35 protein-coding genes are annotated in these 42,908 nt (G+C 74.3%); 16 read left to right on the top strand and 19 right to left on the bottom strand.

The window, feature by feature from the left end; translation table 11 throughout:
- Positions 1–149: 149 nt before the first annotated feature.
- Both ACFQ8C_RS11620 and ACFQ8C_RS11615 read right to left on the bottom strand, forming a co-directional pair.
- Positions 150–881 (bottom strand): WecB/TagA/CpsF family glycosyltransferase, encoded by a 732-nt coding sequence (locus ACFQ8C_RS11620; RefSeq protein ID WP_383455044.1) that lies wholly within the window; start codon positions 879–881, stop codon positions 150–152.
- 47 nt (positions 882–928) lie between these two features.
- A complete protein-coding gene (locus ACFQ8C_RS11615) occupies positions 929–1,924 on the bottom strand; it encodes an NAD-dependent epimerase/dehydratase family protein (RefSeq protein ID WP_383455042.1) in 996 nt (331 codons plus the stop codon).
- A 413-nt stretch (positions 1,925–2,337) separates the two neighbouring features.
- Here ACFQ8C_RS11615 and ACFQ8C_RS11610 point away from each other — a divergent pair, with 413 nt between their 5' ends.
- From ACFQ8C_RS11610 to ACFQ8C_RS11600, 3 genes are all read left to right on the top strand, one after another.
- Entirely contained in the window at positions 2,338–4,917 is a 2,580-nt protein-coding gene (locus ACFQ8C_RS11610) for a S8 family serine peptidase (protein ID WP_383455039.1), read from the top strand.
- On the top strand, positions 4,917–7,841 hold the full coding sequence (locus ACFQ8C_RS11605; protein WP_383455037.1) for an FG-GAP repeat domain-containing protein: 2,925 nt from the start codon (positions 4,917–4,919) through the stop codon (positions 7,839–7,841). The genes ACFQ8C_RS11610 and ACFQ8C_RS11605 overlap by 1 nt, the downstream gene beginning before the upstream one ends.
- A 97-nt stretch (positions 7,842–7,938) precedes the next feature.
- Positions 7,939–11,412: an ATP-binding protein gene (locus ACFQ8C_RS11600; protein WP_383455035.1), complete on the top strand. Its 3,474-nt coding sequence runs from the start codon at positions 7,939–7,941 to the stop codon at positions 11,410–11,412.
- A 27-nt stretch (positions 11,413–11,439) separates the two neighbouring features.
- On the opposite strand, the gene ACFQ8C_RS11595 is transcribed toward ACFQ8C_RS11600, so the two are convergent.
- On the bottom strand, positions 11,440–12,762 hold the full coding sequence (locus ACFQ8C_RS11595; protein WP_383455033.1) for an NAD(P)/FAD-dependent oxidoreductase: 1,323 nt from the start codon (positions 12,760–12,762) through the stop codon (positions 11,440–11,442).
- Between the two features lie 174 nt (positions 12,763–12,936).
- Here ACFQ8C_RS11595 and ACFQ8C_RS11590 point away from each other — a divergent pair, with 174 nt between their 5' ends.
- Positions 12,937–13,824, top strand: a complete 888-nt coding sequence (locus tag ACFQ8C_RS11590) for an MBL fold metallo-hydrolase (protein WP_383455030.1) — start codon at positions 12,937–12,939, stop codon at positions 13,822–13,824.
- 21 nt (positions 13,825–13,845) lie between these two features.
- On the opposite strand, the gene ACFQ8C_RS11585 is transcribed toward ACFQ8C_RS11590, so the two are convergent.
- Positions 13,846–16,089, bottom strand: a complete 2,244-nt coding sequence (locus ACFQ8C_RS11585; protein WP_383455027.1) for an RICIN domain-containing protein — start codon at positions 16,087–16,089, stop codon at positions 13,846–13,848.
- A 224-nt stretch (positions 16,090–16,313) separates the two neighbouring features.
- Between ACFQ8C_RS11585 and ACFQ8C_RS11580 the strand changes: the two genes are divergently transcribed.
- Complete coding sequence (locus ACFQ8C_RS11580) at positions 16,314–17,303, top strand: LacI family DNA-binding transcriptional regulator (RefSeq protein ID WP_383455024.1); 990 nt, start codon at positions 16,314–16,316, stop codon at positions 17,301–17,303.
- 12 nt (positions 17,304–17,315) lie between these two features.
- Here ACFQ8C_RS11580 and ACFQ8C_RS11575 read toward each other — a convergent pair whose 3' ends face one another.
- The 3 genes from ACFQ8C_RS11575 to ACFQ8C_RS11565 form a co-directional block, all read right to left on the bottom strand.
- Positions 17,316–18,167, bottom strand: coding sequence for a YhjD/YihY/BrkB family envelope integrity protein (locus ACFQ8C_RS11575; RefSeq protein ID WP_383455022.1), 852 nt, complete (start codon positions 18,165–18,167; stop codon positions 17,316–17,318).
- A 128-nt stretch (positions 18,168–18,295) separates the two neighbouring features.
- Positions 18,296–19,087 (bottom strand): DUF4239 domain-containing protein, encoded by a 792-nt coding sequence (locus ACFQ8C_RS11570; protein ID WP_383455020.1) that lies wholly within the window; start codon positions 19,085–19,087, stop codon positions 18,296–18,298.
- Between the two features lie 150 nt (positions 19,088–19,237).
- Positions 19,238–20,110 (bottom strand): alpha/beta hydrolase, encoded by an 873-nt coding sequence (locus ACFQ8C_RS11565; RefSeq protein ID WP_383455018.1) that lies wholly within the window; start codon positions 20,108–20,110, stop codon positions 19,238–19,240.
- Positions 20,111–20,358: 248 nt separating this feature from the next.
- On the opposite strand from ACFQ8C_RS11565, the gene ACFQ8C_RS11560 reads away from it, so the two are divergent.
- Complete coding sequence (locus ACFQ8C_RS11560; protein ID WP_383455016.1) at positions 20,359–20,814, top strand: tellurite resistance TerB family protein; 456 nt, start codon at positions 20,359–20,361, stop codon at positions 20,812–20,814.
- A gap of 7 nt (positions 20,815–20,821) precedes the next feature.
- Here ACFQ8C_RS11560 and ACFQ8C_RS11555 read toward each other — a convergent pair whose 3' ends face one another.
- Positions 20,822–21,763 carry a M56 family metallopeptidase gene (locus tag ACFQ8C_RS11555; RefSeq protein WP_383455014.1) on the bottom strand — a complete coding sequence of 314 codons (942 nt, stop codon included), beginning with the start codon at positions 21,761–21,763 and terminating at the stop codon, positions 20,822–20,824.
- A gap of 4 nt (positions 21,764–21,767) precedes the next feature.
- Entirely contained in the window at positions 21,768–22,262 is a 495-nt protein-coding gene (locus ACFQ8C_RS11550) for a BlaI/MecI/CopY family transcriptional regulator (protein WP_383455011.1), read from the bottom strand.
- A 152-nt stretch (positions 22,263–22,414) separates the two neighbouring features.
- On the opposite strand from ACFQ8C_RS11550, the gene ACFQ8C_RS11545 reads away from it, so the two are divergent.
- Positions 22,415–22,624: a twin-arginine translocase TatA/TatE family subunit gene (locus ACFQ8C_RS11545; protein ID WP_383455009.1), complete on the top strand. Its 210-nt coding sequence runs from the start codon at positions 22,415–22,417 to the stop codon at positions 22,622–22,624.
- A gap of 13 nt (positions 22,625–22,637) precedes the next feature.
- Here ACFQ8C_RS11545 and ACFQ8C_RS11540 read toward each other — a convergent pair whose 3' ends face one another.
- From ACFQ8C_RS11540 to ACFQ8C_RS11530, 3 genes are all read right to left on the bottom strand, one after another.
- On the bottom strand, positions 22,638–23,924 hold the full coding sequence (locus ACFQ8C_RS11540; RefSeq protein WP_383455006.1) for a DUF1254 domain-containing protein: 1,287 nt from the start codon (positions 23,922–23,924) through the stop codon (positions 22,638–22,640).
- 155 nt (positions 23,925–24,079) lie between these two features.
- Positions 24,080–24,685 (bottom strand): TetR/AcrR family transcriptional regulator, encoded by a 606-nt coding sequence (locus tag ACFQ8C_RS11535; RefSeq protein ID WP_383455004.1) that lies wholly within the window; start codon positions 24,683–24,685, stop codon positions 24,080–24,082.
- An 80-nt stretch (positions 24,686–24,765) separates the two neighbouring features.
- The gene (locus tag ACFQ8C_RS11530; protein WP_383455003.1) at positions 24,766–26,007 is read right to left on the bottom strand and encodes an amino acid deaminase/aldolase; all 1,242 of its coding nucleotides are present in this window, start codon (positions 26,005–26,007) and stop codon (positions 24,766–24,768) included.
- Between the two features lie 199 nt (positions 26,008–26,206).
- Here ACFQ8C_RS11530 and ACFQ8C_RS11525 point away from each other — a divergent pair, with 199 nt between their 5' ends.
- The 4 genes from ACFQ8C_RS11525 (at position 26,207) to ACFQ8C_RS11510 (ending at position 32,284) form a co-directional block, all read left to right on the top strand.
- Positions 26,207–27,538 carry a D-arabinono-1,4-lactone oxidase gene (locus ACFQ8C_RS11525; protein WP_383455000.1) on the top strand — a complete coding sequence of 444 codons (1,332 nt, stop codon included), beginning with the start codon at positions 26,207–26,209 and terminating at the stop codon, positions 27,536–27,538.
- Positions 27,539–27,596: 58 nt separating this feature from the next.
- Positions 27,597–28,682 carry a magnesium/cobalt transporter CorA gene (corA, locus tag ACFQ8C_RS11520; RefSeq protein WP_383455102.1) on the top strand — a complete coding sequence of 362 codons (1,086 nt, stop codon included), beginning with the start codon at positions 27,597–27,599 and terminating at the stop codon, positions 28,680–28,682.
- 306 nt (positions 28,683–28,988) lie between these two features.
- Positions 28,989–30,944, top strand: a complete 1,956-nt coding sequence (locus ACFQ8C_RS11515; RefSeq protein ID WP_383454998.1) for an APC family permease — start codon at positions 28,989–28,991, stop codon at positions 30,942–30,944.
- A gap of 122 nt (positions 30,945–31,066) precedes the next feature.
- Complete coding sequence (locus ACFQ8C_RS11510) at positions 31,067–32,284, top strand: sensor histidine kinase (RefSeq protein WP_383454994.1); 1,218 nt, start codon at positions 31,067–31,069, stop codon at positions 32,282–32,284.
- On the opposite strand, the gene ACFQ8C_RS11505 is transcribed toward ACFQ8C_RS11510, so the two are convergent.
- The 4 genes from ACFQ8C_RS11505 to ACFQ8C_RS11490 all read right to left on the bottom strand — a co-directional run bounded on the left by ACFQ8C_RS11505 (position 32,285) and on the right by ACFQ8C_RS11490 (position 35,734).
- Positions 32,285–32,890 carry a TetR family transcriptional regulator gene (locus ACFQ8C_RS11505; protein ID WP_383454992.1) on the bottom strand — a complete coding sequence of 202 codons (606 nt, stop codon included), beginning with the start codon at positions 32,888–32,890 and terminating at the stop codon, positions 32,285–32,287. It abuts the gene before it with no gap.
- A 28-nt stretch (positions 32,891–32,918) separates the two neighbouring features.
- The gene (locus ACFQ8C_RS11500) at positions 32,919–33,683 is read right to left on the bottom strand and encodes an SDR family NAD(P)-dependent oxidoreductase (protein WP_383454989.1); all 765 of its coding nucleotides are present in this window, start codon (positions 33,681–33,683) and stop codon (positions 32,919–32,921) included.
- A gap of 62 nt (positions 33,684–33,745) precedes the next feature.
- On the bottom strand, positions 33,746–34,714 hold the full coding sequence (locus ACFQ8C_RS11495; protein WP_383454986.1) for an NAD-dependent epimerase/dehydratase family protein: 969 nt from the start codon (positions 34,712–34,714) through the stop codon (positions 33,746–33,748).
- A 63-nt stretch (positions 34,715–34,777) separates the two neighbouring features.
- Positions 34,778–35,734 carry a ScbA/BarX family gamma-butyrolactone biosynthesis protein gene (locus tag ACFQ8C_RS11490; RefSeq protein WP_383454984.1) on the bottom strand — a complete coding sequence of 319 codons (957 nt, stop codon included), beginning with the start codon at positions 35,732–35,734 and terminating at the stop codon, positions 34,778–34,780.
- A gap of 127 nt (positions 35,735–35,861) precedes the next feature.
- Here ACFQ8C_RS11490 and ACFQ8C_RS11485 point away from each other — a divergent pair, with 127 nt between their 5' ends.
- The 4 genes from ACFQ8C_RS11485 (at position 35,862) to ACFQ8C_RS11470 (ending at position 39,631) form a co-directional block, all read left to right on the top strand.
- The gene (locus ACFQ8C_RS11485) at positions 35,862–36,542 is read left to right on the top strand and encodes a ScbR family autoregulator-binding transcription factor (protein WP_383454981.1); all 681 of its coding nucleotides are present in this window, start codon (positions 35,862–35,864) and stop codon (positions 36,540–36,542) included.
- 131 nt (positions 36,543–36,673) lie between these two features.
- Positions 36,674–37,825, top strand: coding sequence for an acyl-CoA dehydrogenase family protein (locus tag ACFQ8C_RS11480; protein WP_383454979.1), 1,152 nt, complete (start codon positions 36,674–36,676; stop codon positions 37,823–37,825).
- 27 nt (positions 37,826–37,852) lie between these two features.
- A complete protein-coding gene (locus ACFQ8C_RS11475; RefSeq protein WP_383454976.1) occupies positions 37,853–38,641 on the top strand; it encodes an electron transfer flavoprotein subunit beta/FixA family protein in 789 nt (262 codons plus the stop codon).
- A gap of 33 nt (positions 38,642–38,674) precedes the next feature.
- A complete protein-coding gene (locus ACFQ8C_RS11470) occupies positions 38,675–39,631 on the top strand; it encodes an electron transfer flavoprotein subunit alpha/FixB family protein (RefSeq protein WP_383454973.1) in 957 nt (318 codons plus the stop codon).
- Between the two features lie 63 nt (positions 39,632–39,694).
- Here the strand turns inward: ACFQ8C_RS11470 and ACFQ8C_RS11465 are convergent, their stop codons facing one another.
- The 3 genes from ACFQ8C_RS11465 to ACFQ8C_RS11455 all read right to left on the bottom strand — a co-directional run bounded on the left by ACFQ8C_RS11465 (position 39,695) and on the right by ACFQ8C_RS11455 (position 41,772).
- Entirely contained in the window at positions 39,695–40,078 is a 384-nt protein-coding gene (locus ACFQ8C_RS11465; RefSeq protein ID WP_383454971.1) for a Zn-ribbon domain-containing OB-fold protein, read from the bottom strand.
- A 112-nt stretch (positions 40,079–40,190) separates the two neighbouring features.
- On the bottom strand, positions 40,191–40,919 hold the full coding sequence (locus ACFQ8C_RS11460) for a TetR family transcriptional regulator (protein ID WP_383454968.1): 729 nt from the start codon (positions 40,917–40,919) through the stop codon (positions 40,191–40,193).
- 91 nt (positions 40,920–41,010) lie between these two features.
- Positions 41,011–41,772, bottom strand: coding sequence for an SDR family NAD(P)-dependent oxidoreductase (locus tag ACFQ8C_RS11455; RefSeq protein ID WP_383454965.1), 762 nt, complete (start codon positions 41,770–41,772; stop codon positions 41,011–41,013).
- Between the two features lie 327 nt (positions 41,773–42,099).
- Here ACFQ8C_RS11455 and ACFQ8C_RS11450 point away from each other — a divergent pair, with 327 nt between their 5' ends.
- On the top strand, positions 42,100–42,660 hold the full coding sequence (locus ACFQ8C_RS11450; RefSeq protein ID WP_383454962.1) for a heme-binding protein: 561 nt from the start codon (positions 42,100–42,102) through the stop codon (positions 42,658–42,660).
- Positions 42,661–42,908: the final 248 nt, after the last annotated feature.

Below are 42,908 nucleotides of genomic sequence, written 5' to 3'. Positions count from 1 at the left end.
GCCCTGGCCCGCTCGGCGAAGAGCCGGTGCGCGGGGGAGGGCGGCAGCGGGGGGGCCCGGCGGGCGGGGGGGCCCGGGGCACCCCCGGGGTTGGGGGGGGGGGGGTTGGTTCATCGCGCCGCCCGGCATCGCTTCGGCCGCGGCGGTCCTCAGGACATGCCGTCCGCGACCAGCCTCGGTGGCCGCAAGGCCGTACGCACCACATAGGACGGATTGTTCCGGAGATAGCGCCGCCAGAGCCGGCGGGGCTCCTTGAGCAGCCGGTACGACCACTCCAGCCCGCGCTGCCGCATCCAGTCGGGGGCCTGGGGCATGAGACCGGCGTGGAAGTCGAACGCGGCCCCCACTCCGAGCAGCACGGCGGAGTCGAGCCTGTCGCGGTGCTCGGCCATCCACCGCTCCTGCTTCGGGGTGGACAGCCCGACCCAGACCAGATCGGCTCCGCTGTCGTTGATACGGCGTACGACGTCCTCGTCCTCCTCGGCCGTGAGCGGCCTGAAGGGGGGTGAGTGGGATCCGGCGATCTTCAGCCCGGGGAACCGGCGGAGCAAAGCCTGTTCGAGCAGTTCGGGGACGCCCTCCGCACCGCCGTACAGATACGAGGACCAGCCGCGCTCGGCGGCCCGCGCCAGGACGGAGAGCATCAGGTCCGCACCGCGCACCTGGCCCATCCAGGGCGCGCCGGCGCGGTGTCCGGCCCACACCATCGGCATGCCGTCGGGGACGGTGAGGCCCGAGGTGTTGTGGATGCGGCGGAGGGCGGGGTCCCGCTGGGATTCCATGACCCCGTGGACTCCCGTCACGCAGACGTAGGACCGCTCACCGGACTCGATCCAGCGCGCGATCGTCGCGACCGCCGCGTCCGGGTTCACCGCGCTCACCCCCACACCCAGCACGTCGACTCTCGTCGGCCTTTCCGGCCCACCCGTCAGCACTGGTGGGGCCGCCCGTCGAGCTGCGCCTTCACCTGGTCGTACACCCAGCGGTAGGTGGCTTCCAGACCCCGTACGAGCGACGTCTCCGGGGTCCAGCCGAGCTCCTTGGCGATCCGGGTGTTGTCGCTGTTGCGACCGCGCACCCCGAGCGCGCCCGGGACGTGGCGGTGCCGCAGGTCGACGCCGGCGATGCCCTCGACGATCGCGTACAGCTGGTTGATGGACACCAGGTGGTCCGAGCCGATGTTGAGCGGGTCGGTGCACTCGCTGCGGGTGAGCCGCCGGGTGCCGTCGACGCAGTCGTCGATGTAGGTGAAGCTGCGCGTCTGCTCGCCGTCGCCCCAGATCTCCAGCTCGGTGTCTCCGGTGAGCACGGCGAGGGCGACCTTGCGGCAGGCGGCCGCCGGCGCCTTCTCGCGGCCGCCCGTCCAGGTGCCGTGCGGGCCGTAGACGTTGTGGTACCGGGCGGTGCGCGTGGCCATCCCGTAGTCCTCGCGGAAGTGGCGTGCCATGCGCTCGCTGAACAGCTTCTCCCAGCCGTAGCCGTCCTCGGGCATGGCGGGGTAGGCGTCCTCCTCCCGCAGGGGAAGCACGTCGGCGTCGGTCTGCTTGTCGGCGGCGTACACGCACGCGGACGACGAGTAGAAGTAGCGGCCGACGCCCGCGTCCCTGGCGGCGAGCAGCATGTGCGTGCTGGAGAGGACGGAGAGCATGCAGGCGGCCTTGTTGCTCTCGATGAAACCCATACCGCCCATGTCGGCGGCGAGGTGGTAGACCTCGCGGGCACCGCCTTCCAGGACGTCCCTACAGGTGTCGAGCAGGGAGACGTCCCCCTTCACGTTCTCCGCGTCGTCGTGGACCTGGTACCACTCGTGGAGCGGCTTGCGGTCGACGGCCCGCACGCCGTACCCCTCGGCGAGCAGTGCCCGGGTCAGATGCCCTCCGATGAATCCCCCGGCTCCCGTGACCACCGCGTCGATGTGACCCACTCTGTGCTCCTTGGCGTTCGCTGACGAAAGGCTTGAGCTACGGTTACGCACCTTTTCGCCCTTATGACCGCATTGCGGGAGCACGCTGGGCCGAGCCCACCCGGCTGGCGGAGCACCCCCCGGAACCATCCGGGAGGTGGAGCACCCTCTCCGGAGGCACGGGCTCGTTCGCGGGCGTGGACGGCGGGCCCCCCGCTACGCCGGGCAGCTCGCGAGCCGTCCGAGCCGCCGCACCGAGACGACCCGGGACGAGGAACCCGGGGAGGACGCGGGCCCGTCGGGGAGCGGCCGGGGAGACCGACCGCCCGCGACGGCGCCACCACCCGCCGCGCGCTTTCCGGCGGGAGTAATCGCTCGGTAACGGCGGCTTCCTAGGGTTCCGGCATTCCTTACCTTTCCCCGAGGAGTGCCCCATGCCCCCCATCCCCCGAACGCCCCGGCGCAGACGTGCCGTGTGGGCCGCGGCCTCGCTCTCCGCGGCCGCGGCGCTCTTGACCACTCCCCTGCCCGCGGTCGCCGACTCCGTCCGGCCGGGCGCGGCGGCGGCCACCGTCGACTCCGCGCTCGCGACGGCCGTGCGGGACGGCGGCGACGCCTCCTTCTTCGTCGTGCTCAAGGACCGGGCCGAACTGACCGGTGCCAGGAGGCAGACCTCGCACGCGAAGGCGGCCACGACCGCGTTCCAGGCGCTGAAGGACACCGCGAAGGAGAGCCAGCGGTCGCTCGGCGCCTTCCTCGACAAGAGGAAGGTCGGACACCGGGACTACTGGATCGCCAACGCCGTCCAGGTCACCGGCGGCCGGGACCTCGTCGACGCGCTCGCCCGGCGTGACGACGTCGAGCGGCTGGTCATGGCGCGGACGTACCGGCTCGACGACGTCGAGACGGCCGGCGGCGAGGTCACCTCCTCGCGCGCGGCCGCTTCCGGCACCGACTCCGGTGCCACCGGCGACGCCACCCCCGAGTGGGGCGTGAAGGACATCAGGGCCGATGAGGTCTGGTCGCAGTACGAGAACCGCGGCGAGGGCATCGTCATCGCCAACGTCGACTCGGGCGTGCAGTACGACCACCCCGACCTCGTCGCCAACTACCGCGGCAACAACGGCGACGGCACCTTCACCCACGACTACAACTTCTACGACCCGTCCGGGACGTGCGCCACGAGCACCACCCCCTGCGACAACAACGGCCACGGCACCCACACCATGGGCACGATGGCCGGCAAGAACGGCATCGGCGTCGCGCCGAACGCGAAGTGGATCGCCGCCAAGGGCTGCGAGGCGGCCCAGTGCTCGGACGAGAACCTGCTCGCGGCCGGCCAGTGGATCCTCGCCCCGACGGACCACGACGGGCTGAACCCGCGCCCGGACCTCGCCCCGAACATCGTCAACAACTCCTGGGGCGGCGGCGACACGACGTTCTACCAGGACATCGTCGAGGCGTGGAACGCGGCCGGCATCTTCGAGGCGTTCGCGGCCGGGAACGACGGCGACGGCGCCACCTGTTCCACGGCGCACGCGCCCGGTTCGCAGGCCCCCGCCTACGGTGTCGGCGCGTACGACGCCGGCGGGAGGATCGCCTCCTTCTCCGGCTTCGGCCCGTCCCTCGTCGACGGCTCGACGAAGCCGAACATCTCCGCTCCGGGCGTGAACGTCGTCTCCGCGTGGCCCGGTTCGCAGTACAAGGCCAGCAACGGCACGTCGATGGCGACGCCGCACGTCGCCGGCGCCGTCGCGCTGCTGTGGTCCTCCGCTCCGTCGCTGATCGGCGACATCGACGCCACCCGCCGGCTCCTGAACGAGGGCGCGACCGACGTCGACGACACGCACTGCGGCGGCACCCCCGGCATGAACAACGTGTGGGGCGAGGGCAGGCTCGACATCCTCGCGAGCGTCGACAAGGCCCCGCACACCGCCGTCACCGTCAGCGGCAAGGTGACCGACGCGACCACCGGCGCCCCGCTCCAGGACATCGCGATCGAGGCCGGCAACGACGTCGTCGGCACCCGCACCGTCCACACCGGCTCCGACGGCGGCTACCGCCTGGCGTTCGCCCCGGGCACGTACGACTTCACGCTGACCGGCTACGGCTACGCGACGAGGACCGTCACCGGCGTCGAGCTGACCGGCGGGCAGCCGCTGGCCCAGGACGTCGCGCTCGCCCCGCTGCCGGCCCACGCCGTCACCGGCACCGTCCTCGACGTCACCGGCAAGCCCCTCGCCGGTGCGACCGTCCAGGTCGCCGGGACCCCGGTCGGCCGGGTCGTCTCCGGCTCCGACGGCACGTTCACGCTGCCGGCCGTCGCCGAGGGCACGTACCCGCTGACCGTGACGCCCACCGCGCCCGTCCTGTGCAACGGCGGGTCCACGACGAGCCTGACCGTCGACGGCGCCGAGACCCGCACCGTCCGCCTCCCGGCCCGCACCGACGCCTCCGGCAACAGCTGCGCCCCGGCCGCGTACTCCTGGATCCCCGGCTCCGCCAAGGTCGCGCTCAGCGGTGACGAGGACGCGAAGACGATCGCGCTGCCGTTCCCGGTGACGCTGTACGGCGTCCCGTACACCAGCGCCGCCGTCACCACGAACGGACTCGTCGAGTTCCTCGAACCGCGCATCGGCGACTACGCCAACGAGGAGCTGCCGACGGCCGGGAAGCCGAACGGCGTCGTCGCCCCGCTCTGGGACGACCTGACCCTCGACAAGAAGTCGAGCGTGCAGACCGCCACCACCGGCACCGCCGGCGGCCGCAGGTTCGCCGTCGTCTGGAACGACGTCCTCTTCGCGGACGGCAGCGGCGCCCGCGCCACCTTCGAGGCGGTCTTCGACGAGGCCACCGGCTCGATCACCTTCCAGTACCGGTCCGTCCCGGGCAACGGTTCCTCCGCCACCGTCGGCATCGAGAACCAGGCCGGCACGGACGCCCTCCAGTACTCGTACGACCAGTCCGTCCTGACGGCCGGTTCGGCGATCCGCATCGCGCAGGGAGCCAAGTGATGAGAACCCCCACCGCCCGGCGGGCCCTGACGCTCGCCTCCGCCCTGGTCGCGGCGGGACTCGCCCTGACCTCGGCGCCGCACGCGCTGGCCGCCGACGAGGCGGGCACCGCGACGATGACGCTGACGAGCGACGAGGCCCGGACCCTCGCCGACCACGTGAACGTCGACGTGTACGGCGACGACCTGTCCGCCCCGACGGACGAGCCGCCCACCGAGGCCGCGGGCGGCGGAGCCACGGAGACCGAAGCCGCGGGCAGCGGGGCCACGACCTCCGACGCCGCCGCCCCCGTCACCTTCACCGCCAAGTCCACGCTGGAGGGCGTGCGCGGGATCGCCGCCACCGTCCCGGCCGGCTCCGACGGCAGCTACTTCACCGTGCACAGCCTCGGCAACGTCCAGCTGCACAAGGCCGACGGCTCCACCGTCTGGGCGCGCACCAACACCTCCTGGTACGCGGACTGGCAGGTCAAGCCCCTGCGGGTGTGGCAGGCCGAGCCGTACCCGGCGCGGATCCTGATGGGCTACAACGCCGTCGCCCCGTACGCGCCGTACTCCGACCAGGGCCACGACACCGCCGACCTGACCGGGGACGGCACGCCGGACCTCGTCTTCTCGGCGAGCGTCGGCGCGAACCCCTACCGGCCGATCGCCTCGCCGGGCTCGTCCCTGCCGACCGGCACGTTCGTGACGGTCGTCGACGGGAAGACCGGCAGGACGCTCTGGTCGAAGCTGTACGCGTACGCCTCCCTGGTCAAGGTCGTCGACGGCACCCTGCTGATCGCCGACTCCCCGCGCCTGAACCAGAACGCGCCGGCCGCGCGGACGGCCACCCTCACCGGCATCCGCTTCGGGTACGCCGACGGCACCCTGACCCCGGCCACGACCTGGACGTACGACACCGGCACGGCCGAGGCCGCCACCTGGGGCGCCCTGGAGTCCGTCGGCGGCGGCAGGGTCGCCGCGGTCTGGGACCTGCGCAAGACCGCCACCACCGGCTCGCGCGGGCGCACCCTCGTCCTGGACACCGCCGACGGCTCGGTCGTCTGGCAGACGGACAGCGCCCTCTACGGCCGCCAGCTGCGCCTCGACGCCTCCCGTGACCGGGTCGTCGCCCTGGAGCAGGCGGACACCTCGGACGCGGTGGCGTACGAGCTCGCCGCCTACGACCTGGCGGACGGGAGGCGCACCACCCTCGACACCCGCGTCAACGTCCTGCCCACCGCCCTGACCGTCGGTGACGCGGCGAAGGGCGGCGGCGCCGAGTACGCGGTGAGCGAGTCGTCGCTCACGTCGTCGCTCCTCGTGAACTCCAGCACGATCCGCGTCCTGGACGGCGCGGACGGCTCCACCGTCCGCTGGTCGCACACGACCAAGCGCGCCGCCGACAACTCCCACGACGGCCCCAGCACCTGGAGCCTCACCGCCACCGGCGGCACGCTCCTCGCCACGGCCCAGGACGACCGGGACATGGGCTCCGCGCTCAACATCGGCGGACTGCGCTACGGCTCGCTGACGGCCTTCACCAGCGGCGGCAAGGTCAAGTGGCGACGCGACGGCCTCGAAGCCTCCCCCCTGCACCAGCAGGTGTACGGCTCCGGCGGCGGCCGGGTCCGCGTCGTCGACCAGAAGCAGAACATCCGCGAGTACTCCCTGGGCAACGGCGCCCTGAAGCGCCTGACGCCCATACAAGGCGAGCTGAACGCCGGCCAGGCCGCCGACCTCGACGGCGACGGCTCGAAGGACGTCGTCGTCGGCGGCACCTCGCACGGCGTGTGGGCCTACTCCGGCACCTCGCTGGTCACGGGCGAGCCGAGGAAGCTGTGGCAGGCCACCGTCCCCGGCGAGGTGCACACCGTCGCGACCGGCGACGTGAACGGCGACGGCAGGACCGACGTGGTCGTCGCCGCCGACACCGCCACCGCCGTCCTCGACGGGGCCACCGGCAAGGTCCTCACCACCATCGACGGCGGCGGCGCGTACGTCCGCACGGTCACCGTCGCCGACGTGGACGGCGACGGGAAGGACGAGATCCTCGTCCCGACCGACGCCCTGCGCGTCTACGACGCGAGCGGCACGCGGCTGTGGTCGTACGCCGCTCCGGCGGACGCCGGCGAGGTCGTCTTCTCCGACACGGTGGTCTCCGAAGGACGGGTGCACACCCAGTACAGCTCCCTGAACGCGCTCGGCGCCTCCGACCCGACCGTCGACGGGGTGGCCCTCGACGGCAAGGGCCGCGTCCTGTGGACCGCGTCCCCCGTGGCCCCGGCCCGCGCCGCGGACGGCAAGCTGCACGGCGCGGTCCTGGTCAACGGCGTCTTCGCCTCCCCGAAGATCCCGTACGCGGACGGACACGCGGTCGTCCACACCTGGATCATCAAGGCCGACCCGACCACGGCCGGCGACCTCGACACCGCCACGCCGCGCGTCGTGACCGAGATCCGGGACGGGCGCACCGGCGAGGTGCTGCACCAGTTCGTCGGCGGCAGCCCCTGGTCGCACGGCAACTACTTCATCGACGGCCAGGGCGACCCGCTGTACCAGCTGAGCTTCGGCGTCCTCAACGGCTTCGCCGCCGGCGGCACGGAGACGCGCAGCTCGGTGACCGCGCCCCTGCGGACCGTGCAGTTCGTCAACGGCCCGGGCGGGCGGCGTCTGCTGGCCGGTGGCACCGAGGCGGGTCTGGCCGCGTACGACCCGGCGGTCCTGACCACCGGGTGGTCGTTCCAGTCCTCCCTCGGCGGCGCGACCCTCATGGGCGGCCGGAACTACCTGGCCGCCGACCTCGACGGCGACGGGACCGACGAGATGGTGTCGCTGAACTTCGACGACTTCGGTGTCGACCGGATGGCGGAGCAGCTCGGCGGCGGGGTGCTGTCCCTCAACAACGGCATCCACCAGATGACGACGTTCACCCTGTCCTGACCCCCGGCGCGGACCGACACGTACCCCCCGGGCCCCGCCCGGGGGGTACGCGGCCGTGGTGACCTCGACAGACCGCCCGGTTAGAGTGTCGCCCCTCATGAACGTGGCACGACAGGACGACGACGTCCGGCAGAACGACGACGGCACACCCCCGCTGCTGCGCCTGCGCCTCTTCGGAGGCTTCCACGCGGAACGGGACGGCGGCCCCGCCCTGCCCGGACGCTGGCCCCGCCCCAGCGCCCGGACCCTCGTGAAACTGCTCGCCGTCGCGCCCGGTCACAGCCTCCACCGCGGGCAGGTGCAGGAGATCTGCTGGCCGAACGCGTCTCCGCAGGCGGCCGTCGGCAGCCTGCGGGTCGCCCTCCACGCCGCCCGGCACGCCCTGGAACCGGAGCTCGCGCCGCGCGCCGCGTCCTCCTACCTCGTCTCCGACGGAACGTTGCTCCGGCTCGACCCGCGGCGGGTGTGGATCGACGCGGACGAGGCCGAGGCCCTCTCCGCCGCGGCCCTCTCCGCCGCGGCCCCGGCCGCCGGCGCGCTCGTGGGGGACGCGCTCGCGGCGGCGCTCGCCGCGTTCGGCGGCGAGCTGCTCCCCGAGGACCGGTACGCCCCCTGGGCCGAGCAGCGCCGCGCCGAACTCGGCGCGTTGCGGCTGCGCGTCCTCCTCGCCCTCGCCGAGCGCGGACTGGCCGACGGGGCGTACGGGGAGGCGGCCGACGCGGCCCGCCAGGTCCTCGCCGACGCGCCCGCCGAGGAGCACGCCCACCGGCTGCTCATGGCGACCCTCCTGGAACAGGGGCTCCGCGCCCAGGCGGTGCGCCAGTACGAGCACTGCCGTGACGCCCTCGCCGAGGAACTCGGCATCGCCCCCGGGCCGGAGACCGAACGCCTGCGCCGCCTCGCGCTCCAGGCACCGTCGGGCACCCCCGTCCGCCCGACGGCCGTCGTCCCCGGGGCGGCCCTGCCCTCCGCGGTGGGGGCGGCCACGAGCGGCACGCTGCACGGGCGCGAGGAGCTGCTGCGCTCGGTCGTGACCGCCACCGACCGCCCGGTGGTCCTGCTCAGCGGCGAGGCCGGGATCGGCAAGACCCGGCTCGCCGCCCAGGCCGCCAGGCACCTCGCCGAGTCGGGCGCGGCCCTGCTGTGGGGCTCGGCCCACGCCGCCGAGGGGCACACGCCGTACGGCCCGTTCGTCGAGGCGCTGGACGGCTGGCTCACCCGTCGTCCGCCGGCCGACCGGACCCGGATCGGGAGCCTCTGCCCGGAGCTCGTCACCCTCCTGCCCTCGCTCCGGCAGGGGGCGGGCGGCGCCGCTCCGGGGCTTCCCGGCGCGGCGGGAGACGGTTCGTCCGGCGAACGGGCCCGTCTCTTCCAGGGGGTGGAGCGTCTGCTGAGGGAGATCGGCCGGACCGGAGGCGTCGGCGGGGTCGTGGTCGTCCTGGACGACCTGCACGCCGCGGACGTCGGTACGCACCACCTCCTGGCCCGGCTGGCCCGGCGGTTCGCGGAGACCGGCGACGGGGCCTCCTGCCGCTTCCTCGTGACCTTCCGCGACGACGAGCCCCTCCCCGAGGCCGACCTGCTGCGCGTGGCCGAGCTGGTCCGCGCCGGTCTCGCCACCCGTGTCGCCGTGCCCCGCCTGAGCCGGCGGGACGCCCTCGCCCTGGCCCGCGAGGCGCGGCCGTCGCCGGGGCCGGCGGCCGACGAGGGGGAGCTCGACCGGGTGTGGCGGCTCTCGCTCGGCAATCCGCTGTTCACCGTCGAGCTCGCCCGCGCGGGCGCGGCCGGGCGGGACCGGGTCCGGGGCCGGGACGGCGCGGGGGGCGGCGCTCCCGAGGGCGTCCGCCAGCTGGTGGCCCAGCGGCTGCTGCGGCTCGAACCCCCGGCCCGGCGCATGGCCGAGATCGTCGCCACCGCCGGAGGGACCGCCCCGCTCGCCGAGGTCCTCGACGTCGCCCGCGACGGGCTCCACCCGCCGATGCCGAGGGCGGAGGCGACCGCGGCCCTCGAAGCGGCGGTGTCCGCCGCCCTCCTGTCGGAGCATCAGGTGGGCGTCGGCGGCCGGAGCGTCACCGGGCTCGCCTTCCGGCATCCGCTGCTCCGGCTGACCTGTTACGAGCTCCTCCCCCGGCTGCGTTCCCTCGGCCTGCACGCGGCCTGGGCGGAGGCCCTGCTGCGGCACCGGCCCCACGACGTGGACGCGCTGGCCCGGCACCTGCTGCGCGCGGAGGACCCCCGGGCGGTGGACTACCTGCGCCGGGCGGCGGAGCGCGCGGCGGCCCTGTACGCCAACGAGGAGGCGGACGAGTACTACCGCCGGCTGACGCCCCTCGTCGAGGCCGACCCGGTCCGGGCGGCCGGCGTGGGCATGGACCACGCCGGTCTGCTGCACCGGATGTCCCGCTACGGGGACGCGGCCGGCGTCCTGCGCGCGGCGCTCGCCGCGGCGGACCGGGCCGGGGACGCGGACACCGCCGTGACCGTCACGGCCCGGCTCGCCGAGGCGCTGAACCGCGCGGGCCGGCGGAAGGAGGCCCTGCGGGCGCTCGACGCCCGGCGCCCGGGCCCGGTGACCTCCGCGGACGCGGTGGCCGCGCACCGGCTGGCCTCCTCCGTCATCGACTTCGTCGAGGGACGGCACACCGAGGCCGTGGCGGCGGCCGCCGCGTCCGCGGACGCCGCCACGGGCCTGCCCGGCCGAGCGGGCGCACGGGCCCTCGCCCGGGCGCTGTCGCAGCAGGCCTCCGCGCTCGGGCTGGCCGGGCGGCTGCGCGAGGCACAGGCCGTCGCCGAGGAGGCGCTGCCGCACGCGGTCACGGCGGGGGACGCCTCGGTGGAGGCCGTGGTGCTCTCGATCCTGCGCGAGAACGCCCGCCGGACGGGACGGCTGGCCGACGCGGTCGCGTACGGGGAACGCGCCGCGGCCCTCGCCGACCGGGTCGGCAGCCCGGAGGCGAGCTCCTTCGAGCGCGCCAACCTGGCGGAGCTGCACCTGCTCCTCGGCCGTGACGCCGAGGCGGGGAGCCTCGCCGCGGAGGCGGAGCGGACCGCCCGCGACCAGGCGCCCCGGACCCTCCCCTACGCCCTCACCGCGCTGGCCCGCACCCGGATGCCGTGGAATCCGGCGATGGCGGGCGCGCTCCTCTCCCGCGCGGAGGAATGCGCCGGGCGGTCCGGGGACCGGCAGGCCCTCGACGAGGTGCGGCTCGCGTCGGTCGAACTCGCGCTGCGCACCGGCCGGCCGGAGGACGCGCTCGTCCTCCTCGGCGACGACACGACGACCGCCCGCGCCGTCTGCCTGCGCGGCTGGGCCCTGATCCGTACCGGCCGCCACGCGGAGGCCGTCGCGCTCCTGGAGCGGGAGCCGGGGCGGGCCGAGCGGACGGGTCAGCACCTCCTCGTCGTGGAGGCGGCCACGGTGCTCGCCCTCGCCCTGGGCCTCTCCGGCATGCGGGAACGGGCGGACGCGCTCCTCGCCGAGGCGCGGGAGAGGGCCGGGGCCCTCCCGTACCCGACGGGCCTCGCCCGGGTCCGGACCGCCCGGGCGGAGCTGCTCGCCGCGCGTCGCTGAACGCCCCGGCGCGGGCCGGGGCGGCCGTCAGCCGGGCGATCCGGCCGGTCGGGCCGGTCTGCCGGCGGGTGAGAAGCGGTGCCGGAGGTTGACGGCCGCCGCCTTGGCCACGGCCACCGGGTTGAGGAAGCCGAGCGGGCCGATCAGCCGGGAGGCGAAGAGGTACATGTGGCGGGCGGCCCCCTCGTCCCGGGCGGCGGCCGCGAACATCAGGCGCTCCACGGGGTTGAAGGGGCGGGACCGGGCGAAGTCGGCGGCCAGCTGCTGGTGGGGGCGGAGGCGGCGGCGGTGGGTGCGGGCGTAGGCGGCGAGGGAGCGGTCGAGGTCGCCGCGGCCGGCCGCGGCGGGGGCCACGGCACCGGCCAGCCAGTGCGCGGTCTGGAGCGCCCAGCCGCAGCCGACGCCCCACAGGGGGTCGCCGGTCAGGGCGGCGTCGCCGACGAGGGCGATGCCGGGGGCGGTGGGTTCCCGGGTGAGCAGCGGGTAGTCGACGGTGCCGATGATCTTCGAGACGCGTTCGGCGGAGTCGATGGGCGGCGCCTCGGGCAGGGCGCGGACGAAGGCCTCGAAGCTGCCCTCCAGGTCCTCGCGGAAGGCGGGGAGGTGCTTCTTGTCGGGGAGGACGGCGAGGACCGTGACGCCGTCGTCGTTGGGGAACGAGTAGGCCATGTCGGGTTCGAGGAACCAGGCCTGGCCGACGCCGCCGGGCAGCGGGAGGTTCCGGTAGTGGGCGAGGTAGCCGAAGCGGGCGTTCTCGTGCCGCCGGACGGGGATCCCGGCGTACCCGGCGACGGCCGAGTCCTTGCCGTCGGCGCCGACCACCAGCCGGGCGCGCAGCTCCCGTTCGCCGCCGCCGGGGGTCGTGACCCGTACGCCGGCGGTCCGCCCGCCCTCCTGGAGCAGCCCGGTCACCTTGTGCCCGAGGAGCAGCTCCACGCCGGGGGTCCGCGCCGCGTGGGACCTGATGAGCGGGTCGAGGGTGGAGCGGCGGACGTTGTACGCGTACGGGAGCTCCGGTCCGCCGGGCGCCGCCTTCGGTTCGATCCAGCCCCAGCGGGTGTACCAGCGGGCCTCGTTGCGTACGGCTCCGGCCTTCTCCAGGGCCGGGACGAGGCCCAGCTCGTCGAGGACCGGGTAGGCGCAGGCGGTGATGGCGTGGGTGCAGAGCACCTTGTACGCCTCGGGGTCCGAGCGGCGCTCCAGCAGGGCGACGCGGACCCCGCGCCGTGCGAGCAGGATCGCCGCGGCGCAGCCGGCGAGGCTGGCGCCCGCGATGACGACGTCGTAGCGGTCGGCGGTGCGGGTGTCGTCCGGCTGTGGTCCGGACGCCGTGGTCTCGGGCTCGGTCATGCGTCGATCCCCCCTGGGTGTGTGAACACCCCACTCCTGTCAGGGACATGACCTTCATGTCAAGGGGTCGGCTCGACAGGGCACGAGGATGGCGGTAGGGCTCGTGTCCGGACGGCGGTCGCACCGGGGCGGCGGTCAGGACGGCATCACGACGGCATCACGACGGAGGAAGAGATGCGGGAGGAATACGGCGCGGTCGGCGTGCTCGTCGGACCGGGGCGGAGCGCGTACCCCTACGCGAGCACGCTCCATGTGCGCGGGACGGCCGAGCGGCTGGTCGTCGACCCGTCGCTGGCGCTGGCCGGCGGCGGGCCCCCGGCGGACCTCGTGCTGGTCAGCCACGCCCATGAGGACCACATCGCGGGCCTGGGCGGCTACGACGTGCCGGTCCACGTCCACGAGGGCGACCTCGGGGCCCTGCGCTCCCGGGAGGTCATGCTGGCGGGGCTCGGCCTGCCGCCGGAGGCGGCCGCCGAGACGGACCGGATGCTCCGCGACGACTTCCACGTGCGGGGGCGGCCGGACGCGCGGGGCTTCGAGGACGGGACCGTCTTCGACCTCGGGGGCCGGACGGTGACGGTGGTGCACCTGCCGGGACACACGCCGGGCCACTGCGGCTTCCTCGTCGAGCCGGACGGCTTCCTGTTCGTCGCCGACATCGACCTGACCTCCTTCGGGCCCCACTACGGCGACCTCGCCGGCAGCCTGGCCGACTTCGAGGCCTCGGTCCGGCGCTGCCGCGGGATCGAGGCGCGCTGGTACGGCACCTCCCACCAGAAGGGGGTGATCGAGGGCGCCGGGGAGTTCCGGCGCCGTCTCGACGTCTTCTGGGAGGTCACGGCGCGCCGGGAGGCCACGCTCCTCGACCACCTGCGGGAGCCGAGGACGGTGGAGGAGATCGTCGACCACCGCCTCGTCTACCGCCCGCACGTCGAGGGCCCCCACGTCCGTCCGGTGGAACGCCGGACGGCGGTGCAGCACCTGGCCCGCCTCGCGGCGGGCGGCCTGGTCACCGAGGTGGAACCGGGCCGCTTCCGCGCGGTGCCGGGGGCGGCGGGCTGACCCCGGGGCCGGGTCCCCCCGTCAGCCGATCGTCCAGCGCTGGCGGGCGCTCCCGGTGTCCGGCTGCTGGGTGACCCGGGATCCGTTGGCCGCGGACGCGGTGGTCAGGAGGAGGCCGCTGCGGACGGAGGCGAGGGTGGAGGAGCCGTCGGGAAGCGTGGTGAGGGTCCAGCGCTGGTTGGCGCCGCCGTGGCAGGTCCACTGGACGACCCGGGCCCCGGCGGCGGTGGAACCGCCCTCGACGTCGGCGCACTTGCCGGAGGAGACGTTGCGCAGCTCGTAGCCGCCGTCGGTCTGCCGGGTGAGCGTCCACTTCTGGTTGGCGCCGCCGTTCGGGGTCCAGGTCACGAGCCCGGTGCCGTCGGCCGTGCCGCTGTCGGGGTTGTCGAGGGCCTTGCCTCCGGTGGTGAGGGTGACGGTCCGGGGGGCGTCGCCGACCGGGGTGAGGGTGAGGGTCTGCTCGGCCGCCGTGCGGCCGCCGCCGACCGGGGTGCCGCTGGTGTCGGTCCAGCTGCGGGCGGGGGTGGTCTCGGCCGGGCGGGTGGGGGCGGCGGAGAGTCCGAGGACGAGACCGCTGTGGCGGTTGACCAGCTTGACGGTGCCGCTGGGGGTGTTGTCCGCCGCGGAGGCGCCGCGGATGACGAACCAGTCCTGTCCGGTGCCGGAGGCGGCCGCCGTGACCGTGGGCCTCGTGCCCCACGCGCGCGTGGCGGCGCCGTCGGAGGCGACGCCGAGCAGACCGCCGGTGGCGGCGTTGGCGATGCGGTAGGAGCCGTCGCCCTTCGCGGTGAAGGTCCAGCTCTCCAGCGCCGAGCCGGTGGCCGCCGCCGTGGACGTGGTGGCGGAGCCGCCGGACACCTGGGCGAGGACGCGGCCGCCCGCGGCGGCGATCCGGTAGGCGCGGCCGGACTCGACGGGCGCCGCGGGCTCGTTCGTACCGATGCTCAGGTTGACGTACTCGCCACTGGCGCCGCCGGAGCAGCCGAAGGAGCAGTAGGCGCGGAAGTCCTTGCCGACGATCCCGGAGCCGGTCCTGCCGGCGCTGTCGAGGAACCAGCGGTACCAGGACGCGGTCCGGTAGGAGCCGGTGTCACCGAGCCTGGACCACTTCTGGGTGGTCAGGTCGGCGGTGGCGTACAGCTCCTGCGGGGCGTTGCCGCTCTGGTCGACGGCCTGCGGCTCGCCGATGTAGAGCCCGAGGTAGGCGTTGTAGGTGATGTCCATGACGAAGAGCGGGGAGGTCGCGGGCGTCAGGCCGGCGGCGACCTGCTGGGCCACGGAGCCGCTGTTCGCCGGGTCGTACTCCTCGGCCTTCGGCACGTAGCCGGTGGCGCTGCCCGCGCCGACCGGGACCATGGTGGACTCCCGGCCGCCGACGCCGGGCTGGGTCCAGGCGCCGTCGTACCACTTGCGCCAGGAGCCGGGCGCCATCTTCCCGGAGATCGGGGCGCGGGCGACGTGCCCGTAGAACGCGGCCCAGCCGCCGCCCTTGTTGACGATGCGCGAGCCGTAGAAGACGTAGAAGTAGCCGGAGGCGGTGTCCACGAAGAGCCGGGGGTCGCCGGTGCCGTAGTGGTAGGTCTGCTGCGGGAAGGCGGCGGTGTCGCCGCGCTCCGTGCTGTACGGCGAGGTGATGACGTGGTCCCCGACCGTCCACGTCCGGCCCTGGTCCCTGGAGACGGCGTAGTCGATGCCGTCGTAGTGGATGCCGTCGGCGAAGGGCTGCGGGGTGAACTCGTTGTGGACGAGGCCGTACCAGTCGCCGGTGTCCGGGTCGACCCACATGCCGGTCAGGTCGCAGTAGTTGCGGTGGGCGTAGCCGCTGCCGGCCGGGGCCGGGGTGGACTCCACGCCGGTGGGGCTGTTGTTGCAGCGCCAGGTGGTGTCGTCGTTGCGGTCGGCGGGGTTCGCCGGGTTCACCGCGTCGCTGATCTCGGCGGAGCGGTTGGCGGAGTCGAAGTCGGTGCCGGTGTAGAAGGTCCACTTGCGGGGGTCGTTCGCCCCGTAGAGGGCGTGGGCCTGCTGGTAGTAGAAGGTGCCGTCCTTGTCGATGTACGGACTGGCGGGGGTGTCGTCGGGCCGGTTCCACGTGCCCTTGGCGCCGACGGTGACGGTGTAGGTGGCGGTGGACCCCGCGGTGGTGGCGGTGGTGGTGGCGGCGGTGGTCGTGGCCGCCGGGGCGGTGGCCGCGAGGGCCGTGCCGCCGGTCACGGCGAGGGCCGCCGCGACGAGCGCGCTCACGAATCTGCTGCGCGGAAGGTGCACGAGTACTCCCTGGGGTGGAGGAGCCGGGCCGCTGGTGGCACGGACCCTAGAGCGCATTTGACCGGTAAAACAAGAGGCGCGACTCCGCCGGATCCCGTGCCGCGCAAGGGAGTTGACCGCCACGACGGCCTCCGGGGCCCGGTCGCCGACGCCTTGACCGCAGGTGGGGGCCCGGTTACGTTGCGAGCCGGGCGGGAGCGGCGGGCGGGTACGACGGGGGCGTCATGGTCACCATGCAGGACGTGGCGGAGCGGGCCGGCGTCACCAAGCAGACCGTCTCGAACGTCGTCACCGGGCGCGTGGCGGTGCGCCCGGCCACGGAGGCGCGCGTCCGCGCCGCGATCGCCGAGCTCGGCTACGTACCGAACCTGGTGGCCCGTTCCCTCGCCACCGGCAGCAGCCGCACCGTCGGGCTCTTCGTGCCGACCGTCTCGGCGCCGTTCTACGCGGACGTGGTCGAGGAGGTCGAGGACGCCCTGGAGGAGCGGGGGTACCGGCTGCTGTTGTGCACCACCCGCCTCGACGGGGAGCGGGCCCGGCGCCATCTGGCCGCGCTCGCCAGCCGGTCCGTCGACGCCCTCCTGATCGCCGGGGACCAGGACCTGACCGGCCATCTGCCGCTGCTCGCGGACGCCCGCTTCCCGGTGGTGCTGTGCGCCTGGGAGGCCGCGCTGCCGGAGGGCTTCCCGGTCGTCACGGTCGACTACGAGCACGGCGGCCACCTCGCGGGCCGGCACCTGCGGGCGCTCGGGCACGAGCGGGCGCTGGTGCTCGCCAGCCCCGCCCACACCGTCCGCACCGCCGGTTTCCGGCGGGCCTTCCGCGAGGACGGCGTCGAGCTGCCCGAGGACGCCGTGCGGACGGCCGCGGAGCCCACCTTCCGGGGCGGCCTGGTGGCGGCGCTCGACGCCCTGCGGGCCCACCCGGACGCCACGGCCCTCTTCGCCACCCACGACGTCCTCGCGGTCGCCGCCGTGGAGGCCGCCCGGTCGCTCGGCCGGACCGTCCCCGACGACCTCTCCGTCGTCGCCCACGACGACACCCCCGCGGGCCTGCTCTCCGGCACGGCCCTCACCAGCGTCACCCTGCCCAAGCGCGCCATGGCCCGTCAGGCCGTCGACCTCGCCCTCGCCCCCGGCCCCCACGGCTCCGCCGCTCCCCGGCTCCTCCTCCCCTCCCTCACGCCCGGCGACAGCACCGCGCCGGCGCCGTGACCGGTCGGCGCGTCAGACGGCGTCCGGCCACCGGATCCGGTCGGTGCCGAGCCGGCGGGCGAGCGCGGGTTCGCGGGCGAGCACGGCCCCGATGGTGAAGGCGAAGGTCAGCGAGGCGCAGACGACGATCAGCCAGGACAGCAGGGTGAGGACCAGGCCGAGGGAGCCGTACTCGGCGAGGGCCCGGTTGAGCGCGCCGGGCATGTAGAAGCGGGCGGTGATGCCGAGGACGGTGGAGGCGGCGCCCCCGAGGACGGCGCCGGGGAGCAGCGGCAGCCAGGGCACCCGCTTGGCGAGCAGCAGGTGCTGGGTCCAGAGCCAGACACCGGTGCTGAGCAGGAAGAAGAGCGGCAGGCCGAGCCAGGCGCCGGCGCCGAAGCCGTCCCTGATGGGGGCCTGGAGGAAGACCACGAGGACGAGGGCGAGCAGCCAGACGGCCCACCGCCAGGCCGCGATCCGGGTGCCGGACTTGGGCAGGCCCCAGGCCCGTTCGCAGACGCGGGACATGGCACGGCTGAAGCTGGTGGCGGAGACGAGGGCGATCAGGGCGCCCAGGACGCCGGTGGTCTCCCGTACGCCGTCGGGGGCGGACCGGTCGAAGACCTGCTGGAGCTCCTGGTCGGCCGCTCCGGTGAGGCCGAACATGGCGCGCAGCGACTCGCGGAGCTGGTCGCGCACCGGGGCGGGGGCGAAGGCGGCGAGCGCGAAGAGCAGCGGGATGGCGGCGAGGAAGGCCTGGGCGGCGAGGCGGGTGCCGGAGTCGAGGAGCCGACCGCTGACGAGTCGTTCGGTGAGTTCGGTCAGGACCGGGAAGCGCCGCTCGGCTCCGGCGCGGAGTTCCTCCATCCGCGTCTTCCAGGACATCGCGCCTCCCGCCCCGCCTCGCCGGCCTCCCCCGCCGCGGGCGGAGGGCCCGCCGCCCGCGCGGACGCTCCCCGCCATGAGACGCCGGGTCCGGCCTCCCGGCCACCCGGCGGCGCCCGGACGGGTGCTCACCGCTCCCAGTAGCGGGAGAGCGCGCCTTCCTTGTACGGGGCGGGGCTGACGCTCAGCTCGCCGGCGAAGGGCCGGTCCAGGACCAGCACGAGCAGCAGGCTGAAGCCGATGAGCGCGGCGACCGAGGCGACGAAGAGCACCTGGATCCGCAGCCGCCGCATCCCGTAGAGGAAGGTCAGCGGGACGAGGACGAGCGCGCCGCCGAAGGCGAGGACCTGGAGCAGCGGCGGGAGCTCCTGCTCGGCCATCGTGATCCGGGCGCGGCGCTGGGCGGCGACGTCGTTGAGGTGGGCGACGGCCTCCTCGTAGAAGACCTCCTCGCGCGGGGTCTTCGGGTCGTACGCCTGGAGCACGTCGAAGGCGGCGACGAGGCTGCGCTCGGTGGCGCCGTACTGCGGCCGGCCCTCGCGCATCAGCGGCCACTGCTTCTCCACGACGGCGTGGACGTAGTCGCTCAGGGCGGCGTCGAGCCCGGCGCGGACGGGGGGCGGGAAGGCGGCGGCGTCCCGGGCGATGAGGGCGACGTCGGTGGCCTCGGCGGCGACGATCGTCTGGGTGCTCTCCAGCTGGGTCCAGAGGGTGACGATCACGAAGGCGAGGATGATCCCGTAGATCGCGCCGAACATCCCGAGGGTCACGCCGACCATGTCGTTGTGCTCCCCCTGGGCGAGCGACGGATGGCGGCGGCGGAGCAGCACGCTGCCCGTGACGGCGAACGCGACGGTCCCGCCGACGAGGACGACGGCGAGCGAGAAGGAGCTGAGGTGGTTGAGCAGCCAGAGCGACATGGGCGCGGAGTCTAGGCACCGGGCACACCCGTCCCGCACCACCTCACCGGCGCACGCCCCCGGCGCACACGGACAGTGCACACCATCGAGTGACGCCGCCGAACGGCCCGGTGACCGCCGTGGGAGGTACGGCGGTCACCGGGCGCCGGGTCAGACGAGCCGGGCGAGGAGGTCGGCGAAGAGCTCGGGCCGGCTCACGTACCCGACGTGCGAGGTGGGCAGGGTGTGCACGTCGAAGGGGTGGTCGGGGGTGAGTTCGTCCGCCTTGCGGATCATGTGGTCCTGGACGGCCGGGGTGAGGCCGCGGTCGGCGGAGAGGCGGACGTAGGTGTGGGGGACCCGGCGCCACGCCTCGGGCCGGACCAGCGCGGCCGGTTCCAGGACCCCGTGGTTCTCGTCCGCGTCGAGCGAGTCGAGGAAGTGCCGGAAGAGGGGGTCGGGGGCGTCGGCCATGATGGCGGCCTTGAGCGCCGCGAAGATCTCGGGGTCGGTGTGCGCGCGGCGCCAGTCGAGGCGGACGACCCCGGGGTCGCGGCCGGGCGCGTCGTACGGGACGGCGATCCGGGCGGCCGCCGCGTCGAGCAGGTTGTCGTCGGCGACGTCCCACGGCTCGGTGAGCATGGCGGGGTCGGCGAGGCAGAGCGCCGAGAGGTAGACGACCCGCTGGACGAGGTCCGGGGCGGCGTTGACCACGGCGGTGAGGGTGAGGCCGCCGAGGCTGTTGCCCGCGAGGACGACCGGGCCGTGGTCGGCGAGCCGCCGCAGCACGCCGACGACGTGGTCGACGTTGTCGGCGAGGGTGACGCCCTGCATCGGGGAGGCGTCGTGGGCCAGGGCGGTGCGGTCCTCGGTCTGCCGGTGGTAGGCAGCGGGTCCGGTGGCCCGGTCGCCGTGGCCGGGCAGGTCGACGGCGTACGAGCGGTGGCCGCGCAGGGCCAGTTCGTTCCGGAGCGGGGTCCAGGCACGGGCGTTGCTGGAACCGCCGTGCACGAACACGAACGTGGGGCGCTGGTCTGAGCGCATGGGAGGAATCCTCGTCATCCTGAGGCGAAACGGTGGACGCGTGGACCTCGGGACCGGCGGGCGCGACGGCGCGCCCGAGGAGCCGGACCGTGGTCAGCGCGCGGAACGGAGCCGGTTCGCCGTGAAGTTCGGGATGACGGAGCACATGCGACCGACCCTACCCCCTGCCCCCCTTTCCGCCCAGGGGTTTTCGGACTGGTAACTTCTACAGCGCTGTAGAAGTTCGACCGAGGGAGAGTGAGCCGACGATGGCGCTGTGGGACCGGATCAAGGAGTCCGCCTCGACCATGCAGACCCAGCTGACCGCGCGGAAGAACGAGCTGACCAGCGGGGCCTTCCGGGACGCCAGCATGGCGATGTGCGCGCTGGTCGCCGCGGCCGACGGCAGCGTGGACCCGTCGGAGCGGCGGCGCGTGGCCCAGCTGATCGCCGCCAACGAGGTGCTGCGGAACTTCGACGCGGCCGACCTCCAGCAGCGCTTCGACGCCCAGCTCGACCGGCTCGCCGCCGACTTCGACTTCGGGAAGGTCGCCGTCCTCCAGGAGATCGCGAAGGCGGGGAAGAAGCCGGCCGAGGCGCGGGCCGTCGTCCAGATCGGCATCGTCATCGGCGGCGCCGACGGCCACTTCGACCCCGCCGAGCGCGGTGTCGTCCGGGAGGCGTGCTTCGCCCTCGGCCTGCCCCCGCGGGAGTTCGACCTCTGACCCGCCCTCAGAGCGGGGTCGCCGCCTTGAGGATCGCGTAGAGCGTCACCGCCGAGTTGGCCGAGGAGAGCGCCGAGACGGCCACGCCGACCACGGCGCCCCACACGGCGAGCCCGACCGCGGTGAAGACCGGCGGCCAGGCGCGCGGGGCCGGCGGCGGTCCGAGGAGCGCGGCCACCCGGCGCGGCACGGGACCGGCGACGGCGAAGGCCGGCAGGGTCGCGGGTCCCGCGCCGCCGGAGGCCAGGGCCGCCCGCCCGATGGCCCGCGCCACCACGCGCCGGCTGCCGACCCGTACCGCCGCCTCCTCGTCCGCCCACCGCTCGGCGGAGTAGGTGACGGCCGTACGCAGCGGGCGCAGGAACGGGTTGGCCGCCGCGGCGAGCCGGGCCACGAGCAGCAGCCGGTCGTGCCGCCCCGTCAGATGCGCCCGCTCGTGGGCGAAGAGAGCCCGCCGCTCGGCCGGGCCCAGCAGGGCGAGCATGCCCCGGCTGACCACGATCCGCCCCCGGGAGCGGCGCGGTACGGCCGGGAGGGCGTACGCGTACGGCCGCGGGTCCGGCAGGACCGCGACCGGGGTCCGCGGCAGCCCGGCGAGCGCGCGGGCGGCCCGCCGGCGCACGCCGCGGTGGCGCAGCAGCACCCGTCCGCAGACGGCGACCAGTACGAGGAGCGCCGGGATCGCCGCCCGGCCCGCGATCTCGTCGTAGGGCAGCGCGGCCCGCACCTCCGGGTCCGACCACGCGTCGGGGAGCGGGTTGCCGGGCAGCTGGGCGGTGCCCACGACCATGAGGAGGGCGAGGCAGAGGGTGCTGGAGACGGCGAGCACGGCGGCGACCGCCGTGAGCAGCCGGGTCGCGGCGCGCGGGTGGAGGTGGTGCTCGGCCAGGCGCGCGACGGGCCACGCGGTCAGCGGCAGCACGAGCGGCAGGAAGACGAAGACGCCCACGGGATCAGCCCTCCCCCGTCGGCGCGTCGCCCTCCGCCGGCCCGTCGTCCGCCGCCGGGCCGCCTCCCCCTGCCGGCTCCCCTTCCCCTGCCGCCCCCTCTTCCCCGGCGTGGGCCAGCAGCTCCCTCAGGAGCCGCTCGTCGTCGGCGGGGAGGGTGGTGACGAAGCGGGTGAGGACGGCCTGCCGGTCGCCCTCGCCGTCGAGCAGCCGGCGCATGCGGAGGGCGGCGAGCCCGGCCTCGTCGGCGACGGCGGTCCACTCGAAGGAGCGGCCTGCGCGCTCGCGGGCCACGGCCCCCTTGGCGTGGAGGCGGGTGAGGATGGTGATGACGGTGGTGTACGCGAGCCCTCCGCCGAGCCGCTCCCGCACCCGGCCCGCGGTGACCGGCCCCCCGGCGGCCCGCACCGCCGCGAGGACCTGCGCCTCCAGTTCCCCCTGGCCGCGCCGGCGCGCGGACCCGGCGCCGGGCTCCGCCCCCTCGGCGTCCCGCTTCTTCATCCGTCGTCCGCCTTCCCGTTCCCGGCCGCTCGTCCGGGCCACCCGGGTGCCGTTCATCGTTCGGGGGGCGACCCTACCCGGTTCTTCTACGCCCCTGTAGATTGACGCGGGTCAGGACCCCCCGTCCCGTCCCCCGCCAGGAGTGTCACCCCATGTTCGGTCTGAGCGAGATCGCGATCCTGCTGATCGTCGTCGCCCTGGTGGTCGGCGCGCGGAAGCTGCCGGAGCTGGCCCGCAACGCCGGCAAGGCGTCCCGGATCCTCAAGGCCGAGGCCCGGGAGATGAAGGCCGACGACGGTCGCCGGGAGCCGGCGGCCACCTACACGGTCAGGGAGACGCCGGCCGCCGCCGAGGAGCGCTGAGCCGGGGCTCCCCTCAGTCGCCCCCGCCGTCGTCGACGACCAGCGGGGGCGGCGTCCAGCGGCCGTCGAGGACCGAGGGGTCCGGCCCGTACAGGCGGAGGTCGAGGGCGAACGGACCGGCCGGGGCGGGCAGCCAGTTGGCCGCGCGCTTGGGGTCGGCGGGACGCCGGTGCGCGACGTACAGGGTGAGTCCGCCGTCGTCGTCGTAGAGGACCCCGGGCGTGCGGTCGCCGATCGCGCGGCGGCCGGGCCCGCCGTCGGCGCGGGGCCGGCCGGACGGCGGGCGGAGGGTGGCCGCCCAGAGGAAGCGGGCGGGCGGGAGCAGCCCCGGGGCGAACCGGATCGCGTACGCGTACCGGGCGCCGTCCGGCGGGCCGCCGCCGTCCGGGTCCCGCTCCCAGCCGCCGTGCCAGACCTCGGCCCCCGGGAGCTCGTACCACCCCTCGTGGGCGTCGAGCGCGCGGCGCGACGGGTCGGCGCCCGGCTCGGCGCGGGTGCCGTGGAGCCGCCGGGGACGGCTCGTCGCGGCGGCCTCGGCGAGCCGGGCCCTGCCGTCGGCGACGCCCGCTTCGAGGGCGGCCCGGAGACCGGGGGCGAGCGCGGCCGGCTCGAACGCGCCGCCGCCGTCCACGCCGAGGGCGGCCAGCCGGTCGCGCAGGTCCCGGTCGGAGTCGAGGACGGGGACGAAGCGGAGGAGGAAGTCGAGGACGGCGAGGAACGCGACGGTGTCGGTCTCCTCCTCCCGCCACACCGGCCAGAGCGGCTCCTCCGCCGGGTGCGGGGCGGCGGTGTCGGTGAAGTCGGAGAGCGGGCGGAGCCGGTACCGCTCCCTGGCCTCGCGCAGGGCCGGCAGGTCCTCGGGTCCGGCGAGGTGGGTGCGGCCGACGACGCCGACGAGGTGGGTGGCGGCGTGCAGGACGCCGTCGATCCCGCCGGGGACGGCGCCCGTCCAGCCGGGCCCCGCGATCAGGTAGTCGCCGGCCTCCGGGCCGGTGGCGCGGGAGCCGACGGATCCGACGAGGACGGTGTCGAGGTCGTGCACGGCCAGCACGTAGTAGCGGTCGGTCGCGGGGACGGACACCACCCAGGGCTCGGCCCGCAGATCGAGCCAGGCCCGGGAGCGCGGGGTGTCGGGCGGCTCCGCGGAGTGCCGGAAACGACCGAGGCCTCCGGCGCCGTCCGGGGCGACCGCCTGGGCGTACAGGGTCCGGTAGTGCACCAGGAGGGGGTACCCCCAGATCCAGGCCTCGGCGGCGGTCCGCCGCGCCTCCTCGCCCGTCGGCACCGTGCGCACGCCCATGCCCGCCCTCCTCACCCCGCGACATTTCCGCCCAAAATGCCACGGTGCGGTGAGGGCCGCATCCGGAGCGGAGGAGCAGGCGAGCGGGCGAGCGGAGGAGCAGGCGAGCGGGCGAGCGGAAGGGCGGGCGCGTGGGCGAGCGGGGCCGCCGGAGGCTACGCGGCGGGGAGCGGCTCGGCGACCGAGGCCAGGTAGCGGGCGTACTCGTCCAGCGCGGCCAGCGCCTGCGCGTCGTCGCGGTCGATCAGCCAGGTGAGGGTGAGGCCGTCGAGGACGCCGAGGCCGTGGCGGGCGAGCACCGTCAGGTCCACGGTCCAGGCGAGGCCGGCCGCCCGGGCCATCGACTCCAGGTGGGCGCGGTTCACGTCCAGGTAGTGCCGGTACTGGCGGCGGGCCAGGTCGGCGAGGCCGGGCCGGCGGAGCGCGTACTGGGTGAGCTCGTACGTGACCAGGTGCTCGTCCGGGCGGGCCAGGATCTGCCCCCAGTAGGCGTGGAGGATGGCGCGGACCTTCTCGAAGGGCGTGGCCCCCTCGGAGTGCGCGAGGTCCGCCGGCGGGAGGTTCCGCTCCATGATCCGCTCGATGACGGTCTGGAACAGCTCCTCCTTGGAGCGGAAGCAGTAGTGGAAGGCGCCGAGCGGCACCCCGGCCTCGGTGACCACGGCCCGGGTGGTGGCCTTGGCCACCCCGTCGCGGATCATGACCCGGATCGCCGCCTCCGCCAGCTGCTCGCGGCGCTCGGCGGCGGAGAGTCGGGGCATGGCACGGGCTCCTCGGGACGGGGCGGCGGGGCCGGGACGTCGGGCCGGGTCAACGTACCGCAGGGGGCAGGCCGAAGCCCCTACAGGAAGGCCATGCCTTCGCCCCGGTAGGTGGGGACGGCGTCGACGATCCGGTCGTGCTCCACGAGGTGGAGGGTGTCGACGCGCTCGCAGAGCTCGCCCGCCTTGGCGTGCCGGAACCAGACGCGGTCGCCGACCCGGAGGCTGTCGGCGGCCGGTCCGGCGAGCGGGGTCTGCACCTCGCCCGCGCCCTCGGCGCCGAGCATCCGCAGCCCCGCCGGGTGGACGGGGACGGGGAGCCGGTCGGGTCCGGGGGCGCCGGAGGCCGTCCACCCGCCGCCGAGGACGGTGACGTGGCCGGGGGCGGGGCGGCGGACGACGGCGAGCGCGAAGAAGGCGGCGGGGAGCGGGCTGAAGCCCCGGTAGTGGTCGAAGAGGGCGGGGGCGTAGAGCCCGGAGCCGGCACCGAGTTCGGTGACGGCGGGCTCGGCGGAGGTGGTCTCCAGGCTGCCGGTGCCGCCGCCGTTGACGAACTCCAGCGGGGCCACCTCCCGGACGGCGCGGACGGCGGCGGCGCGGCGGGCGCGCAGCTCGCGGGCGGAGAGGTGCTGGACCACGCGGACGGCGGTGCGCATCGGGCGGGCCTGGGTCGGCTGGGCGTCGCCGACCCCCGCGATCTGGCCCTCGTAGGCCATGACGCCGACGAGCCGCAGGCGCGGCCGGGCCACGACGGCGCGGGCCAGCTCCGCCGCCTGTACGGGGGCGTGGAGCGGGGAGCGGCGCATGCCGAGGTGGACACGGCCGCCGAGCAGGCGGAGGGAGGCGTCGAGGTCGAGGCAGACGCGGACGGGCGGCCCCGAGGGGCCGATCGCCGCGGTGAGGAGGTCGAGCTGTTCGGGCGAGTCGACCATGACGGTGACCCGGGCGGCGGCGTCCTCGTCGGCGGCGAGCCGGCGGAGCGCGTCGGTGTCGGCGGTGGGGTAGCCGACGAGGACGTCGGCGGCGGGGTCCCGGGCCGCGAGCCAGAGGGCCTCGGGGAGGGTGAAGGCGAGGACGCCGGAGAAGCCGGGGTGGGCCAGGACCTCGCCGATGAGGGCGCGGCAGCGCAGCGACTTGCTGGCGAGGCGGATCGGTTTGCCGCCGGCGCGGCGGGCCATCTGGGCGGCGTTGGCGCGCAGGGCGCCGAGGTCGACGACGGCGAAGGGCGGCTGGAGTGCGGCGGTCGCCTTCTCCAGGTCGGCGAAGCCGGCGGGGCGCGGGACGGGCACGGCGGCTGCGGCGTCGGGGCGGGCGCTTGCCATGGGGGCGGCCTTTCGTGGACCTCTTCGGGGAGCGCGCGGGGCTTCTCCGGGACCGGTGACGACGCCGTCACGGTCTCTTGGTCGTCCGTCCAAGTCAAGACTCGGGGACCCTTGACTTGGACGCTTGTCCAAGTCCACCCTTCCGGACAACGAGAACCGGCGGTAACCCGCCACCGCCCGGCCGAAGGGACCGCCCGGCATGAGCAGCAGCGAGAACGGCACCGTCTGGCGCAACTGGGCCGGGAACGAGGAGGCCCGCCCCCGGCGGGTGGTGCGCCCGGCGAGCACCGAGGACGTCGCCGTCGCCGTGAAGGACGCGGTACGGGACGGGCTGCGGGTCAAGGCGATCGGCTCGGGCCACTCCTTCAGCGGCGTCGCCGTCGCCCCCGGCGTCCAGCTCCGCCTCGACCGGCTCGACGCGGTGGTCTCCGTGGACGCGGACACCGGGCTCGTCACCGTCGGCGCCGGCATGCCGCTGTGGAAGCTGAACCCGCTGCTCGCCTCGCACGGCCTCGCCCTGGAGAACATGGGCGACATCGACCGGCAGACGGTCTCGGGCGCGATCTCCACCGGCACCCACGGCTCCGGCGTCCGCTTCGGCGGCATCGCCACCCAGGTGCGGGCACTCGAACTCGTCCTCGCCGACGGCTCGGTGACGGTATGTTCGCAGACCGAGCGGCCGGAGCTCTTCGCGGCGGCCCGGGTCGGGCTCGGGGCGCTGGGCGTCATCACCAAGGTGACCCTCCAGACCGTCCCGCTGTACGCCCTGCACGCCCGGGACGCCTCGATGCCGGTGGCGGAGACCCTCGGCCGGCTGGACGAACTCGTCGCGGAGAACGACCACTTCGAGTTCTTCTGGTTCCCGCACAGCGAGACCACGCTCACCCGCCGCTTCCGCCGGCTCCCCGGCGACACGCCCCTCTCCCCCATCGGCGCGTTCTCCCGGCGGCTCGACGAGGCCGTGAGCGGCCCCGCCTTCGAGGCGCTGAACCGGCTCGGCACCCGCGCGCCCCGCCTCGTGCCGCCGATCACCCGCTTCACCGCGCGCGCGATGTCCTCCCGGAGCTGGACCGACCACGCGTACCGGATCTTCGCCTCGGTGCGCGACGTCCGCTTCCACGAGGGCGAGTTCGCGATCCCCCGCGCCCACGCGGCCGAGGCGCTGCGGGAGCTCCGGAAGTGGATCGACACCCACGGGGAGCCGGTGTCGTTCCCGCTGGAGGTCCGCTTCACGGCCGCCGACGACATCTGGCTCTCCACCGCGCAGGGCCGGGAGAGCTGCTACATCGCCTTCCACCAGTACCACCGGATGCCGTACCGCCGGTACTTCGACGCCTGCCAGCGGATCCTCGGCTCCTACGGCGGCCGGCCGCACTGGGGCAAGATGCACGACCTCGGCGCGGACGAACTGCGCCCCCGCTACGAACGCTTCGACGACTTCGTGGCCCTGCGGAACGCCCTCGACCCCTCGGGCGTCCTCTCCAACACGTACCTCGACCGGGTCCTCGGCACACCTCCGGCGGCGGGCTGACCCCCGGGCCGGGCGGTGGCACACTGACCCGGTCTGCCGAAGGAGTACCACCGTGTCCGTGATCCAGCGCCTGCGCACCGCCGTCCGCCGGACGTACCGGCGCACCGTGGACCTGAGCCATCCGGCCCGCTCGCCGCTGGGGAGCGCGGTCGTCAACTGCGTCGTGTACGCCGACGGGGTGCGCCGCACGGCCCGGGGCGCGGGCGCGGAGGACGCGCTGCGGCAGGTGCGCCGCACCGGGGACGGCTTCGTGTGGATCGGCCTGCACGAGCCGGCGGAGAAGGAGCTGACGGTGCTGGCCGAGCTCTTCGGCCTGCACCCGCTGGCCGTCGAGGACGCCGTCCACGCCCATCAGCGGCCCAAGATCGAGGAGTACGACGGCGTGCTCTTCGCCGTCCTGAAGACGGTCCGGTACGTCGAGCACGAGGAGCTGACCGCCACCAGCGAGGTGGTGGACACCGGCGAGCTGATGGCCTTCGTCGGGCCCGACTTCGTCATCACCATCCGGCACGGCGGGCACGGCTCCCTCGGGCCGCTGCGCGAGGCCCTGGAGGCCCTGCCCGAGCAGCTGGCCAAGGGCCCCTCGGCGGTGCTGCACGCCATGGTCGACCACGTCGTGGACGACTACCTCGCCGTCGCGGACGCGGTGCAGACGGACCTGGACGCGATCGAGAACGCGGTCTTCACCGACCAGGCCGACCGCCGCGACGCGGGCCGGATCTACCAGCTCAAGCGGGAGCTGCTCGAACTGCGCCGGGCCGTCGCCCCGCTCGCCCGCCCGCTGACGGCGCTGGCCACCCGGCCGATGCCGCTGGTGGACCCGGAGATCCGGGCGTACTTCCGGGACGTCACCGACCACCTCTCCCGCGTGACCGAGCAGGTCGCCTCGTACGACACCCTGCTCGACTCGGTGCTCCAGGCGCATCTGGCGCAGGTCACCGTGGCGCAGAACGAGGACATGCGGAAGATCACCGCGTGGGCGGCGATAGTCGCCGTGCCGACCATGGTCTGCGGCGTCTACGGCATGAACTTCGAGCACATGCCGGAGCTGCGCTGGACCTACGGCTACCCGGCGGTCCTCGGGGTGATCGCGGTGGCGTGCTACGTCATCCACCGGGGCTTCCGGCGCAACGGCTGGCTGTAGGGGCCGGTGCCGGGCGCCGCGGGGTGCGGCGCGGCCGCGGGAGAGGAGGCAGGGGACGCCGTGCGGCGTGCCGCGGGGTGCGGCGCGGCCGCGGGAGACGGGGCGGGGAACGCCGTGCGGCGTGACGCGGGGGTGCGGCGCGACGGCGTGACGTGACGGGTGTGACATGGCCGACGCCCGCCCGGGGGATCTTGACGGTTCCCTGACGCGCTGGCCGGGATCCGGGCTCCTCCGGCTGCTTAGGCTGACCCGGCCCGTCGGTCGACGGGCCCCCACCACCCCTCACCAGCCGGCCCGGGAGCCCCCATGTCCACCTCGAACGACACGCGCACGAGCAGGCTGCGCGCGTGGATGCTGGAGGGCCTGTCCGACATGGGCAAGGGAAAACCCTCCCGGCCCCAGGAGACGGCCCCGGACGCCGGACACCGGGGTCAGCCCTGGTACCGGGTGATGTGCCTGACCGGTGTCGACTACTTCTCGACCCTCGGCTACCAGCCGGGCATCGCCGCGCTCGCCGCCGGGCTGCTCTCCCCCGTCGCCACCATCGTGCTGGTCATCGTCACCCTGGCGGGCGCCCTGCCGGTCTACCGGCGGGTGGCGGAGGAGAGCCCGCACGGCGAGGGCTCGATCGCGATGCTGTCGCGGCTGCTGTCCTTCTGGAAGGGCAAGCTGTTCGTCCTCACCCTGCTGGGCTTCGCGGCGACCGACTTCCTCATCACCATCACGCTCTCGGCGGCCGACGCCTCCACCCACCTGGTGGAGAACCCGCACCTGGAGTCGGCCCTGCACGACAAGCAGGTCCTGATCACCATGATCCTGATCGCGCTGCTCGGCGCGGTCTTCCTCAAGGGCTTCCTGGAGGCGATCGGCGTCGCCGTCGCCCTGGTGGGGATCTACCTGGCGCTCAACGCGGTCGTCGTGGTCACGGGCCTGTGGCAGGTGATCACCGAGGGCCACGTCGTCACCGACTGGACCGCCGCCCTCACCCAGGAGCACGGCAACGTCTTCGTCATGATCGGCGTCGCCCTGCTCGTCTTCCCCAAGCTCGCCCTCGGCCTCTCCGGCTTCGAGACGGGCGTGGCCGTCATGCCGCACGTGAAGGGCGACCCGGAGGACACCGAGGCGCGGCCCGCCGGCCGGATCCGCGACACCAAGAAGCTGCTCACCACGGCGGCGCTGATCATGAGCGTCTTCCTGATCTGCACCAGCTTCATCACCACCGTGCTCATCCCGCACGAGGAGTTCGAGTCCGGCGGCAAGGCCAACGGCCGCGCGCTGGCGTACCTGGCCCACGAGTACCTGGGCAACGCCTTCGGCACCGTCTACGACGTGTCGACGATCGCGATCCTGTGGTTCGCGGGCGCCTCCGCCATGGCCGGCCTGCTCAACCTCATGCCCCGCTACCTCCCCAAGTACGGCATGGCACCGCACTGGGCGCGGGCCGTCCGCCCCATGGTGATCGTCTTCATCCTGGTCGCCTTCCTCGTCACCTGGATCTTCGACGCCGACGTCGACGCCCAGGGCGGCGCGTACGCGACCGGTGTCCTCGTCCTGATCTGCTCGGCCTCCGTCGCCGTGACCATCGCGGCCCGCAAGGCCCGCCAGCGCGGCTGGACCCTCGGTTTCGGCGTCATCTCGGCGGTCTTCCTCTACACCACGGTGCTCAACGTCATCGAACGCCCGGACGGCGTGAAGATCGGCGCCTGCTTCATCGCCGGCATCATCCTCATCTCCTTCCTCTCCCGCCTCGGCCGCGCCTTCGAGCTGCGCGTCACCCACGTCGACCTGGACGAGACGGCCGAGCTGTTCGTCCGGGACATCGCGCACCGCACGCCCCGGTTCATCGCCAACGAGCCGGACCGGCGGGACCGGGCGGAGTACCGGGACAAGATCGAGCAGATCCGCGCCGACAACGAGCTGCCCACGACGGACGACTTCGTCTTCGTCGAGGTGACGGTCACCGACCCGTCCGAGTTCGAGGCCGGCCTGACGGTCAGGGGCGAGGTCCTGCACGACCGCTACCGCGTGCTCACGGTGGAGTCGTCCTCGGTCCCGAACGCCCTCGCGGCCCTCCTCCTGCACTCCCGCGACATGACCGGCACCCGCCCGCACATCTACTTCGAGTGGACCGAGGGCAACCCCTTCGCCAACTTCCTCCGCTTCTTCCTCCTCGGCGAGGGCGAGATCGCCCCGGTCACCCGCGAGGTGCTGCGCGAGGCGGAGCCCGACCGGGACCGCCGCCCGCACGTCCACGTCGGCTAGTCCGTCCCTTCCGGATCCTGCCGGGCTCGCGGAGGGAACGGCCCGGGCGCGCCGGGCCCCGGGGATATGAGAGGTTTGCTCCGTTCATCCGATCAAGGGACGGCGGAGAGGTGCGGCACGGCATGGCGCGGTGGGACGGGACGGAGACGGCCGCGGGCCCGGAGCGGGACGCGCGGTCGGCGGACGACGAGGCCCGCTGGTTCCGGGTCCTCCTCCACGTGGGCTTCTTCCTGCTGCTCGGCTCCTCGCTGACCCGCTTCCTGATGCGGCACACCGGCGACGGGATCGCCCCCTGGGTGGTCGTGCTCGCCATCGCCCTCGCCGCGCTGTACGTGGCCGAGCCCGCGCTCGCCACCGACCGGCCCCGGCGGCACCTGTGGCTCGGCGCCTGCACGGCGACGTGGATCGCGCTGGTCTTCCTGGCACCGAGCTTCGCCTGGTGCTCGATCCCGCTCTTCTACCTCGGGCTGCGCAACCTGCGGCCGCCGGTCGCGGCCGGCTTCATCGGGCTGCTCACGGTCGTCTCGGTCACCGCGCAGCTGCGGCTGGCCGGGCGCTTCGAGTTCGACATCCTGCTCGGGCCGCCCGCCGTCGCCGCCATCTGCGTCGCCGTCTTCGTCCGCATGGACGAGCAGACCCGGCGGCAGCGCGAGCTCATCACGGACCTCGTCCGCACCCGCCGCGAACTCGCCGCCACCGAGCGGCGCGAGGGCACCCTCGCCGAGCGCCAGCGGCTCTCCATGGAGATCCACGACACCCTCGCCCAGGGCCTGTCCAGCCAGCAGATGCTCCTCCAGGCCGCCGACCGCACCTGGCGCTCGGACCCCGGCACGGCCCACCGGCACGTGCGCGCCGCCACCGCGATCGCCGAGCGCAACCTCACCGAGGCCCGCCGCTTCGTCCACGACCTCGCCCCGGCCGACCTCGCCGGGGGCGGCGGTCTGGACGAGGCCCTGCGCGCCCTGGCCCGCCGGGAGTCCACGGCCGGCCTCGCCGTCCGCTGCCACGTCGAGGGCGTCCCGGCCCGCCGGCTGCCCGACCGGGTCCAGTCGGCACTGCTGCGGATCGCCCAGGGCGCCCTGGCCAACGTACGGGAGCACGCGGACGCCCGTACCGCCGCGCTCACCCTCACCTACCTCGACGACCAGGTCGTCCTGGACGTCGCCGACGACGGCCGGGGCTTCGACCCGTCGGAGGTCCGCGCGGACGACGGCGTCCGCGGCCACGGCCTCCCCGCCATCCGCACCCGGGCCCACCAGCTGGGCGGCACCCTCACCGTCGAATCGTCGCCGGGCGAGGGCACGGTCCTGTCGGCCGCCGTCCCCCTCGCCGCCCCCTGATCAGACGGAGGGCGCCCCGCCCGGATAGGCGACCCGGGCGGTGATGCGGGCGATCCGCCGCGCGGACTCCCCGGGCGGCGCGACGGGCTGGACGATGTGGCTCACGGTGAGCCGCACGATGGTCTCCACGGCGAGCCCCCGCGACTCCTCGTCCACGTCGGGCCAGGCCTCGATCGCGTACGCGTCGAGCAGCGTCATCGCCGTACCGAAGACGGGCTCGGTGCGCGTGGTCAGGTAGGCGAGCAGATCGGCGTCGGCCCCGTCCCGGGCGGCCAGCAGCACGCTCTTGATCAGCGGATTGTCGACGGCCTGCTGGAGGGTGTACTCCACCCCGGCCCGCGCGGCCCGCTCCAGCCGCCCCCGGTGCGCGTCCAGCTCCCCCTGGATCCCCACCAGGAACCGCTCCAGCTCCCGCCGCACGAGCGCCCCGCCGATCGCCTCCTTCGAGCCGAACTCGTTGTAGAGCGTCTGCCGGCTGATCCCCGCGGCGCGCGCGATCGCGGTCATCCGCAACACGCCCCACCCGTCGGCCGCCACGAGCCCATAGGCGGCGTCGAGCACCTGCTCCCGGAGCAGGGACCGCACACTCTCACGGAAACTGGTCATCGTGTCCTCACCTTAGACGCGCGGCCGCTCACAGCCCCGACCCTCCACCTGCCTCCAGGTACTGGCCGGTGATCCAGCGGGCGTCGTCGGAGGCGAGGAACGCGACGACGTCCGCGATGTCCTGCGGGGTCCCGATCCTGCCGAGGACCGCGTGCGCGGCGAGCGCGGCGGCGGCCTCGGGGGTGGCGCGGAGGCGGGCGTTCATGTCGGTGGCGACGAAGCCGGGGGCGACCGTGTTGACGGTGATCCCGCGCGGGCCCAGCTCCTTGGCGAGGGCCAGGGTCATGGTGTCGACGGCGCCCTTGGTCATGGCGTAGGTGACGGACTCCGGGTAGGCGTTCCGCGAGGTGAGCGAGGAGATGTTGACGATCCTGCCGCCCTCCCGGAAACGGTCGAGGCCGCGCTGGACCAGGAAGAGCGGCGCCTTCACGTTGACCGCGAAGAGCCGGTCGAAGACCTCGGGGGTGAGCTGGTGGAGACGGCCGGAGCCACTGGCGCCGGCGTTGTTGACCAGGATGTCGATCTCCGGCCCGGCCCCGGCGTCGGCGAGCCCCCGGTCGAGGGCCGCGTAGAAGGTGTCGACGGCGTCGGGGCGGTCCAGCTCCGCGCGGAAGGCGAAGGCCCGGCCGCCCTCCTTCCCGACGGACTCCACGGTCGCCGCGGCGGCGGCCTCGTCGGTGCCGTAGTGCACGGCGACGAGGGCGCCGTCGCGGCCCAGCCGCTCGGCGATCCCCCGGCCGATGCCCCGGCTCGCTCCGGTGACGATCGCGGTCCTGCCTGCCAGTCTCGACATGGGGGTACGTCCTGCCTCGTGCGGTGAGTGGTGCGGGGTGCGGGTACGGGTACGGGTACGGCTCAGCCCCGGGCGGCGAGAAGGTCCCGGTACCAGGCCAGGTGGCGGGGGAAGGCGGCGGTGAAGCCGGGGCCCGGGCCGCGGCCGAAGTCGGTCCACGGGCGCTCGTCGGCGAACCAGTGGTCGAGGCCGAACATCTCCAGGTGGTGGGCGGCGAGCGGGTTCCCGGCGAGCAGCGCGCGGGCCTCCGCGAGCTCCACCGCGGGGCCCCGGGCGGCCCGCGCCGACTCCGGGAGCAGCGGCTCCACGGCGGCGAGCAGCTCGTCGTCGGAGACCGGGTCGGGATGGGCGAGGTAGTACGCGCCGGGCCGGGTGGCCGGGGAGAGCGCGGCGCCCAGCAGGGCGCCCGCCAGGCTCTCCACCTCGACGAGCGAGTGGAGGGAGCCGCTGCCGGCGAGCGGCCCCGGCAGCGCGGCGAGCAGCGTCAGCAGCCCGGGGACGACCTGCCGGTCCCCGGTGCCGTAGACCAGGTGCGGGCGCAGCACGGTGCCGCCGGCGTCCAGGACGTACCGCTCCCCGGCGGCGCGGGTCCTGCTGGTCGCCGACACCGGGGCGAGCGGGAGGGTGTCGGGCGCGGCGGCACGGAAGGGGCCCCGGCCGTGCACGGAGGCGGTGCTCAGGGCGACGATCCGGCCGGCCCCGGCCCGGTGGGCGGCGTCGGCGAGGGCGCGGGCGCCGTGCTCGTTGACGGCTCGCAGCAGCTCCTCCTCGCCGCCGATCGCGGAGGCGCAGTGGACGACGGCGTCGACCCCCTCGCAGGCCCGGCGCAGGCTCTCGGCGTCGCGGACGTCGCCCTGGACGGTCTCGACGACGGGCCCGCCGGCGGGTGCGTCCGTCCGCGGGGCGGCCGCCGCGTCGGGGCGCCGGACGAGCAGGCGCACATGGTCGAGGTCGGGGTGCGCGGCGGCCGCGGCGGCGACCCGGCCGCCGATGAAGCCGGTGGCGCCGGTGACGAGGATGCGGGTTCCCATGGGTTCTATGGGTTCTTCCGGTCGGTGCGGGTGGGCGGTGGAGGTGCGCGGCGGGGGTGGCCGTCAGCCGGCGCCCAGCACGGCGGGGGTGCGCGAGGCCCCCTCCGGGACGCGGGCCGGTGCGGTGAGCGTGCAGTCGAGGACGGCCGAGCCGCCCTGGTGCGCCAGGATCTGGACGGTGACGGCGTCCCGGCCGAGGCCGGTCAGCACCTCCGCCTCGAACCAGCAGGGCTCGTCCAGTTCCGCGTAGCGGTGGAAGCGGGCGTCGAGGCCGACGGGCAGCAGGCGGGAGTCGCCCGTGGCGGCCACGGCGGCCTGGCGGGCGGCCTCCAGCAGCAGCATCCCGGGGACGTGGTCGTTGGCCCGGCGGAAGAGGGTGGGGTGGGTGGTGTCCACCCGCAGCCGCCAGCGGTTCGGGGCGTCGCCGGGGGCGAGGACGACGTCCATCTCGCGGTCGCGGCCGACGGTCCGCGGCGGCAGCCCGGTCGACGGGGGGACCGTGCCGCCGCCGTCCGGCGCGGCCAGCCGGTTGCCCCGCATTCTGCGGTAGGCGAGTGCGGAGGTGCAGTTGATGCCGCCGCCGCCGGAGGCGAAACGCCGGCCGTCGCGGCGGAGGACGAGCGCGGTGCGCATCTCGCGCAGTCCGCGGCCCCGGCGGCGTATGTCCGTGCAGAGGAGGTCGACGGTTATCTCCGCCGGGCTGCCGTCGTTGGTCATTTCCTCGGCCGAGGCGCTGTAGGCGAGGTCCCACATGACGAACTGATCGTCCACGGGTACACCGAATTCCGCGTGACAGACCAGCATGGTGGCCTGTCGCATGGTCTCGGCGACCAGGAGCGGATCGTGTCGGCCGCCCTTCTGCGGTACGAAGTACGGGTGGGCGGCCGGCCAGCGCGCCGTCACGGAGAATCGATTCTCCGAGACACGGGTCCAACCGGTGGGAAGGATGTCTGCGGGATCGGCGCGGTGAACGAACTCGCCGGGAACGGGAGTTGACAGCCCTTGAAAGCTCTGATCCATAACTCCCCTTGCATCACCCATCGAAACTCACCGACTAAGGCCGCGCGTAGAATACGTACAATCCGGTTTTCTTTTCAATGCTTCACGTCACAGAGTGAGCACGGACAGCGAGTCAGCAGGAGGCACCTTGGCGCAGCAAGCGCGTGCGATCAGGACCCGGCGAATCATCCTCGATTCGGCGGCGGCTGTCTTCGCGGAGCGCGGTTACGAGCGGGCGACGATCGGGGAGATCCTGACGCGCGCCGGAGTGACCAAGGGAGCCCTTTATTTCCACTTTGCTTCCAAGGAAGATCTTGCCCTCGGAGTACTGAACGCCCAGCTGCTCGACGAGCCTCTGACCCCGCAGGACGTGAAGCTCCAGGAGCTGGTCGACCAGGGCTTCCTCCTCGCCCACCGGTTGCAGACCGACTCGCTGGTCCAGGCGAGCGTCGCCCTCGCCCTCGACAGCGGCGCCACCGGAGTGGACCGGGCGGCGCCGTTCCAGGCGTGGGTGGACCAGGTCGCCGAGGCGCTCACGGTCGCCAAGGCGCAGGGCGAGATCCTGCCCCACGTCAAGGTGCTCGACACGGCGGAGCTCTTCTCCGGCGCGTTCGCGGGCATCCAGACCATGTCCCAGGTCGTTTGCGATCGTGAAGATCTGACACGCCGCGTAGTCGTGCTGCTGCAGCACGTACTGCCCAGCATCAGCACCCCGGCGGTCCTGGCCGGCCTCGACATGTCCCAGGACCGCGCGAAGCGGCTGGCGGCCGAGTACGACGAGTCCCGGCGTCGCCACGAGGAGGCCGACGCGGGGGACGCGGAGCGTTAGGAGAAACCGACCGCTTGGTCTCGTAAAGCGCCCCGACGGCATTCCGCCGTCGGGGCGCTCTGGCGTCATGGCACTGAGTGTGTTTTGCTGAGGGTACTCAGTGCCACAAGCATTCCAGGGAGCTCGCAACCATGGGCAAGGACTTCGACCTGTACCGGACCTCCGAGGAGCACGAGATGCTCCGGGAGTCGGTGCGTGCGCTGGCGGAGGCGAAGATCGCTCCGTTCGCGGCGGCGGTGGACGAGGAGGGGCGTTTCCCGCAGGAGGCCCTGGACGCGCTGGTCGCCAACGACCTGCACGCGGTCCACGTCCCGGAGGCCTACGGCGGCGCGGGCGCGGACGCGCTGGCGACGGTCATCGTGATCGAGGAGGTGGCCCGCGCGTGCGGCAGCTCCTCGCTGATCCCGGCGGTGAACAAGCTCGGCTCGCTGCCGGTGATCCTGTCGGGCTCGGAGGAGCTGAAGGCGAAGTACCTCGCCCCGCTCGCCGCCGGTGACGCGATGTTCTCCTACGCCCTGTCCGAGCCGGACGCCGGCTCGGACGCGGCGGGCATGAAGACCCGCGCGGTCCGCGACGGCGACTTCTGGGTCCTCGACGGCGTGAAGCGCTGGATCACCAACGCCGGCGTGTCGGAGTACTACACGGTGATGGCGGTCACCGACCCCGACAAGCGCTCCAAGGGCATCTCCGCCTTCGTGGTGGAGAAGAGCGACGAGGGCGTCTCCTTCGGCGCGCCGGAGAAGAAGCTCGGCATCAAGGGCTCCCCGACCCGCGAGGTCTACTTCGACAACGTCCGCATCCCCGCCGACCGCATGATCGGCGAGGAGGGCACCGGTTTCGCGACCGCGATGAAGACCCTGGACCACACCCGCGTCACCATCGCCGCCCAGGCCCTGGGCATCGCCCAGGGCGCCCTCGACTACGCCAAGGGCTACGTCAAGGAGCGCAAGCAGTTCGGCAAGCCCATCGCCGACTTCCAGGGCGTGCAGTTCATGCTCGCCGACATGGCCATGAAGCTGGAGGCCGCCCGCCAGCTCACCTACGCCGCCGCCGCCCGCTCCGAGCGCGTCGACACCGACCTCACCTTCTTCGGCGCCGCCGCCAAGTGCTTCGCCTCCGACGTCGCCATGGAGGTCACCATCGACGCCGTCCAGCTCCTCGGCGGCTACGGCTACACCCGCGACTACCCCGTCGAACGCATGATGCGCGACGCCAAGATCACCCAGATCTACGAAGGCACCAACCAGGTCCAGCGCATCGTCATGGCCCGCAACCTCCCCTAACCCACCCTCGTCGAAAGGAGACAGGCCGTGACCCTGAGGATCGCTGTCTGTGTGAAGTACGTTCCCGACGCCACCGGCGACCGCGGATTCGCGGACGACCTGACCGTCGACCGCGACGAGGTCGACGGCCTCCTCTCGGAGCTCGACGAGTACGCGGTCGAGCAGGCGCTGCGGATCTCCGAGGAGTCCGACGACGCCGAGGTCACCGTCGTCACGGTCGGCCCGGACGACGCCAAGGACGCCCTGCGCAAGGCGCTGTCGATGGGCGCCGACAAGGCCGTCCACGTCAACGACGAGGCCATCCACGGCTCCGACGTCATCGCCACCTCCGCCGTCCTCGCCAAGGCGCTGGAGAAGACCGGTTTCGACCTGGCCGTCTGCGGCATGGCCTCGACCGACGGCACCATGGGCGTGCTGCCCGCGCTGCTCGCCGAGCGGCTGGACGTGCCGCAGGCGACGCTGCTCTCCGAGGTGTCGGTGGAGGACGGCGTGGTGAGGGGCCGCCGTGACGGCGACGCCGCCACCGAGCTCCTGGAGGCCCCGCTGCCGGCCGTCGTCTCGGTCACCGACCAGTCCGGCGAGGCCCGCTACCCCTCCTTCAAGGGGATCATGGCCGCCAAGAAGAAGCCGGTCGAGGAGCTGGAGCTCGACGACCTGGACATCGACGAGGACACCGTCGGCCTGGCCGGCTCCTGGACCCTGGTCGAGTCCGCGACCGCCCGCCCGGCCCGCACCCAGGGCACGATCGTCACGAACGAGGACGGTGACGGCGGCAAGCAGCTCGCCGCCTTCCTCGCTTCCCAGAAGTTCATCTGACCGCCCGTCACCCCACCTCAGGAGCAAGGAATCATGGCTGAGATCCTGGTTCTCGTGGACCACGCCGACGGTGCGGTCCGCAAGCCGGCCCTCGAACTGCTCACCCTGGCCCGCCGCCTGGGCGAGCCGTCCGCGGTCGTCCTCGGCGCCGGCGAGGCCGCCGCCTCCGTCGCCGCCACCGCCGCCGAGTACGGCGCGGCCACCGTCTACGTGGCGGAGGGCGCCGAGTTCGCCGACCGGCTCGTCGTCCCCAAGGTCGACGCGCTCACCCAGATCGCCAAGGAGAAGGAGGTGGCCGCCGTCCTGGTGACCTCCTCCGGCGAGGGCAAGGAGATCGCGGCCCGGGTCGCGCTCCGCCTCGGCTCCGGCCTCATCACCGACGCCGTCGAGCTGGAGGCCGGCGACGAGGGCCCGGTCGCCACGCAGTCGGTCTTCGCCGCCTCGTACCAGGTGAAGTCCCGCGTCTCGCACGGCGTCCCGGTCATCACCGTCAAGCCGAACTCCACCGCCCCGCAGGCCGCCCCGGCGGCCGGCACGGTCGAGGACGTCACGGTCGCCTTCTCCGGCAACGCGGCGAAGGTCGTCTCCCGCACCGCGCGCGTCTCCACCGGCCGCCCCGAGCTGACCGAGTCCGCCATCGTGGTCTCCGGCGGCCGCGGCGTCGGCGCCGCCGAGGGCTTCGAGGTCGTCGAGAAGCTGGCCGACTCGCTCGGCGCGGCCGTCGGCGCCTCCCGCGCCGCGGTGGACGCCGGCTGGTACCCGCACTCCAACCAGGTCGGCCAGACCGGCAAGCAGGTCTCGCCGCAGCTGTACGTGGCCGCGGGCATCTCCGGCGCGATCCAGCACCGGGCCGGCATGCAGACCTCGAAGACGATCGTCGCGGTCAACAAGGACCCCGAGGCCCCGATCTTCGACCTGGTCGACTACGGCGTGGTCGGCGACCTCTTCGAGGTGCTGCCGCAGCTCACCGGGGAGATCGGCGCACGCTGATCCGCTCGGGCATGACGAAGGGGGTGGCACTCTGTGCCACCCCCTTCGTCATGCCCCGCGGGTTCAGATCCAGCCATCCAGCGGGACCTCCTCGCAGAGCCGGACGACCGGCCGGCGTCCGGTGTCCGTGGCGCTCGCGAGCTTGACCCGGACGCCCGGGCGCACGGCGTGCGGCGGCCCGTCGACCCGGCAGCGGACGACGAAGCCCTCGGCCATGTGGACCGGCCAGAGGTCCGCCTCCGCGGCGGTGTGGGCGCGGCGCACGGTGATGACGCCCTCGCCGTCGCTGAGCTGCGGTGCCAGGTCGGTGGACCCGCAGGTCGGACAGAGCAGGCGCTGGAAGGTGGTGGTGTGGCACCAGGCGCAGCGCTGGAAGTAGAGATCGGTGCCTTCGGCCGATTCCTCGGTCCGGACGGCGCCGGGGTTCCTCAGTCCCGTGTGGAACACGATGCCTTCTCCTCGCACTCGGCGGCTCGACCGTGCATGGAGCCCCAAGATATGGCACTCAGTGCCAGCAAAGAAAGACCTGAGTTCCCTCAATCTGAGATACTGCGGCCCCTCAGCCCTCGCCGAGGCTCGACTCGACCTCCCGCACCACGCGCCACATGGGCGTGGACCGCCGGGTGATGACGACGACCACGTCGTCCTCGCCCTCGGTCGCGGCGTCGCCGGCGGCGCCGCCGGCCGCGTCCGGGCTCCAGGTGGCGCGGACGAACTCCAGGGCGCGGTCCACCTCGTCGAGCGGGGCACCCTCGCCGCCCGAGCGCAGCCAGTGCCGCAGGGCGTGGTTGTGGGCGGCGACCACGGCCGCGGCGGCCACGTTGGCGCGCAGGGTGCCGTCCCTGCGGTCGGCCCAGCGGGTGCGCAGGTAGTCGCCGAGGGTCTTCTCGTACCGCCAGACGACGGAGAGCTCGTACGTGCGCAGCCCGGCGACCTCGCGGGTGAGCCGGTAGCGCTGGACGGAGAAGGTGGGGTTCTCCGCGTACATCCGCATGACCAGGCGGGCGGCGCCGCAGACCCGGACCATGGGGTCGTCGGTGTCGGCGCTGGCGGCGAGGAAGCGGGTCATGTCGTCGAGGCACTGGTCGTGGTCGGGGAAGACCACGTCCTCCTTCGACGGGAAGTAGCGGAAGAAGGAGCGGCGTCCGACGCCGGCGAGCGCGACGATGTCGTCGACGGTGGTCTGTTCGTAGCCCCGCTCCAGGAAGAGCTGGAAGGCCGCGGCGATGAGGGAGTCCCGCATCGCGGGCTTCGGAGGGTTCGCGTGGTTCGTCGCCGCTGCTGCCATGGCACGAACCTAACATCCGGACCGCTTTCGCGCGGCACTCGGTGCCGGAATTTTCCGGCACCGAGTGCACTCGCACCGCAGTCCGCGGAGGTCAGCGGGCGGACATCCGCAGGGCGCCGTCCATCCGGATCGTCTCGCCGTTGAGGTAGTCGTGCTCGGCGATCATGGTGATCAGCCGGGCGTACTCCTCCGGCTGCGCGAGGCGCTGCGGGAAGGTGACGCTCGCGGCGAGCCCGGCGCGGATCTCCTCGCTGAAGCCGGCCATCATCGGGGTGTCGACGATGCCCGGGGCGACGGTGACGACCCGGATGCCGAACTGGGCGAGGTCACGGGCGGCGGTGATGGTCATCCCCGCGACACCGGCCTTGGAGGCGGCGTACGCGATCTGCCCCACCTGGCCCTCGAAGGCGGCGATGGAGGCGGTGTTGACGACGAGACCGCGCTGGCCGTGCTCGTCCGGCTCGTGCCGGGCGATCGCCTCGGCCGCGAGCCGCATCACGTTGAACGTACCGACCAGGTTCACGTTCACGACGGCGCGGAAGAGGTCGAGGTCGTGGGGGCCCTTGCGGCCCAGGACCCGGGCCGAGGGCGCGATCCCCGCGCAGTTGACGGCGAGCCGCAGCTCGGCCCCGTCGGCGTCGACCGCGGCGAGGGCGGCACGGACCTGGTCCTCGTCGGTGACGTCGGCGGCGATCAGCCGGACGCCCTCGGGCAGGGCCCCGGCGGCGGCGACGGCCTTGTCGAGGTCGAGGCCGTAGACCGTGGCGCCGCGGGCGGCGAGCGCGGCGGCGGTGGCGGCGCCGAGGCCGGAGGCGGCACCGGTGACGAGAGCGGCGGAGCCGGCGATGTCCATGGAACTCCTCGTTCGTGTCGTGCGGGTGACCCTGCCGGCGGGTTGGCCGCCGGACCGGGGGCGCTTCCCCGCGGGGGACCGCGCGGTCCGCGCGGTCTGCGCCGCTCACCATAGAACCCGCACCGGAACCCGTGACGGCGGGGTCACGGGACGGGGGTCATCCGATCGGTGGACCCCGGGGTCCACCGATCCGCCCGCGGCCCGCAGCCGGTGCGTTGACCGTCGGCGGCCGGAGGCGGCCGGAGGATGAGGCGTCGGTCGATCTTCGACCGGCCCCCGTCTCCCCCTCCCCCCAACCATCCCCCCCGACCTGTGGAGCGACCCCTGATGAAGCACGTGAAGAAGGCCCACCGGACCCGTCTGACGATCGGTGGCGCGCTCGTCGCCCTCGCCCTGGCCGGGGTCGGCGCCTACTCCGCGAGCGCCGGCGGCGAGGACACGGCCGCGGCCCCCGCGACCGTCACCGAGGCGAAGAGCGAGAACACGACCGCCACCACCCACCTGACGGTCGCCGCGGCGACGAAGGCGGCCAGGGCCGCGCTGGACGCCGCCGAGGCGGAGAAGCAGCGGGTGACCGTCGCGGTCGTCGACCGGAACGGCAACACGATCGTCACCCTGCGCGGCGACGGCGCGGGCCCGCAGTCCTACGCGTCGGCGGAGCGGAAGGCGTACACGGCGGTGGCCTGGAACGCCCCGACCTCGGTCCTCGCGGGCCGCCTGGCCCAGGCCCCCCGCCTGAAGGACATCCCGGGCACCCTCTTCCTCGGCGGCGGCGTCCCGGTCAGCGTCGAGGGCGGCCCGGTCGCGGGCGTCGGCGTGGCGGGCGCGCCCTCGGGCGACCTGGACGAGAAGTTCGCCCGGGCGGGCGTGGCGGCTCTGGCCCGCTGAGCGGCCGGCGAACGGCGGGAAGGCCCGGAGAACGGCCGAGAGGCCCGGAGAGCGGGCCGAACGACCCGGAGAACGGCTGAACGGCCGGCGAACGGCCCGGAAGACGCCGAACCCCGGTCCGCCTGAAACGGGGGAACACAGGCGAACCGGGGTGGCTGCTCCGAGCATACGCCCCAATTGGTTCAACACGAAATCACTACGGGACCGCCACGCACGGCACGGCCCGTCGGCCCCGGCCGGGCCCGGCC

The organism is Streptomyces sp. NPDC056503 (assembly GCF_042794995.1).
Taxonomy (GTDB): Bacteria; Actinomycetota; Actinomycetes; order Streptomycetales; family Streptomycetaceae; genus Streptomyces.
Note: the sequence above shows the minus strand (reverse complement) of the source record. Positions and strands in the feature narration are given on the sequence as shown.

Bases quoted from the DNA above. Each gene is read 5' to 3' on its own strand.
- ACFQ8C_RS11610 (WP_383455039.1), top strand. From the start codon at position 2,338: ATGCCCCCCATCCCCCGAACGCCCCGGCGCAGACGTGCCGTGTGGGCC.
- ACFQ8C_RS11505 (WP_383454992.1), bottom strand. From the start codon at position 32,890: ATGACCAGTTTCCGTGAGAGTGTGCGGTCCCTGCTCCGGGAGCAGGTG.
- ACFQ8C_RS11460 (WP_383454968.1), bottom strand. From the start codon at position 40,919: ATGGCAGCAGCGGCGACGAACCACGCGAACCCTCCGAAGCCCGCGATG.
- ACFQ8C_RS11540 (WP_383455006.1), bottom strand. From the start codon at position 23,924: ATGGGCGTGCGCACGGTGCCGACGGGCGAGGAGGCGCGGCGGACCGCC.
- ACFQ8C_RS11455 (WP_383454965.1), bottom strand. From the start codon at position 41,772: ATGGACATCGCCGGCTCCGCCGCTCTCGTCACCGGTGCCGCCTCCGGC.
- ACFQ8C_RS11605 (WP_383455037.1), top strand. From the start codon at position 4,917: ATGAGAACCCCCACCGCCCGGCGGGCCCTGACGCTCGCCTCCGCCCTG.
- ACFQ8C_RS11530 (WP_383455003.1), bottom strand. From the start codon at position 26,007: ATGGCAAGCGCCCGCCCCGACGCCGCAGCCGCCGTGCCCGTCCCGCGC.
- ACFQ8C_RS11560 (WP_383455016.1), top strand. From the start codon at position 20,359: ATGGCGCTGTGGGACCGGATCAAGGAGTCCGCCTCGACCATGCAGACC.
- ACFQ8C_RS11550 (WP_383455011.1), bottom strand. From the start codon at position 22,262: ATGAAGAAGCGGGACGCCGAGGGGGCGGAGCCCGGCGCCGGGTCCGCG.
- ACFQ8C_RS11565 (WP_383455018.1), bottom strand. From the start codon at position 20,110: ATGCGCTCAGACCAGCGCCCCACGTTCGTGTTCGTGCACGGCGGTTCC.
- ACFQ8C_RS11450 (WP_383454962.1), top strand. From the start codon at position 42,100: ATGAAGCACGTGAAGAAGGCCCACCGGACCCGTCTGACGATCGGTGGC.
- ACFQ8C_RS11570 (WP_383455020.1), bottom strand. From the start codon at position 19,087: ATGTCGCTCTGGCTGCTCAACCACCTCAGCTCCTTCTCGCTCGCCGTC.
- ACFQ8C_RS11490 (WP_383454984.1), bottom strand. From the start codon at position 35,734: ATGGATCAGAGCTTTCAAGGGCTGTCAACTCCCGTTCCCGGCGAGTTC.
- ACFQ8C_RS11545 (WP_383455009.1), top strand. From the start codon at position 22,415: ATGTTCGGTCTGAGCGAGATCGCGATCCTGCTGATCGTCGTCGCCCTG.
- ACFQ8C_RS11470 (WP_383454973.1), top strand. From the start codon at position 38,675: ATGGCTGAGATCCTGGTTCTCGTGGACCACGCCGACGGTGCGGTCCGC.
- ACFQ8C_RS11510 (WP_383454994.1), top strand. From the start codon at position 31,067: ATGGCGCGGTGGGACGGGACGGAGACGGCCGCGGGCCCGGAGCGGGAC.
- ACFQ8C_RS11575 (WP_383455022.1), bottom strand. From the start codon at position 18,167: ATGTCCTGGAAGACGCGGATGGAGGAACTCCGCGCCGGAGCCGAGCGG.
- ACFQ8C_RS11595 (WP_383455033.1), bottom strand. From the start codon at position 12,762: ATGACCGAGCCCGAGACCACGGCGTCCGGACCACAGCCGGACGACACC.
- ACFQ8C_RS11600 (WP_383455035.1), top strand. From the start codon at position 7,939: ATGAACGTGGCACGACAGGACGACGACGTCCGGCAGAACGACGACGGC.
- ACFQ8C_RS11535 (WP_383455004.1), bottom strand. From the start codon at position 24,685: ATGCCCCGACTCTCCGCCGCCGAGCGCCGCGAGCAGCTGGCGGAGGCG.
- ACFQ8C_RS11500 (WP_383454989.1), bottom strand. From the start codon at position 33,683: ATGTCGAGACTGGCAGGCAGGACCGCGATCGTCACCGGAGCGAGCCGG.
- ACFQ8C_RS11480 (WP_383454979.1), top strand. From the start codon at position 36,674: ATGGGCAAGGACTTCGACCTGTACCGGACCTCCGAGGAGCACGAGATG.
- ACFQ8C_RS11525 (WP_383455000.1), top strand. From the start codon at position 26,207: ATGAGCAGCAGCGAGAACGGCACCGTCTGGCGCAACTGGGCCGGGAAC.
- ACFQ8C_RS11590 (WP_383455030.1), top strand. From the start codon at position 12,937: ATGCGGGAGGAATACGGCGCGGTCGGCGTGCTCGTCGGACCGGGGCGG.
- ACFQ8C_RS11515 (WP_383454998.1), top strand. From the start codon at position 28,989: ATGTCCACCTCGAACGACACGCGCACGAGCAGGCTGCGCGCGTGGATG.
- ACFQ8C_RS11495 (WP_383454986.1), bottom strand. From the start codon at position 34,714: ATGGGAACCCGCATCCTCGTCACCGGCGCCACCGGCTTCATCGGCGGC.
- ACFQ8C_RS11580 (WP_383455024.1), top strand. From the start codon at position 16,314: ATGGTCACCATGCAGGACGTGGCGGAGCGGGCCGGCGTCACCAAGCAG.